A 57,671-nucleotide genomic window follows, 5' to 3' on the forward strand; every position below is an offset into this window, starting at 1 on the left:
ATAAAGTGAAAAAGTCTATAAAGAAAGGCGACTATCCGTCCAAAAAATGAACGGATAGTCGCCTTTTTCGTTTACGATCTTGAAATAAAATTAAAAAACGTAAGTTTTTCAGTGGCCTCTCTACAAACAGCCTTTGTTTCACTGAAAGTATGTAGATGCATCACTTAAAACTAGGTGAATCTTATTTGATTGACCATGATTAGGAACAAGCGTATACTATTAATTGAACAATTGTTCAAAACGTTTGTTCAAAAGTGATGAAAGGAATGAGTCCATTAAAACAAAACAGAAGTAATGATAGAAATAAGGACGTAAGAGATCAAATCCTTCGGGCAGCAAAGGTATTATTTGCGAAAAAGGGCTATGAAGGGACGACTGTTAGACAAATTTGTCATGAGGCAAATGTTTCATTGGCACTTGTTTCTTATCATTTTGGTGGAAAAGAAAATGTTTTCTTTGAAGTGTTTCAACCAATTAGACAATTGTTTGAGAATATGAAATATGATTTATCAGATTCGTTAGGTGCACTTAAGAGCTTTTGTAGACAGTTTGTTATTTTTAGAAATGAAGAAAGTGAATTAGTTAGTATACTACAGCAAGAGTTAGTAATGAATAGTCCGAGATTAGAGATGCTGACGGATGTATTTCTTCCTTCGTGGGAACAGCTTCGGTTAATATTGCAGGAATGTCAGGAGAGAAATTTGATTGATTTTCCATCAGTTGACGTAGCGGTTAATTTTATAATGGGAACATTAATGTTTTCTCACAATAATGCATTTTTGAATCGTACTCAATCGGAAATGAGTCCCGAACAGGTAGCGGATTTTGCCGTAAACTTTATTATTAATGGACTGCAAGCAACTTCAGAACAAGGAAAGAGGTAAAGAAAGATGAAAGCAGCAAAGATATACGGAATGAAAGATATTCGAGTAGAAGATGCAGAAATACCTGCTCTAGAAGAAGGTATGGTGAAGGTAAAAGTCGAATATGCAGGGATTTGTGGTAGCGATATGCATGAGTATGTAGCCGGCCCTTATCCAATCCGTACTCAGCCTGTTTTGGGTCATGAGTTTTCAGGTGTAGTTGTGGAAGTAGGTAAAGGTGTAACAAATGGAAAAGTGGGAGATCGGGTAGCTGTAGAACCACTAATTCCATGTGGAAAATGTGATAATTGTCAAAGAGGCTTTGTTAACTTATGCACAGAGCGTCAAGGCTATGGATATACTGTCTCAGGAGGCTTTGCCCAATTTGCAGTGGTGAATCAAGAAAATATTTTCCACTTACCTGAAAACATGAGCTTAGAGCTTGGAGCACTTGTAGAGCCAACGGCAGTTGCTGTGCACGCAGTTCGCCAAAGCCAATTAAGACTTGGTGACACTGCAGCAATATTTGGTGCTGGTCCAATCGGATTATTGTTGTTACAAGCTGTTAAAGCAGCAGGTGCAAGTGAGATTTTTGTTGTAGAGGTTGCAGATGAACGTCGCCAGAAAGCATTGGAACTTGGAGCAACACATGTGATTAATCCAATCGAAACAGATGCAGTATCATTTATTCGTGAAAAAACGAATGGTGGAGTAAATGTTGCCTATGATGCAGCTGGTGTACAAGCGACATTTACAAGTGGAGTAAGCGCCGTGCGCCCTGGAGGAGAGTTCAAAATTGTCAGTGTATGGGAAAAACCAGTCAATTTTGATCCAAATATGATCGTAAGAACAGAAGCAAAAATCAGTGGGTCTTATGCATACGTTCGCTTATTTCCTGAAGTCATTCGTCTGTTAGCTAATGGTGTAATTGATGGGAAATCAGTCATTACAAGTGAGATTGCGTTAAATGATATTGCTGAAAAAGGCTTCGAATTGTTAACAAAGGATCGTAGGCAATGCAAAATTCTAGTGAATATGAACCTATAATTAATATGTTAATTTAGACATATGGTCAATTAAAAGCTAAAGGAATTCACGGATTTTTACAGTAGGGTTAAGTGAAATTTAATAGGAAGTAACTTAGAGTGTGTTTTGATTAATTTTGTTTCAAAACACGCTTTTTCTTTTTTATGTTGATGACAAAGGAACGCCCTAATTTATGTTTTTTTTTCTAATAAAGAGAAGTCTTAAAAATTTATCTATCTATTAACCGTTAATACACTTGAATTAAATAAGTCACCATGTATATTTAATAGTAATTGTTTTTATTTCCAATTCAAAAACATCTTTTGAAATCTCAATTTTTAAGGAGAATTCGTATGGAAAGTTTTAAGAAAAAGGTACAAGCAATCGTAACTGAAAAACAGTTATGTTCTATTATGAATAACACAAAATGGGAGAGATTACAGATTGGAGTTCTCAATCGATTACCATTTACTCCCCCTTATCAAGTAAAGTATATTCTACAAGAAAAGCCTGAACCCGCTACTTTTGATACGGATGTTTGGTACTTGGGAGATTGGATAGAGGGGTTATTCCCTTTTTATGCGATCGAATGGATTAAAGTTAGACCAAGATATGTAAAGCATAAAGGCAGGCTCGTTGATGATGAAGTGATTGATATAACAGAGCAATTTCGCGAATTACTACACAATCTTCACATTCCTTATAAAGAGGAAAATAACGCATTTTATATTTACGGTTATTCGGCAAGCACTGAATTCATAAGAAATGATTAAAAGGCAAGTTTGAAGGAAGAAGTGTTTATTAAAGAATTGATTTCGGTTGATGCATGATATGAAAAAGGCATTGCTATAGCGCACCTTATCGGTATGTTACATAGTTAAATAAAGTAGGTGAGAGTGATGAAAGAACGGAAAATCCTAATGCAGCAAAAGATAAAACGTAATAAACAAAAGAATCAAAAGTATGATCTAATCAATCGATTACCACATCGTTTATCATGTGAAATGGAAAATTGCGAATTAATCTTCTCTCCGGAAGTAGATGCAATTTTAGATAAAGTACACAAATTATGGAATTATGAGCTTCATAAAGGGGACTTTGTAACTAAATATCATAACTTCAGAAAGGAATTTAGCTGGGAAGATGAAGTTATTCAATATGTCCAACAGATAAAAATAGAAGAGAAGCAAGCATATTTATTTTTGGGGATAAATGACAGTCCTATCTTTCTTGTGAATGGAGAATGGGTCATAGAAAACTTTTCTGATATATGGGAAGCAATCAACTATACTGATTTATGGGTTTTTGATATGGATGTCAACTATGGTGTTCTCGTTTCCCGATATGGAGGCTATTTAGAACATGACCCCAATCCAAAGGAAATTTTATATGCAATTACTAAATGGTGAGGAAGTAAGGAAATTCCTGAATTATGATTGATGATAATCCTTTCACTTAGTTTTTTGCAAAAGCTAGTCATAATCCTATTTTTAAGGAGCAGCTTGAAGATGATGAATGAGGAGAAAATCATATCGATTATTGAACAGGATGAATGGATGATGGAAATATTAAGGATGGCAAAATCATTGGATTTACCTGATTGGTGGATATGTGCTGGGTTTGTCCGTTCAAAAATATGGGATATCTTACATAACTTTAATGAGAGAACGCCGATCCCTGATGTTGATGTCATCTATTTTGATTCTGGACATGTTGACGAATTGCGTGAAAAAAAGCTTGAGGAAAAACTAAAATCGCTTGATGAAACGATTCCTTGGTCGATAAAAAATGAAGCAAGAATGCACTTGAAAAGTAAAATGCCACCATATTCTTCTTCAGTTGATGCGATATCGAAGTTTCCAGAAACAGCAACAGCATTAGGCGTGAAATTAGATGACAAGGATCATGTGTGTTTAATAGCACCTTGGGGAATCAGTGATGTTGTTCATTTAGAAGTAAAGCCAACCCCTTATTTTATCGAGAATAAACATCGTGCTGCAATTTACGAAGAACGCATTGCAAAAAAGAATTGGCAATCAACTTGGAGTCAATTAAGTATTCATCATATCAACAATAATCTATAATTTTGCCTTTTTTATAGTAAAAAAGTCCATTCACGAAAATGGACCACGAAACAAAAAAGCGGGGAATGACAACGTGAAAATATTACTCGATTTCTTGAATATGATTTCCTAATCAATTTATTAAGACGTGTTCTCTTTGCTTTACAAGTTCAAAATATATTGCTGATATTGTTTGAGTAAATAGAAAAACAGGAAATGAATAAGAAAGTTGATAGCCTTTCTGAAAGGTTATAATATCAACAAAAGTTAAAATCCATAAGGCAATTACTCCAATGAATGCCCATATGAGTACGTAAACAATAAAGCTTTCCTTCCTAATTTTAATGGCATCATAAAAGTAAAAAAAGTAATATCCAAAAGGTGCAAACAATAAATAATAAAAAATATCTGCAACCTCATATTTATTTAAATCATTTACTCGATAATAATCGATTAATCCTCCACCGATCGTAAAGTCGAATAAAAGTCCGATTGTAAATCCCCACATTAAGCTTAAAAATTTCATATGTGGTGTGAATTTTTTTGGTAAAAGGAAAAATCCTAAATAGACAGCGGCGTTAAAAATTAAAAGGAAAACTTCATTTTTATCAAAACTATCCCATAATGGCATTTAACCTTCCACCTCCGTTTGTTTATGCTGCTTAAAGTAATTTAGGAAAAAATAAGTGATTAACTGAAGCGAAAAGAAATATAAAATATCGTAAAGTAAATTCCATTTTATGGGTTTTGTAATGTGAAAATATCGACTGAGTATAGACAATAAAACAAGAATAAAAGTTGATACTAGCATAATGAGTAGAGATTTTCCAAAAGAGTTAGCAGGTCTTATGTAATTCATTGCCGTTGCGATAATTAATGGTATCGTTAAGCTTCGGGTAATAATAAACGCCGTATGATTTAATGGTTTTGCCGATATTTCAAGTAATTTCCACTCTTCATAAATCATCCACGACCAATTTATATTAATAATGAGAACAAACAAAATAACAAATGAATTTTCAAGAAAAGAAAACTCCTTTTTCATTACGAAAAATATGACAGTTATTAGCCATGAAACTAAGAAGATAGTTGCAAATCCCAATGTGAACACCCCCATGGTACCTTTTGGCTTATTGTCTACTTTGAGAAAAAAATCTATTCGTAGCATACCTCTAGAAAAATTGAAAACTTTGCTGATTTTTATAGCTTGGATTTATCGCAACAACGAAAAAAGCAGAGAATAGATAAATCTCTGCTTATTCAAACTAAGAATATAAATTTGTTTTTCATGAGATAAATGATCTGGTTATTAACTTTATCTTAAAGTTCAACGTTTATAGTGGAATTAATGAGGCTTCAATACAACCTTAATGCAATCATCTGTCTTTGTATCGAATATTTCATATCCTCGTTTTGCTTCATCTAAAGGGAGAACATGTGTAACAACATCAGCAGGATCTACCTTCCCATCTGCAAACAGCTGATAAAGCTTTGGCATAATTGGAATGACATGCGCTTGGCCCATTTTTAATTGGACATTTCGTTGGAAAATATCACCTAATGGAAATGCGTTATATCTCATTCCATACACACCAGTTAATTGGATCGTCCCACATTTTCTGACAGCCTGACTAGCGGTTACGATTGCGCCCATTGAGCCACCGTGAAGCTTTAAACCTGTAGCTAAAAATTCCATCGGTGTCATTTTTCCATCCATTCCAACGCAATCGATGACAACATCTGCACCACCCTTTGTCATTTCTTTTAAGTGGTTGCCAATGTTTTTTTCACTTTCAAAGTTTACAATTTCAACATGATTTGTTTTTTTTGCATGTTCCAGCCTGTAGTCAACATAATCAACAGCTATCACTCTTTCTGCACCGAAAAGCCAAGCGAATTTTTGCGCTAAAAGACCAACAGGACCACAGCCTAAAATAATAACGGTATCTCCTTTTTTCACACCTGCATTATCAACAGACCAGTAGGCAGTCGATGCTGCATCGGCAAGGAGAACTAGTTTTTCATCCTCCATTTCACAGTTTTCGGGTATTTTAAAAGGGGTAAAATTACCGTAGGGCACTCGTAAATATTCAGCCTGACCACCAGCAACTCCACCTGTTGTTTCCGAATAGCCGAAAAAACCGCCCATTTCCCCATGCTCATTCGAGTTATCACATTGACTAGTGAAATCGTTATTGCAATACCAGCATTGCCCACAGCTTACGTTAAAGGGAATGATTACGCGATCTCCCTTTTTTAAGTTTTTAACCTCTGGGCCAACTTCTTCGACTATCCCCATTGGCTCATGGCCGATAATAAAGTTTTCGGGGGTATTCGGGATCATCCCATGAATTAAATGGAGATCAGAGCCACAAATGGCAGAGGTTGTTACTTTAATGATGAGATCATCTGCCTTTTCGATTTTCGGATCATTTACTTCTTTTACTGCGACATCTTTAATTCCTTGATATGTAACTGCCTTCATGTCTATAACATCCTCCTAAAGCATCTATTTATTCGGTGTTGCAAACGTCCCTAGACGATCAGTGTCAGTTGGGAAAAGCTCCATATCTGCAATGGCAAGTGCCATATCTGCTGCTTTAATATCTAGTTCAATTTGCTTTTCGACATCGTGTGGGTATAACCAGCCTTTTTCCATCATTAGCTCTGATATTTCTTGGTGGAGGTCAATGGCCTGCTCCATTTGACGAGACAACGCTTGCCTTAAGTCAGCGCTAGCTGTTTCCGTCAAGGCAACTGCATAATAGCGAATTCCTGTTTTAACAGTAAGTAAAAAATCTAAGGCAAATGAGGAATCTGCCATTTTCGGCATTCCTTCTGCATATTTCGGATCCAAATAGTCTTGATTCATAAATGGTTCACCTCTTAATGTAGTGTTCGAGCTTTCTCATACAATTGTTTAAGCTCTTTAATTGCTGCAACTGACTGAGCTACATCTTTTTGCATCAATGCTTTTAAGTCATTGTCAAAGCAAATACCTTGCATCAATTTTGAGCGAATTAAGCAATTTGTTTTAAAATTCAATAGTTCATGTGTATCCATCGTTTCATGATAAGCTAAAGCATTTATTTCCATTGAATTCACTCCTTTTTCTTTAGAATGACCTATTTTTGCAAACGATCATCCGAAAAAAATTACCAATAGTAGTTATCTGATGATTAAGTATAGGAAATGGTCCGATTGGTACTCTATAAATAAGAATTTTCCAAAGATAGGAGAGGAACGATGACTCAGTATTTAGGATTACATGAAACACTTGAATTACATGAATTGTTAACATTTAAAAATTTATCATTAACAAAGGCGTTTACAATGAGCGGATTAGTACAGGATCCAACCTTAAAAGAAATTTTATTAGCAGATGTAGAAGCAGGAACAAAATTTGTCACACAGATAAAGCAGCTTATGACAGAAAGGAGCGATAACAGTTATGAATGAGCTCGTGAAAAAACTGATGGGGATGGGCGGGATGACGGATCAGGTAATCGCAACAGATTTTCTAATTTCAGCTAAAGCCAATATTAGAAATCTTGCCTTCGCCATAACTGAAGCTTCAACACCAGCAGTAAAGGAAGTGTTACGTGAACAGCTCAGACACGCAGTTTTGACTCATGAGAAAATTTCATCATATATGATTGATGAAGGAATGTATCATCCTAGTGACTTAAGTAAACAATTAAAGACAGATTTAACGATAACAGAAACGGCATTGAAATTAACGGATTAAGATGATGTGACAGATATGAAAGGGAAATTCCCTTTATACCTGTCACATATTTTTATCTATAAAGTACTAAATTTCGACAAAAAACATAGTCCGAAAGTTATATTTAACCTCCCAAATTGTTTAAATATGTGTATAATAATAAACAGATTAATAGAATATTGTCTTATTTTGGTATCATTTGTAATTTTTACTTAAAAAATAAGCCTATATTTCTATAAAAAAATTTAGGAGGAAAAAAAGTGATATGTAGTAATTGTGGCCACCAAAACGAAGGTGGAAAATTTTGTGTGAAATGTGGAACGAAGCTGGTGGGAGAGACAGCTGAACAACAACAAGCTGCAACAGTCGAACCAACGATTCCTGTTTCGAATCAGCCAGTACAGCCAGAACAAGCAGAAACAACATTTTCGGCACAACCAACTCGACCTGAACAACCAGTACAGCCTGCTGAGCCTAACAAGCATGTTGAAGCCGCGAAAAATGTATCGAAATTATTCTTTTCTTATTTTATTGATGGACTTAAAAATCCGACAAAAGCGGCACAATCAGTAGGACAAGAGCAATTTGTAAATGGATTGATTACAATGATCCTATATGCTCTATTTATTCCACTTACGATTTACTTTGGACTTAAGGTAGTAATTGCAAATTTACTTGAAAAAATTGCGGGGATTTTCCCTGATGAATTTGACTTTTTTGATATAACTCAAATGATAAGCTTTTATGAACAACCTGGATTTTCTTCCGTATTAAAACCAATTTTTTATAGTTTAATTATTATTGCAATTATTGTACTTCTTACATTTGTAGTGATTAAGCTTGGTAGAGTTCAACTTAACATTAAAGAGTTGATCGCTAGATTTGGAGCATTTTCAATTGTACCAACAGCTTTATTATTAGTTGCTCTTATTCTTTCAATTATTAAAGTTGATATCTTCTTATATGTATGGTTTTTCGGACTTTTAGGTTTATTATTTGTCATTCCATTTACTATTTATAGCTTCAAAAAGGATGTTCCTTTCGGACTAGATGGTATTTATGGAACGATCATTATGTTTATTGTCATTTTAATTATTACAAGTTTTGTACTAAACAATTTCACTGATAGTTTAGTTTCGGGAGACATTGATTTAACGAAATTATTTAATGATTTTGATTTTTAATCAAATTTAAGGCAAGCGTCACATGCAGGTGACGCTTGCTTTTGTTCAAAGTAAAGAAGGGTTATTTTTTTGTTTTCACGCTTAAATAAAAACATCGTTTAAGAGATAGGGTGACATCAAGTGGAATATTGTCGTAACTGTGGCACAAAATTGATTGAGGGGCAGCAATTTTGTGCTGAATGTGGTGAGCTGGTGAAACGAAATCATGCAAATGAAAATAAGCAGGCACATAGTGTTTCATCAAAGCCAGCTCAAGAAAAAATGAGTAGTTCAGATCTGTCAAAGCAGCCCATTTTTAAAAGCAAAAAATCAAAAATAATCGCCATTGTTGGTGTTGTTGTTGTCGCATTATTGGCAGGAGGCTATTATGTTGTAGGAGAGATGACATCTCCAACGAAGGTAGCTGAACACTTTATCGACGCGGTTGACCAAAAAGATGTTAAAACGGTTAAGAAGTATATTAATGAAGGTCAATATGAAGTAAAGGCAAATGATAACGAAACAAAGGCTTTTCTTAATTATTTACATGAGCATCCAAGAATGATTACATCAATAGCTGATGGACTTTTATCAGATGCTGCTGCTTTAGAAGATGAGAAATCGTCTGAGCAGCCATCTCCATTTGCAGCATTAAAAGAGGATGGGAAAAAGTGGGTGCTGTTTAATTCGTATAAAATCAAAATCCAAACCTTTTATATTGATGTTGCTTCTGAAAGTGAAAAGACGGAAATCTATGTAAATGATGTAAAAAAAGCAACCATTGAAGAGGAAGAGCAAATTGGACCGTTGCTACCAGGTGAGTATACGGTAAAAGCGGTTATTAATGGTGAATATGGAAAGGTTGAAGCTGACGAAAAGCTGAATACCGAAGACTTTGTAGAGCAAACAGCCTCATTGGAATTTGACTGGTCTAATCATTACGTCTATATTTATTCGAATTATGATGATGCGGTACTTTATGTGAACGATAAAAGCACAAAAATGAAAATAGGAGATCTCGAAGAATTCGGTCCTGTTCCATTAGATGGTTCACTTAAAATTTATGCACAAAGGAAATTTGGCGATGAAGAAAAGAAAAGCAATGTTGTAACCTTAGAAGAAAATACAACAGACGCGGAACTATTTTTCGAAGACCAAGATGGAAGTATGCTTGAGGCTAATGAGGACTATGATAGTATTGATGCTTCAACTGAGACAGAGGCGATTGAAGAAGTGATTCTCGGGCATTATCATTCGATTTCAAATGACAATTTTCAATCGGCCTATGACTTTTTCTCTAGTTCATATAAATCAAAAGTTACTTTTGATGGATGGACAAAAGGTCTCGAACAGAATATAAATGATACGGTAACAATGTTAAATATTACAAGTGTTGATGATACTACAGCTAAGGCATATGTTGAAATGACATCATATGATGAGCAAGAAGATGGTAGTACATTAGTCCAAGAATGGGGTGGAACCTGGAACCTAGTAAAGGAAAGTGATGGTTGGAAGCTTGAGAAAGCCCAATTAGAAAAACTAGCGTCCAGAACGGAATAATGAAAAATAGACGTAAATCTAAAAGAATGATTCGTTTCATGCCTTTCCTGCTTTTATTAATCGTCCTAGTTATAATAGGTGGATATTTTTTCACAGCAAATAGCAATCAAGCTGAAAATGCTCCAGGGAATCAAAAGGCAGAACAACATACAGATTCAACGAAAAATTTAACAAAAAAGGAAACCAATCAGAAAGCTGACCGTAATAAAGAAGTATCAACCTTCTCTCAAGTACAGAAGCAAACAGATACCTCGATCGAGGAAAAGGTTGATGATTTGTTAGCAGAGATGACGTTGGAAGAAAAAATCGGACAATTGATGGTCATTGGCTTTGATGGGAAAGAAATAAATGACCATGCAAAAACGATGATAAATGAATATAAAGTTGGCGGCATTATTTATTACGATCGTAACATGGAATCACCTGGCCAGGTGACAAAGCTAAGCAATGATTTACAGCAGCTTGCATTAAATAACGCTAAGCAGATTCCCTTATTAATTAGCATTGACCAAGAGGGTGGTCAAATTGTGCGGATGCGGGATAAAGTATCGAATATTCCTTCCCAACAGGAATTAGGGAAAAACGGTAGCAGTCAAGCGGTTTATGATTCAGCATTAAAAAATGGTCAAGAGTTAAAAACGATGGGGATTCATGTAAATTTTGCACCAGTATTAGATTTATCTGAAACCGATTCCCGTTCATTTGGCATTGATCCTAAGAAAACGGCTGAGCTTGGAGAGCAGGCTATCGCCGGTTTTACCGATGCAGGTATAACGGCAACATTAAAGCATTTTCCTGGAAATGGCCGAAGCAATATCGATCCTCATCATGAAACATCATCAGTTGAGGCGAATCAATTGGATCTAGAAAATAATGATATTTATCCATTCAAAAAAATGATAGATGAGGTTGATCACCGTTCATTTTTTACAATGGTCACACATATTAAATACCCAGCTTATGATAAAGAAAACCCAGCGAGCATTTCACGAGTTATTATAAGTGAGCTGTTAAGAAAAAAGCTTGGTTACACAGGAATTGTTGTAACAGATGACTTAGAGATGGGTGCTGTAAATAAATACTTTACTTATGAAGATTTAGGCTTTAGTGCAATTGATGCAGGTGCTGACCTTTTATTAGTATGCCATACGCTTGAAAGCCAAAAAGAAGTGTTTAAGGGAATTCAGAAGGCTGTTCAAGAAAAGAAATTATCTGAGGAGCGAATTGATGAGGCAGTAAAGAGAATCTTATCCTTCAAGCTTCAATCGATAAAAGAGACAAACTTAAATATTGAAACAGCAGAAAATACGGTTGGTAAATAGCATAGCATAGTAAAGTGTATGTTTTGATTTACACTGTTAGTTTTTAACCTATACCTTTTCAATACGATGGTAGATTTATACTGGCAGTTAAATAGATAAATGAGATTTTAGGGGGAGTAACATTCATGTATTGTGCAAATTGTGGTACACAGTATGAGGCGAATTATAAGTTTTGTCCATCATGTGGTACCAAAATTGAGGAAGTAATCGAAACAGCAAAGCAAGAGACAGCAGCAAATTTAGAAACAGGAAATAATCAACCACAAGTCGTATCAAAGGTAAAAAAGCCTTTTACACTAAAAAAAGCACTGATTATTGCTGGTATTGTTGTTCTTGCTGGAGCAGGTACAGCAGCCGGTTTTATTTTGCATAAATCACCGAAAGAGCTATATTTGCTTTCAGAAATTAATTCATTAAAACAAGTGGCCGAAGATGTCGATAGTCATTATGGTGATTTAATTGAATTTAACCAAAAGACATTAGAAAAGCCTTCAAGCAATGAAACGACTTTAAGTGGGAATTTTGAAATTGAATCATTGGAATCAGATCCTGATGTACAAATGGTTAAAGATATTTTAAGTGAAGCATCACTGACGACAAAAACAGAAATAAGCCCTTTAACAAATGAAGGCTATTATTCACTAGGAGTTAATCTTGCAGATGAGGAAGCTGTAAATGTAGAGCTTTACCAATCTAAGGAACAGCTAGGTTTAAAAATACCTGCTCTATATGAGAAATTTTTATATGTGAATTTCAATGAATTTGGCGAAGCGATGAGAATGCTTGATCCTAGCTATGATGGTCCAGAAACGTTGGAACTAGCAGATATTGATTTAAACGAATTAAAATTAACAGATAAAGAAAAAGAGCATTTACAGAAAAAATACACAGAATTTTTATTATCACATTTAAAAGATGAGCAGTTTAGTCTTGAAAAAGGAATCGACTATAAACATGATGGTACAGAGCTAAAACTAAGAAAAGTCACATTTGAAATGTCTCCAAAAGAGTCAAATCAATTTATGATTGATTTTATCGATGTCTTAATTAAAGATACTGAATTACACAATATGCTCGTTAAACGAGTGGAGAAGCTTTCAGAGCTTGCGGTATCACTTGATGAAGCTAGTGCAGAAGAATTAAATGCGAAGGAAATGAAAGAAGAGCTAATTGAGGGCTTAAAAGATGCAAAAGAAGATTTAAAGGATTCACCAGTGTTAAGAGGAATTAAGTCGGAGCTATTAATCGATAATAAAGAGCAAGTTGTTGACCGTAAGTTGACAATTGGATTTGGAGATGATTCCTCAGATGCTGAGCTTGTATTAACAAGCAAAAATGTTCCGCTGAAAAATGATAATAGATATGAAGAATTAAAGATTAAAGCTGGTTCAAAAGAGGACGAAACAGAAGTTGCCTTTGAAATGAGCAACGATATAGATGTGAAGAAAGCAGATAATACAATTGAGAAGAGAAAGATATCCATTTCTTCTACGTCATACGGTGTATCGGACGGTAAGGTTGATGTAGCAATTACTTCAAACTACAAAGGAAAATCAGGAAGTAAGCAAACAGTTAACCATGAATTTAAAATAGAAGCGTCCGATGATGCGATTTATGATATGCCTTCTGGTTTGTCTGGAACAGTCGTCGAAACAAGGGATGTCAATTTGAAAAAGGAATACTCGAATGAAAAGTATGAAATTGAGCTAAATATTGAGGATGAATATGATGCAGGATCAATCATGTTTACGATTGATTCAAAAACAAAGCTGAAAAAGAAAGCTGACTTACCTCAATTAAATAATGATTCATCTGAAGGATTAAATATTGCAAAAATTACTGAAGAGGACATTTATGCAATTGAAGAGGAAGTTTACAATAATATGATGGAGCTTGCCGAAAAATTCGGCTTCAGCTATGAAGACATGATGGGTACTTATGAAGAGGATTATTCTGGTGAAGAGTATTACGAAGATGAATTGTTCTATGAGGATGGCTATTATGAAGATGAATTATTCGATGAGGAACTTCTAGAGAGCTACTAAAACATATGTTGAAGAAAGGAATGCTACATCCAATCATTTGGATGTCTTTCCTTTTTTTATTGGCTCTTTTTAATAACATTGTTGTTTTTAAGGTAAACTTTGCAATGGAGCGGAAACGAGAAGAAAAGTTTAATAGAAATCGCTACATACTGAATTTAAAGTAGATATGAACTCACGGGAGTTTTGTCATGAAAAATATATTTGTTTTTACAGCCTTTCAATTGAAAATTCTTTGGGGAAATAGGAAAACAGCGATATTTTTATGGTTGTGTCCTATTTTCTTTTTATGCTTATTCGTTCTTATCGGAATGTCTGTTTTACAGGATGACAATCGAATGGATTCGTTTAAGGTTGCGATTGTAAACAACGACCCGACGCTAGAAACAAGACTCGTCATCCAACAGCTTACGGAAAATGATGATTTCAATAAAATCATGAAGACGATGCAGGTTGATGAGGAAAAAGCAGGCAAGTTGCTTGGGGAGAACGAAATCGCTGCAATGATAATCATTCCAAAAGGGTTTAGTCATGATGCAACAAACGGTATTAATACACCTGTAACAGTGATCGGAAATGAACAGCAGCCATTACAAGCACAAATGGTTAAATATGTGATGGATAGCGCAGCAAACTATACATCTGCAGCCCAAAGTGGGATAAATACAGTTAACGACTTTATGAAGAAAATAGATGTTGCAAAGAGCGAACGATCTGAGACAGTCAAAAGAGCAATCATTTCCTATTCTTTACATGTTTTAGGCAGAAATGAAATTTACTCAGAAATCGAACAATCTGTCCTGTTTCAGGAAAGCATGGTCCATTATTATGTTGGTTCCTTTTTTGTGCTGCTTTTAATGATTTGGTCATTTATTGGAACGATGCTCGTCAATAAGCAAATCATCCAAGCGGTGAAGCAACGATTAAATTCACTAGGGGTTACTTTATTTCAGACAACAGCTGCTACATGCTTATCAAATTTTATTCTAGTCTTTATAAGCGGACTCCTCCTTGCTATATCAATCTTTTATATCGGTAATGTATTTCCTGACGTAAACAAATTGTATTTAGTTTGTGCGATTTTTACTATGTCTCTATTGTTTACGTCAATATTTATGCTAATCCAGTCCATCGTAGTCCGTGAGAGTTATTTTCAAACGATCGGGATGCTAATTATTCTGTTTGGTGCTATTACAGGGGGACATCTTATCCCACAAATCTATTATCCGGAATGGCTTCAACAGCTTAGCATGTTTTCGATTAATACATGGGTGCTTAAATTCATATTTTTAATGATTGAGGATATAACGACATTTTCCTATTGGAATTATGTTTGTACGTTTTTACTAGTTTCGTTTTTCTTCATCTTGTTAACAAAGATCGTGACGATGATTCGTACAGTAAAGGGAGGGGGAAAGTAATGAGGATATTTTTCGCAAAATGTAAGCAAATGATAAAAAAACCGAGTATCCTTCTTTTTTTCCTTGCTCCGGCTGTCATCACGATGCTGTTTGGCACATTACTCGAATCACAGCAGGAGGATTTGGTTATCCCGATTGCAATTGTTGATGAGGATGGCTCTAGCTTATCTTCCTCGATAATAAACCGAGTAAAGGAGCAAAAAAGACTGGCCATCATTGAAACAACGATTGAGGAAGCGGATAAAATGCTGGAAAGAAAAGAGATTGATAGTGTATTTGTTTTTAAAAAGAATTTCCAGCAGCAGCTTTTAATAGAAAAGCGTGAAGAGATCATCGAAATGAAAATTGCACCGTCCTCTATTGCCTATACGATTGTACGAGAAGTGATTGCGAGCGAAGTAACCCGAATCACAAGCTCGATTAAAGCAGCAAATCAAGTAGGACAAATATATAAGCAATTTGGGATGGAAAGACAAGAGATAAAGGAAGCGTGGAATGAAGCGTTTGCTTATTCAAGTATTGAACAATGGGAGCCTCAACCACTTATGACAATTGACTATATGACTGGAGCGAGCTCTAGCCAGCCTGTTGCGGAGGATGAAGCGATTGCTAAGCCTTATATCGGCCTATGGGGATTTTTTACGCTCATCATTTGTTTCCTCCAATCCGATTGGATGATAAAAGAAAAAATGCTGTTCAAGCGGATGAAAACAACGTATCAAGGATTACCGAGTTATTTACTGCAAACATCAGCAGCGGTCTTTCTCCTTCAAGCGGTGCAAGCTTGTGGAAGTTTTTTTCTGTTTACAAGGTTACACATCGTTGAAGGTGAATCGCTATTACTTTTCATGATGGTATTATATCTGTTTTTTAGTATTGGATTGGCGATCTTTTCAGCAAGCGTTATTCATCATATCGGAAGCTATTATGTGTTTGGCGTTTTAATAAGCTTGATAATGGCAGTTTTTAGTGGGAGTCTTTTCCCGATTAACGAAATCGTCAGGGATTTTCAAGCATGGGCAAATATATTCCCTCAAGCACTGCTACTCAAGCCTAATATGATGATTTCTGAAGAGAGCAGCAAGCTTCTTCTTATTATTGCAATGGCGATTCTATTATGGGGTAGCTCAATATGGAGGTTGTTAAAAAGTGATAACAATTGATCAAGTTCACCATAACTACGGGAAAAAGAAGATTTTACAAGGTGTCTCCCTTCAAATAAATGCTGGAGAAATATTTGGACTACTTGGGCCAAATGGTGCTGGTAAATCAACATTATTATCGATTTTAACGACAACGGTAAAGCCTTCTAAGGGAACCGTGACAATGAAAGGGCTCGACATCCATAAACAAACGAAGCAGGTTAGACAAATGATCGGGTATGTGCCACAGGATATTGCCCTTTGGGACGAATTGACGGTAAAGGAAAACCTTAAATTTTGGAGTAAGTTCCTAAAAACAAAAGTAAGTGTCGCAAGAATGCTTGAAGCGTGTGAGGAAGTGAAATTACAGGATAAATGGAATGAAAAGGTTTCAAAGCTTTCTGGCGGGATGAAGCGGAAATTGAATATTGCAGTCGCCTTAATGCATGACCCTGACATTTTGCTAATGGATGAACCAACTGTTGGAATCGACCTTCAATCAAAGCTTGAAATCAATGAATATATGAAAAGCTTAGCAGCTGCAGGGAAGACAATTGTTTATACAACACATGATATGAGCGAGATTAAAACGATATGTAAACGTATCGGGGTGCTTAAAAAAGGGAGCATTGAATTTACTGGGACTCTAGAAGAAGCGAAATCTTACTTAAATAAACAGGGGAATGAGCCGATAGTAAATGAAGAGGAGCTTATTTTTGCGATGCTCCGCGAAGAAAGGTAAACAATTTTAGGGGGCAATGAAAAAGATGTTATTTTGTAATGAATGTGGAACACAGCTAAAGGAGGGTGCAGCCTTTTGTCCTTCTTGTGGAACAGTTGTTAAAGGTCAAGCACCAGCAACAACTCAGATTTCACAACAACCAGTGCCAGCACAAAAAATGGCAAAAAAAACAAAGATGCTGTTAATTGGAATTGGTGCTGCGGTTATTTTACTATTTAGTGCTTATAAAACAGGGGAAACCTTAACAGACAAGAACCGAATGATTGAAAGCTTTGAAAAGGCGCTTATCGATGGAGATCAGAAGAAAGTAGCGAAACTGCTCCATTCGGATGATCCTCAGTTATCGATTAGTGAATCGAGTGTAAAGGGCTTTGTAAGCTATTATAAAAAACACCCTGATGAGGTTAGCGACTTAATCGATAATTTAGAGGAGCAGTCCAAGTATTTGGACAATCATACTTACAGAAGTAGTAATGATTTAATTGATTTCTTTGCTGAAGGAAATTTGGATAACGGTGTTATAAATTTGAAGAAGGATGGGAAAACCGCACTTTTCTTTGATAAATATACATTAGAAGTAGAAGAAGTATTTGTAACGATTACTACGAACTACAAAGATACTCAATTATCGTTTGATGGCAAAGAAATCGGTAAAGCTGATGAAGATGATTTTCAACATACTTATGGTCCATATCTTCCAGGTAACTATAAGGTACAAGCAACATTAAAAACAGATTTTGTTGATTTAAAAAAATCGGAAAATATTTCACTTGTAAACAGCGGTAACGAGGTTGAGCTTGATATGTACTTGGATGGAGTAGATGTGACGGTTAATCTTGATTCCTTTGATCCTAGTGTAAAAGCGACATTATTTATTGATGGTAAAGATGTGAAGATTAATCCGATTGAAACCCCAACCTTTGGCCCTGTGCTAGTCGATGGCACGATGAACATTCAGGTTGAGGCAACATTGCCATGGGGAAAGGTTAAAACAGCTGAAATTCCGATTACAGATCGTGAGGTTCCCGTTAATCTTGGTCAAAGCAGTGAGCTTCAGGATGCGATCTTTAATCAAATTGCTACGTATTCAACTGAAAATTTAGTTGCGTTTACTACAGGAAGTACGAATAAATTAACAACAGTAACAGACAGTTACAAAGATGTCATTGCAGAGAGCATTGCTTATAGCCAGGAGATGGAGCAATATTATAAAGGCCAATACTTAGGCACAATATTTGCCCTCGATTCGCTCAATGTTTATTTTTCTGAAGATAAATGGGTTGCTGATGTAGAGGTGCTGCAAAGCTATAATGAGGGATTATATTATGAGGGAGTAACACCTGAATTAGAGAAAGTGGAAGTAAACAGAAGGTATTCTCTTGAGTATAATGAGAAGCAAAAGAAATGGTTAATTAATGGGATGGAGTCTTCCTTTGGATATGGAACAGAGCATGTGAAGGAAATAAAAGAAAAAGATCCAAAAATGTATCAAACAAATTGGGGAAATAGTACAATTTCAACTGAGGCATCAACAGATAAAATTGCTTCATTTGTTGAGGAATATATGTATGCAAGTGTTGCTGCTATAAATGCAGAAGATTTTTCTTTAGTAGAGGGGTATATTGACCCTTCAGGTAAAAAGTACAATGAACAAAAGGAATACACAACCTATTTAAATGAAAAAGGGATTACAGAGGACCTGTTAAGTATTGAAATTGAAGAAGTAAAAAAGCTTGATGATACAACATACCAAGTGACTTCTTTTGATGAATATACAATTTATCAACAAGACGGTAGTGAGGAAGATGCTAGCTATAAAACGGTACAAATTGTAAAAATTCTTCCTGACGGATCGTTTGGAATCAATGAATTAATAAGCACTGATAAGCAATAATAAATTTTATTCGTATTTTAAAAATCATATTATCTAAACCATCAAAGGAAACGAAGCCTTCGATGGTTTTTATTATATTTGGGACTATTTATAATGGGTGTGTATTTATCAATACTATAATGTAAGCATTTAAAACATTCTTAATAATAAAGGAATCACTACTTTTTTGCGGAATAAGGTAAAGAGGCTGTGTTAAAAGGAGGAAAAAAATGGCGCAAATAAAAATCTACGGATTGAAGGAAAAGCTAAATCCGATTAAACAAGAGTTATCAAATATTATTCATTCATGTGTTGTTGAAGCGTTTGAATATCCGGTTGAAAAAAGATTCCATCGCTTTTTCCCGCTTGAAAGGGAGGATTTTTATTTTCCTGAGGAGAGATCAGATGCTTATACTGTTATTGAAATAAGCATTTTTGAAGGCAGATCAATTAGCGCAAAGAAAAACCTTATTAACCTATTGAATCAACAAATCAATGAAGTATTAGAAATACGGACGATTGATTTAGAAATAACCATCTTTGAAACACCAAAACATAACTGGGGCATAAGAGGCGTACCAGGTGATGAATTGGTGTTAAATTATAAGGTAGAGCTTTAAGCTTTTGTTTATTTCTATATTTGTCGTTTTTAATGACACCAATAACTAGAAGTTTTCCGTTGTAGGCATTTAGCAAGAAAAGCGGGGTCTATGTTTGTCCTATTAATCAGGTGAAATATTAATGAATGTACTTACCAATTAGCTTCTCACGTATTTATTGCTCCCAGGCTGTTTCTTTATCTGATTCCATGCATCTATTGCATCCTGACGCTTTCGGCCTTTGTTTGCAGGGTCAGAAAAATAGTCACGAAAAAATTGATTGTATTGAAATTGGGAGCCAATTTTTGTTTGATAGGAAGGATCCTTTTTTCGTTCTTCCTCTTCATACCAGGCTTCAATGGCTTCTCGATAGGTTTTCCCGATATTTTCCTTGAAAAATTTTTGAATATAAGTAGAAAAGTGAAAGGTTGGACCAATAATGGATTTGAAAAAGGCCCTTACTTCCTGGCTACAGCGATGGTTTTCATTAATAACTGTTTCCAAGCTTAGCTCGATGTTTTTGTCATTTTGACGGCTTAATGTACGATTTGGTTTGATAATAGTTCCTGTTCTTAAAAACTCATCAATTCTTTCCGTAAGTTCTTCCTTTGAGCCTGTTGGACTTAATCCATGTTGTTTACAAAAGGCTTGGAGCTCCTTTTTTAGCCAATAATATTGTTTGAATTCGTCTAAATGGATATTTTTTGTAAGTGGTGGACGCATTTTGTTCTCCTCTCCAAATATTACCACCATTATAGAACGTATGTTTCTAGCCGTCAACAAAAAACTGTTCAATCTATCATTAGATTAAACAGCTTGATTCATTTAATAATATTTCAGCTTTGTCTTTTGTTTGGATTTTTCTTGATTCCAATATTTCCTCATTTTTAAGCAAACGAGAAAGATAATCCCGATAAATAAAATACTTACGAAAAAGCCTGGACGAATGGCTCTTTCAAGTAGTGTTCCCGTAATGGCTGCGACAATTAATGCGATACCGATATATGATAATACTTTGCTCCAGCCTTTACTTTTTAATATTCGTAGTGAAGAGATGATGATAAAAAACCAATTATATAAAATGAGAATCCCAGCAGCTGTTGTTATATACTCGTAAATTTTCCCAGGTAATAGTAATGCGGTAATAATAGATGCGAGTAAACCAACCGTTGCAAGTCCAAGTGATGCCAATGGAAGGTTTTTAAATTTAAGCTTTTTTGCAAATACCTTTGGTGCATCACCATCTTTAGATAATGTAACTAATAAATTTGTGACACCGTAAAGGGAAGCCGTCATCGTTGAAAATCCAGCAATGATAATGGCCCCATTAAAAACATGTGGGAAAAAAGGTAGATTATAATTTGTTAACGCAGTTACAAACGGGCTTTCCTTTTCGTGAAATAAATCGATGGATACTAACGAAACAGCGAGTCCAAGTGATAGCACGTAAACGGTTGTTAAACCGAGTAGCATAATTTTTCCTGATTTCGGTGCATCTGAGCGATCCTTAAGCTGCATCGCCATCAATCCAATTACTTCAATCCCTCCATAGGCATAATACGCATAAATAAGCGAAGCCCAAAATCCTCTAAATCCATCATGAAAAAGCTCATTCATCTTAAGCGGGAACCCATTTGGATTTTTATCACTATGAATCCAGCCAAATAGGGCAGCAATTGCTAAAATAATGAACATAATAATCGCGGAAAATTTAATGATCGCCAAGAGGTTTTCAATTTTATCGAAACCACTTGTTCCAGTTAAGACGACGATAATCGCTAAAAGCGCGTACATTGATGCGAATAACCATAGAGGGACATTCGGAAACCAAAAGCGTGAAAGAATCGATAGCGCCGTTAACTGACTTCCCATAATAAGAATGTTAGAGCACCAGTAATTCCATCCACAGCTAAAACCAGCCCATTTTCCATATGCCTTTCTTGCATAGTAACAAAACGAGCCCTCTTGAGGATCCTCAGCAGTCATTTTTGCAAGTACATTAAAAACGGTATATGTACCTAAGGCAGCAAGAAGAAAGGAAAAAACAATCGATGGTCCTGTAATGCCAACACCGATTCCTGAGCCAAGGAAATATCCTGTACCAATCGTACAGCCAACACCGACGATTGACAATTGCCACCATTTCAATTTTCCTTCATCTGACTCCTTACTAGACTTCTGATTAGAAGCCCCGGGACTGCAGCTTACTTTACTCATATGATCCCTCCTTTGCAAAAAAAATTAAGGTAAGAAGAAAATGTATGAAATTCGAACGAATAAGAACAAGCTTTTTTTTGCTCCCACCACAACCTGAGAGAAAAAAGTGGGTGGGGGAGCAATGGGAAATAATTAAACAAGCGAATCAAAGGAAAAGCCATCTATTGAAGCTATTTTGCCTCGCCACCAAGTCCCGTTATGCGCATCCTCATGAGCTCTATTAATATATTTCGCATCCTTTAAGTGAATATATGTTGGGGAAAATTGTTCAGCTTCTTCCTTAGCTTCCTCATCCTTTTGTTTTGCATATGCTTCCTTCAAATCGTTAAATTTTTTAGAAATGATTTTCGACATTGTCGTATCAGGCAATTTCTTCGATGCTTCCGTTATTCCTTCATAATAGGCAGTTGCGCCAATGAGTGTCCCGGAAATGATCGCACCATTTACACTTAGTGATACTTTTACCTCAACCCCATCTTCTTCGACTAATTGTAAGAACATAAGGATGACTGCATCATCCGTACTCATTTGCTCTGGCTCTTTCGCCATGAACCTCACCTCTTTTTAAGTAGATATTGGTTATAATGCCCGTTATTTTAATGAAAAACCAAAGAAAAAAATCCAGTTAAAGCAAGTGGTTTCGATTTGAATAGTCATAGCATTCGGTGCTTTTCATATAATGTACAAGTTGTCCCATTCTTATTAATAATTGATAAGGGGAAAGTTGATATGAAAAGAGTGGTGAAAGGTTGAATACTAGTATTATTATTAGCTACATTTTATTAGGGATTTCCCTAGCAGCACCGATTGGACCCGTTAATTCTGTCAGACTTGATAAAGGAATAAAAAATGGTTTTTGGCATGCTTGGATTGTCGGTGCTGGTTCGATGATTGCTGATGCCCTGTTTATGCTGCTCGTTTACTTAGGGATGGTTCAGTTTTTAGATATTCCAATCGTGCAAATCTTTCTTTGGTTATTTGGCGGTTTTATTCTTATTTATTCAGGTGTCGAAAGCATAATTGGCGTCAATTCTGTCAATCTAACGTACAGTCGTAAGAAAGAGTCATTAACAAAATGCTTTATGACAGGCTTTATTATGTCGATAACAAGTCCATTATCGATTTTGTTTTGGTTAGGAATATATGGTTCAGTATTAGCAAAAACTGCACAATCAACTGGTACAAGCCAATTATTACTTTACAGTTGTATGATTTTTGTCGGTCTAACGATTTGGGATGTGTTTGTTGCAGCTCTTACTACATTTTTTCGTAGGTTTTTAAATGATACGAGCCTAAAGGTTATATCGATTATTTCAGGGATTTCCCTGCTTGGCTTTGGTATTTATTTTGGATACCAAGGAATGATCGCATTAATTCCTTAAGAATCTTGATACGGTTTTTCGGTTCGCTTCGTTTTATCATCGTGAGTTGGGTGTGAGCCAGGAAATTCCCTTTGGAGATTTTCATGTAAATTACGATTTTCGTATGCAAAATTACTATAATATTGTTGGCCATCTTCCCATGGAGTGCTTTTATTTTCTACCTTTTCATCCTTGCGAATAGGGGAACCATATGGACCATCTGGATATTCCTCCGCCGTTAGAAAATTCCTTTGTTTTTCAACATTTGAAAAATCCGTGTATTCTTCGTCATGATTTGGCATAGATTCACCACCTCCAATATCGTTAATGATAGTGTGACCATTTTAAGGTGGAATATGAAAGCGAAAAGAATGGAGAATTTTCTGATTTTCCTGTAAGATGGGATAAAAAGTAAAAGAAATACGTTTTAGGTTGGGGAGAGTAGGCAATGAAGAAAATAATTGAATTAGAGGATGTTTCTTTAAGGAGAGATGGTCACTGGCTTTTAAAGGATATTAACTGGCATATCCAAAAGGGTGAGCATTGGGTTCTTTATGGATTGAATGGAGCAGGAAAAACTGCCTTATTAAATATGCTTTGTGCTTATTATTTTCCGACGAGTGGACATGTTGAGGTATTAGGGAAGGTATTTGGCAGGGATTATTTAGCAGAAAAGCTAAGACAAAAAATCGGGTTAGTTTCCGCGAAGCTGCAACAAAAGCTTTATCCTTCTGATACGGCCTATCAAATTGTCTTAAGCGGTTCGTTTGCCTCTATCGGTTTATACGAAGAGGTAACAGATGAAATGAGACAAAAGGCGATTCGGCTATTAGATGAACTGCATTGTTTACCTTATGCAGATCGTACATATGAAACACTCTCACAAGGAGAAAAACAAAGAGTATTAATTGCTAGAGCTTTAATGGCTGATCCGGAGCTGCTTATACTAGATGAGCCGACGACTGGCTTAGATTTTCTGGCACGTGAACAGCTTCTAGAATCACTTCAAGTTATCCATGAAAAAGAAAATGCTCCGACTTTATTGTACGTCACACATCATGTTGAAGAAATCCTGCCAATATTTACTCACACATTATTATTAAAAAATGGCGAAGTATTTGATGCAGGGCTGACCGAGAATATGATTTCAGAGGAAAGACTTTCAAAGCTATTTGAATGTGAAGTTTTTGTTACTTGGGAGAATGGACGTGCGAATTTAAGGAGAAAATAAAATAGTGCTTTTAAAAAGATGGTGAAATAAGTTAAGTTCATCATCTTTTTTATGTCGATTTTAGAAGAATTGATATAGGTTCAATTTTTGAATGAAGGAAACATTTTTGACCTTCTATCACTAGTATAGAATAGTGAAACAAGATTGCCGTAGACCCACACGCTTTCGAATTGATATGATGTTCAAGTAATAAAAAGTGGAGGGCAAATGATGGAAACAAAAGTAAATGATTTAAAATTAGGCGAGCGTGGGGTAATTATAAGTATCATTACATATATCGTTTTATCTGCGTTAAAATTATTCGTTGGATATATAGCTCATTCTGAGGCATTGAAAGCGGATGGTCTAAATAACGCGACAGATATTATTGCCTCTGTTGCTGTACTTATTGGGTTAAAGGTATCGCAAAAGCCAGCAGATAAAGACCATCCATATGGACATTGGAAGGCAGAAACCGTCGCATCGATGGTGGCATCATTTATTATGGCTGTCGTTGGTTTTCAAGTATTATATAACGCAATTCTCTCGGTTTTCGATGGTCAACAAGAATCACCTGATTTAATTTCAGCGTGGACAGGACTTTTTAGTGCGGTCGTTATGTTTTTCGTATATCGCTATAATCGAAATCTTGGGCGGAAAATAAATAGTCAGGGACTAATGGCTGCTGCAAAGGATAATTTATCAGATGCTTTAGTAAGTGTCGGGACAGTAATAGGTATTATCGGTTCACAATTTGGTCTTCCATGGTTAGATCCGATTACAGCTGTTCTAGTAGGAATTATCATTTGTAAAACGGCATGGGAAATTTTTCGCGATACATCACACCATTTAACAGATGGATATGATATCGAGAAAATGGATGTATATAAAGAAACGGTCCTCTCGATGCCTGGTGTAAAAGGTGTTAAAGATATTAAGGCAAGGGCGTACGGAAACAATTCAGTCGTCGATATCGTCATTCTCGTTAATTCTAATTTAGGTATCCGAGATGCCCATGATATATCAACTGCTGTTGAAAATGAGCTGAAAAAGGTGCATGGAATTTATGATGTGATTGTCCATGTCGAGCCTAATTAAAGTTAGACAATGAATAGAAAATGTTTCATGGTAGCAAGATAATCATTGATAAAGTGACGACTAACGCTTTAACGATGATAGGAGGCTTAATGCATGGAAAACAATTACGAAGGCTCATTACAAGATGCGCAAAATGAAGTGCGAAAGGCTCATGAGCAATTGCAAATTGAACAAGATCATCTACTGCAAGCAGAGCAGCAGGTACAAACAGAGATCCATCAGTTAAAAGAAGCACAGCAACGCGTGAAAAAGGAGCAGCTTGATCTGCAAAATGCCCAAATGAAGCTTCAAGAGGCCCAAGCAATTGCAATGGAGCTGCAAAATAAGATTAATGAATAACACATATCCAAGTTAAGAGCTACAAGATGTTAGCTCTTTTTATTTTTTTGGAATGAGAGAAGTGATAGAAGACTATCTGCAAAAATCAATTTTACTTTTAAAGTCTACCGTAACATGTTATGGTATGATAATGAAAATTACATAATTATTGAAATGCATGATGGTAGGTGTATGTTTTTATGAAAGACAAGCGTTTTAAAATCGCTCATAGGGAAGCGGTAATAGGCATTGCCCTTGTTCTATTTAATTTTATTTGGTGGTTTGGTTTTGCATATGGGATGGGCGGGGGAGACCCGACCGAGTACCGTTACATATTCGGAATGCCTGAATGGTTTTTTTATAGCTGTGTGTTAGGATTTATCGTCGTTGTTATTCTTGTTTTTATTGTAGTAAATTATATTTTCAAAGAGGTACCGTTTGAAGATGATGAGGATGGTGGAGAACAACGATGAATTGGTTAGTTATTCTTCCCTTGCTCTTATTTTTGTTCGTGATTTTCTTTGTAGGCTTTTGGGCAAATAAATATGTGTTAAAGACGGATTCTTTTATCCATGAATATTTTTTAGGCGGTAGGCAGTTAGGCGGCTTTGTCCTAGCTATGACAATGATCGCCACTTACGGGAGTGCAAGCAGCTTTATTGGTGGACCAGGTGTCGCCTATACAAAGGGCTTAGGCTGGGTGCTTTTGTCGATGGCACAGCTTGCAACAGGTTATTTTGTATTAATGGTTCTAGGAAAGAAATTTGCGATAATGGCAAGAAAGTATAATGCTGTTACGATAACTGACTTTTTAAAGGAACGATATCAAAGTAAAACAGTTGTTATTTTGTCAGCACTAAGCATCATTGTCTTTTTGTTTTCGTCAATGGCTGCACAGTGGGTTGGTGGAGCGAGATTAATTGAATCATTAACAGGCATTTCCTATACTTCGTCTTTATTTATCTTTGCTTTCTCTGTTCTTGTTTATGTTATTGTTGGTGGTTTTCGTGCAGTAGCGTTAACTGAGACAGTACAAGGGGTTGTCATGTTTCTCGGTACCGCTATCCTCTTAATCGGTACGATAATCGCTGGTGGTGGTGTCGATAAGATTATGGCAGATTTAGTTGCGGAAAATCCAAATTTAGTTTCACCTTTTGGAGCTGAGCAGGATTTAACCCCATTATATGTTTCGTCATTTTGGATTTTAGTCGGCATAGGGGTTGTTGGGCTTCCGCAAATTACGGTAAGGGCAATGTCCTATAAAGATTCGAAATCAATGCATCGCGCGATTATTATCGGTACAATTGTTATCGGTTTTATCATGCTAGGGATGCATTTAATTGGTGTGTTTGCTAGAGCGGTTATTCCTGGCATAGAGATTGGTGATAAAGTAATGCCGACATTAACCCTTACCGTGTTACCACCATTATTAGCAGGGTTTGTTTTAGCTGCTCCGATGGCGGCCATAATGTCGACTGTTGATTCACTGCTCATATTAGTTAGCTCAGCAATTACGAAAGATATTTATTTAAATTATATAAAGCCAAATGCGTCTGAAAAACAAGTGAAAAAGGTAAGCTTTTGGGTCACTTCAATTATTGGCATCGCTGTTATTCTATTTTCACTTAGCCCTCCAGATTTAATTATTTGGTTGAATTTATTTTCCTTTGGTGGATTAGAATCCGTGTTTATTTGGCCAATTGTTTTCGGTCTTTATTGGAGCAAAGGAAATAAATACGGTGCAATTACTTCAATGATCATCGGGATGGGATCGTATATTGTTTTTGATAGACTATTTCCAAATCCATTAGGAGTTCATACAGTTGTTTTACCTGTTCTTCTATCACTAATTAGTTTCGTCCTTATAAGCATATTAACTAAAAATAAAGTTCAAAAGGCCTGAGGGAATGACCTCAGGCTTTTTGCTATTTAGGCTGTTTTCGTAAGCTTTGTAGCTAGGGCGTTCCGCTACAGTTCCCTCCCTCAAGTATAAGAGTCTCGTAATACTTCAACTTACAAAAAAACAGTTAAAAAACCTGCTCTTATGAACATGGAATTATTTAGCAAAACCACTTGTATATGATAGAAAAATATAATAATGTAAAAACATACCTAATAATTCTATGTAGATATGTCACTATAGTAAGGGTTATTGAGCTTCTTGATTTATATTTAGCACGAAGAGGGATATTAGACGAAAATGAAATTGTCCGACTATACTATTAATCATAATTAACCTTCCAAAATTAATTAATAATAAACAATATTTTTTGCGCATGAGAGGTGATTTGTGTGGTACTTTGGCTTCTGCTACTGTTATTTATTTTTATACCTATATATAGCTTTATTAGAATATGCCAAAGCTTTAAGTCAACAAAACAGGAAAAGGGAAAGGGGAAAGTAAGGGTAATCGATTGCTTTTCGGCTCTGATTATTCTTTGCTTGCTTATGTTTGGCTTTTCTTTCAATGGTCAAGCTGTTAAAGGTGGCGAGACATTGCGGATCTTTGAAGTTACTGGTCAAAAGGTTAATGGATATGCATCACTAGCAAATGAATATATTGATTCTGTTATCGCGTTATTCATAGTCGGCTTTATTTGCTTTTGCCTAATTGCCTTCTTTCACGATGCATTATCACCGATACTTTATGTGTTATGCAGTACGATATTAATAATAAATATCATGTTTGCCGGAGTCTACCTTACACATACTGGCTTTTTGCATGATGGTGATTATTTCGTCGTTACCCTTTTGCAAATATCCTTTTTAGCATTATGTTTTTTATATATTGCTATATTAAAAGAGTCATTAAATCATGTTCTTACTAGTCAAAGTAAAAAGGAAATAAACGAGAGCAATCGATTTTTACTTGCTCTATATAATCTTTCGGGTCAATATCAACAGATGTCAAAGCTATGGATGATTACCTTTTTTCCCATATTGGTTATTATTCAATTCATTTTAGTGCTGTTTGGGCAACGACCAGATAGCTTGATCCGTGTGTTTCTTGAAACAAGCTCGTTTAACTATTCAATGATTCCAGCTCCAAAGCCAGAAATGGTGTCTGGAGATGGACATTATTTATGTACAGTTTCCGCTAAAGGACATAAGAAATTAGTTAGGCCAATTCGCGCGGGGATTCGAAGAGGAGAAAGGATTCCTGTAAACCGTCAATTACTAATTGCGAATGCATTCGAAAACATCCTTGAGCAGTATGTGCCAACGATCCATAAAATCATCCGCAATTTTTATGATAAATACGGTTATCCTATAAGTAAGCATATTCACTCGAAATGGTCGGCTGATATCATTTATCTTTTAATGAAGCCTTTAGAATGGTTTTTCCTTATCGTATTATATACGGTCGATAAAAATCCTGAAAATCGAATACATGTTCAGTATAGTGAGCTTCGAAAATAAAGAGTGAACGAAGGCTCCATTCACTCACAGTATCATTTATTTTGTTGTTTCAGATGTATCACTAGCATTAGTAGCTGTTGGATATGGTTCACCGTAACCTTCAACATCTCCTGAATGTTGTTTATGATAATTAGAACCTGATTGTTGACTGTTTTTCAGAGCGTTTTTTTTTGTGCCATTTTGATTTGAACGATTGGGCATTTGTTATCACCTCCTACATACATGATTAGAATGCTTAGTATTTGTTAATTTATTCATTTTAGAACAAACTTTAGCTTGCTAAAAAACGATAAAAAATATATGGTAAATTATAGATATTTAGTAGGAGGGCTCTCATTTGGACATCATATTCTCAATTATTGCTTATTTAATAGGAGTATTTATTCTATATGTTGTAATTGAAACAGCTGTAAGAAAGGGAATAAATAGCTCAATCATTGGAAAATTTCTCGAAGATAAATATGGGATAAAAGAAGAAAAGAAGTCATTTCTTGATAATGATTTAGATAATTAATAGTTTGCAAATTTAAGAGGACGATTTTTCAATTTCTATAAAAGCGACAATTAAATTGGTAATCTAGTGTATACATCAATAACGTAAATAAACTTAAATTGGAGGAACACATGCCAATTATTGAAACAGAAAATTTATTGTTACATACGTTTACAAAGGAAATGATGAAGGCGATTCTACATCATCAGCCTGAAAAGCTTCCTTTTAAACAAGCGAAGGACTGGCCGTTGCCAGTATATCTTGAACTATTTCCATACAAAATTGACCGCTTTACGGTAAAGCCTGAAGAGGAAAGCTGGGAATGGATAATTATCCATAAAAAAGACAAAGTGATTATAGGTGATATCGGATTTAAGGGTGGCCCAAATGAAAAGGGAGAAATTGATATCGGCTACAGTATTGTGCAAGAATATCGGGGAAAAGGCTATGCAACCGAAAGTGGAAAAGCCCTTGTTCAATGGGGGCTTTCCCAACAAAATGTAAAAAAGGTAACAGCAACATGTAACCCACATAATCTTGCATCTAAAAGAGTTTTAGAGAAGATTGGGCTTCATATCGTCTTGGAAACTACCGAATCAATTTATTGGTCTAGTTAAAAATGTTTTCGGAGCATAAGCTAGCCATCATGAACTGAGAGGATCAAACTCTACTAAGAAGTATGATCCTTCTCTTTGAATAGATAATAGGGCTTTCTTTAGTATACTCCACTTCGTTTAGCTGTAGCTTTTAACCCATAAGTATCATTTATAATGTAATCTCCCCACCATGTTAAGCTTGTACCGGCCCAATCATTAGACATATCTAAGTAACTTAATTCAGAGTTATTTCCTTTCCAGGACCATGCTAACCAACCAACACCACGTTGCTGTGAATAGCTTAATATTGTTTGTTCATCAACATTTCCATTTGAATGCCAATGGGCGAATTCACCAATAATCAAAGCTAATCCTTGATTTATGACACCATCAATATTTGCTTTAACAGTTGCTGAATCAGCTCCAGCATACTCATACATATGGATGGAGAACATCGTGTTCTTCAAAGGATCAGAATTAAACACATCTTTTCCATAGTTATGAATGGAAGCGGGATATTGTCCCCAGCCTGCAGCATCAACTATTAACGTATGTTTTAATCCCGCATTTCTTAGCTTCGGAATCGCCTGCTTGTAGCCATTTGCCCAATTAGCTCCATCCCACGTACCATACCATTCATTTGCAATATTAATAATAACTTTATCTTCCTTTCCTATAAGTGCATCTTTAATGCTTATCCAATAATCGACTGCGCTGTTTAATGAGGTGAAGTCATCCTTACCAGTTGCATCATGAACCTCTAAAACAGCAATAAGCTTGTTCTGTTCGGCAAGAGTAATAAGATTTTTGACAGTATTAATATCATCCCTTGTATACTGGGTGCCATTTGATAGAACAATTCTTACAGTATTTGCTCCTGAAGCAGCGATAGCACGGATTGCGGTTGCTGAATCATTTTTAAACCAGGAATGTCCATGGTTCACGCCTCTCATAACAAATGGCTTACCAGTTGCATCATATAGGGTATTTCCGCTTACATAAAAACCGGTAGCTGCTTTTGCCTCTGGATGGAAGAAAAACAGGGATGTAGAGAAAACAAAAAAGAGAGCTAATATAAATACAAAACTTTTACGAAACATCATTATTATCACCTCTAATTAATTATTTATTTCAACCCTTTCTTTTCGCCGAATCACACTCCTTTCTTAAGAAAGGGTTAAAAGTATAGATAGCGCTTTCAAAATAAGGTAATAATATAAAGATATGTCTTAATCGTTAACTTAACTAGTTGCAATTATTATTTTATCAGTGCTATTTATAAAAGAAAATATAATTTTGGGAAAATCAGAAAAATGGATATTTTTTCGTAGGATTATCAATCATTATTGTGACTTTAGTCGTTATAATTGAACGAAAGGGAATTTGAAAAGAGTTAGCTAATCGAATGCTTAATGTAAGTGGATAGAAGCTTGGGGAAGAAAATAATAACAATAGGAGGGGATTACTATTCCCCTCTATAATCAATCTATTTTTTACGTGCTATTCTAAATCCATTATCAATTTTCTCAAAGCCAATACGTGGATAGTAATCCATTGCAATCGGAGAAGATAATAAAATAAGGGCAACCGTTTCTCCTAATTCTTCCTGTAGCAGTTCGACTAAGTGATTTCCAATCCCTTTATGTTGATAGGCTTTATCGACTGCTAAATCAGATAAGTAACAGCAATAGCAATAATCTGTAATAGCTCTGGCAATCCCAACTAATTTATTTTGATCCCAAGCGGTAAAGGTGAGATCGGCGTTGTCAATCATCTGCTTGATTCTTGGTAAATCATCAGCAGGGCGTTTAATCCCAGATTCTTTGAAAACATTTGCAACATCCTTTGGATCAAGTGGTACATTTAATTTGTATGTAAGCTGTACATTGCTTTCCAAATAAGTCTCCTCCTTATTGCATAGATTGTTATTATTCTAACATTTTTTAGGCATATAAAAAGCTATTTTAAAGGAAAAATGGGGGACTTACTAAAGGGTATTCCTATATAAATAAAAGGCTATTTTCGTAAACTTATTGCTTTTTACTTAATTGTGGTTTTGGTTGAAGGTCACAATAGTACTCACTTTCCGCGAAGTACCTGCTTATGTCTCACCTCTATCATGCATCCCGCAGAAGTGTTGCAAGTAACTCCAATCAACTCTTATGCAAAAATAACAATCTTTTCAGAAAAAGAGCTAAATAAAAAGACATGGATTAAATAGAAATCCATGTCTCGTTTTTATTAAAATTGTTTAGCAACAGCAGCAGCTTCGTCAAGACCTTTTGCAATAATGCCTTCTGCTTCATTAGGGAATTGGTTATGACCTTCAATGATGACAGAAGTAATGTCTGTTACTCCCCAGAAGCTTAGCATTGCATTCACATAGTTAACAGCCATTTCTGAGGACTTTGCAGGACCCTCTGAATAAATGCCGCCCCTTGCATTTAAAAGAGCAACCTTTTTATCAGGAAGTAAGCCAACTGGACCTTCAGCTGTATAGCGGAATGTTTTTCCTGCTTGTGCTAAATAATCTAAATATGTGTGAAGAACAGCTGGTACTGTAAAGTTCCATAATGGGAATGCAAATACAATTTTATCAGCATTTAAAAATTGATTTAAGTATTTAGTAACTAAATCAGTTGCTTCCTTTTCTGCTGGTGTAAGGTCATACCCATTTGCAAGCTTATACATACCGTTAATTTTGTCATTATCATAGTATGGTAAATTTTCTGCGAATAAATCTAGCTCTGTAATAACATCATCTGGATGAGCTTCTTTGTAGCTATCAAGGAAAGTGTGGTATAGCTTTACACTTACTCCCTGTTCAATAGGTCGATTGTTTGCTTTAATAAATAATACGTTTGCCATTAAAAAAAACCTCCAAAAATAATAAGTATTTCAAACTTTATTAGTTGTTACAGCAACAAATGTAAGGGGGAAAAGTCCAATCTAACTGAAGGAGCGGACATTTTCGGTGATTTTCGAAAGCAGTCTATCTAATTCTAATAGCTCTTCATTCGTCAGTCCATTTCGTACGATCTCATTGAACTGTTCGGCAATAGGAATCACACTAGTACCAAGCTCCTTGCCACATTCAGTTAGATAAAGCTTTACTGAGCGGCGATCATTCGGACATTCGCTTCGCTTAATAAACCCTTTTTTTTCAAGACTAGATGCCATTCTTGCAATGTTCGTCTTATCTTTATCTAACCTTCTGACAAGCTCGTTCTGTGTTAATCCATCATTTTCCCATAGAAGCATCATAATGAGGTTCTGTTCGGGTGCCAAATTAAACGGTTCTAATTTCGCTTTTATAAAGCTACTAAGAAGCAAATCAGTTTTGTGTATTTTAATACTTATATAATCCTGAAACGAAAATTTCAAGTGAATCCCTCTTTTTAGTTGCTATACATACTAAATATAAGTGTAAGTATAAATAGTACGATGATAGATGTCAATCATAAAGAACTTAGCTGATTTGGCACAATGATAGGATGTGTTTTAATGATGAAAAATAAGGCTGGTAAATTTTAAAAAACAATCGTATAGGATAAGTGCTAAGTTTTGTTAAATATGCAACCATACAGTTCAAATGTTTCTTCTCTTTATAAAGGATTTTTACTATTGTAAAAGGATAAAACAATAGTTGACTTTAGCAACTATATTGTTTTATCCTTTTCTTATAGTTGACAAAGTCAATTATTTTAAAGTCAAGGAGTTGATTAGATATGACAAATTTAACTGTTTCAAATGTATCAGAAGTTAGAAAGTTTAATCGTTTTTATACTAACGTTTTAGGGTTTTTAAATGAATATATTTATGACAGCCCATTTTCTTTAACTGAAACTCGTATTTTATTTGAAATTTATAACACTAGTAATTGTACTGCCAAATTTATTCAGGAAAAATTAGAATTGGATGGTGGTTATGTAAGTAGAATTACTAAAAAATTCGAAAAGGAAAAGATGATTTATAAACAAAAGTGTAAAGAAGACGGACGTAATCATTTTTTATATGTGACAGAGCATGGGAAATTAATTTATAAAGAGTTGGAGAAAAAGGCGAACCAACAAGTAGAATATATTCTTGAAAATTTAGATCATGTTCAACAGCAAAAGCTTGTCTCTTCTATGAACACGATACAAGAAATACTCTCTCATTCATTTAATAAAAAGGAAGATGTTATTTCTATTAGGAGTTATTACACTTCTGAAGATGTAGCAAACATGATTGAAAAGCAATGGTCATTTTATAACCAAGTATATAAGTGGGATGAAAGTTTCTTATCCTATCTTCATGAGACATTTGAAGCTGAAATAGAAAAAATTTGGATAGCTGAAATAGGTGGACAATTTGCAGGTTGTATTGGTTTGGTAAATGATGATAAACAAGTAGGGCAGTTAAGGTGGTTCTTGGTAAACCCGGTATTTCAAAAAAGGGGAGTAGGGACTCAACTTATCAAGTCGATTGTTGATTATTGCAAAGAGCATAATTATGAAAGAATTTTTCTTTGGACAGTTAGTGATATGCTGATTGCAAGACCATTATATGAGAAATTTGGTTTTAAAATGACTGAAGTAAAAGAGGAACAATTATTATGGGGGCAAAAGCTTGTTGAGGAACGTTGGGATTTGGAATTAACATGATAGAGTACCTAACAATCAACACAAACTGATAAAAGAAATAGTATAGAATAAATCCATTTACAGTTGAAGATTTTAAAAAAAGAATCAAATGTAAAAATATAGCTTTGAGACTTCGACAAAAGAAAGTTAGTAACAAATGTGTTAAGCAATTAGCAAACCACCCGTCATTACGACGGGTGGTTGATTTGTTGTTTGCAAGCTAGTATATGAAGAGTCGTAACTTAAGAACGGACAGCGCGGTTTGCATTCACTCGTCCATAAATCCAATATGTGCCGGTTCCTGGGACTGGGTCAGCTGTATTTTGAATAATTGAGCGTATTTCCGTGTTGCTTCTTCCTTGGCCAGCTAAAAGTGCAGCAAGGCCTGCAACTTGTGGGGAAGCCATTGAGGTGCCATCTAAATAGGCATAATAGCTTCCTGTATAGGTAGATAAAATATTTGACCCTGGTGCTGCAACTTCAACCCATCTGCCGTAGTTAGAAAAAGATGATTTTCGGTCAGCTGAATCTGTGGAAGCGACGGCAATAACTTTTGAATAATTCGCGGGGTAGGTCGGAGTTGAGACACCGTTATTTCCTGCAGCAGCAACAATAACAGCACCTCTGCTCCAAGCGTAATCGATCGCATTTTGTAGAGTTGTTGCCCCTTGAGCTCCACCAAGACTTAAATTAATGACTTGTGCCCCTTGGTTCACTGCGTAAATAATCCCGTTTGCAATATCGCTTAACAGTCCACTACCATTATTATCCAAAACCCGAACAGGTAAAATTGATGCTAGTGGGGCAACCCCCGCAATTCCTCGAGCGTTATTAGTCATTGCAGCAGCAATCCCCGCGACATGTGTCCCATGACCATTCCCATCCTCTGGGCTTGCATCACGATTAACAAAATCATAACCAGGTAACAGCTTATTCACTAGATCCGGATGATTGAGTTGAACTCCGGTATCAACAATCGCGATTTTAATCGTACTATTGCTTTGCGTAATATCCCATGCTGAAGGGGCTTCGATTTTATTTGGAGCATATTGGTAGGAGAAATACGTATCATTTGGTTGAAAGGAAGCTTTGTAAATATAATTCGGTTCAACGTACTCAATTTCAGCTAATTTATTATATTTTTTGAGCATTCGCTTAACGCTTCTTTTTGATTGGATGACTTGAATACCTAAATCTGTATTTTCGTCTAAATGCGTACACTTCATTTTTTTGTTGATCTCTTCTATTTTCTCTATTGGTGTATCATCCACAAATTTCACAATTAATTGTTTATCTGCAAAGGAGTCAGAAGTAGAGTTTTTTGAAGTGATCCAAACCGATAAGAGAATGGAGAGAACAGCGAGAATCCCAAAAATACCAATCCAAACCATCATGTTTCATAACCTCCTATTCTTCTAAAGTTAATGGCAATATATGTGGAAGGAATGAATAGGGGGTGTACGATCTAACTAGTTTTGGTTGATTTGGGCAAAAGAATAGGAAGTTTAAATAGAATTGTTAATCAAAGTATAATATGGTAGTTTTTGATAAAACGAAATGAATAAGTAGCATAGATTTACAATTAGTGCTAAAAATAAATAGAGATTTTGGCTAGAAAAGAGGAAGTCATTCCATAAATGAAAAGGAGGAGAGAACATGAGGATAAATGGAAATACGGTTTTAATTACTGGTGGTGCTTCAGGAATTGGGTTAGCACTTGCTGAGAGATTTATCGAAAAAAATAATGAAGTAATCATCGTTGGGCGCAGAGAAGAGAAGTTAAGAGAAGCAAAGGAGAAAATTCCTTCTATCCATATAAAAACATGTGATGTAGCAGTTGAAGCAGAACGGGAAGCATTGTATCAATGGGTAGTGAATAAATTTCCCGCGATTAATGTTTTAATTAACAATGCTGGAATTCAGCAAAGGATAAACCTTTTGAAGCCTGAAAAGGAATGGAAGGAGTATCAAAAGGAAATTGCAATAAATATAGAGGGACCAATGCATTTATCAATGCTATTTCTACCATATTTCCTTAAACAGGAGACAGCATCGATTATAAATATTTCTTCAGGCTTGGCTCTTAGACCTGGTGTTTGGGTACCGATTTATAGTGCAACAAAAGCAGCGATTCATTCGTTTTCGGTATCATTAAGGCACCAGCTTGCAGAGACAAATGTTTCCGTCATTGAAGTGTTTCCGCCGGCTGTGAATACTGACTTAGGTGGAGCAGGGATTCATACGATGGGGGCACCATTGGATGATTTTGCAGATTCAGTTTTCGATCGATTCGCTACAGGTACAATCGAAATTGGCTATGGTGATTCTGAGAAAAGACTTAATGCCTCAAAGGCAGAAATTGATGTAGGTACTAAACAAGCATGGGAGAATTTTTTGAAAAATAATCCTGAATTTCTATGAATGAAATAAGAAAGAAGTCAAGCGATTGCTTGACCTCTTTACTGAATACGATATTACCGGTATGGGAAACGGAAGGAAACGTTAATGTAACAATTTATGTCGTAGAATGTTTTGCAAGGGTTTGAATCTCTTTCATCAGAAAAGCAGAATAAGAAAAAATTGAAATTTGTATTAACAATAATAGAAGGACAATCCACCCAAGTGGATAAAGTACTAGCTTTTGAAAAAGTAACGTATTCTCAGTAGAGTAGTTTTCTAATAAACGCAATGTGAAGAGATAGAACATTCCAAAGGTAAAATTACGGCTCCATTGTGAAACATGATAGGTGAAAATCCCTTTTTTTAATCCATAATCTTTTATTCTCTTAACGCCTCGAATAACCTCTATGAATTCAACAAATACAAATAAACTAAAAGCAGCATACCAAATCATCGACAAAGAAAAAGAACTGAAATGTCCAGAAAGCGTCATCGACAAACCTGTTATTGAAACAGCACCGTGGATAATACAATCGGTATTTTTCCATTCATGAATATTACGAACTTTTTTTGAAAACCGCATAATTAGCAGAATGATAGATATGACGTAAAACATAATCCCGATAAGGATAAAGCCATCAATCAATGAAGTATGTGAAAATGGGCTATCTGTATTGATCATAAGAATCGCAATTGATTGCGTACTAACGGTAGAAAGCAATATTGCCCCATGTGTTTCAAAGATGTGACCATTTTTTATAATCGTTTTAAGTTGTTTCATACAAAAAACAATAAAAAAACTCCAAAGCACAAGGTTTAAAATGAGCAATCCTTTAATAGCTAGCAGGCTTGAAGGAAACCGTAGGACAAATAAATTTCCAATGACAGACGTTGAGGCAATCCAAGTGCCGACGCCAAAAAAGGTAATAGGGTGCTTTGTTAAATATTGCCGATATGCTTCACGCCATACCGAGAGAAAAAAAGTAAGAACTAACATAAACCAAAAGCAAAGTAAGGAAAAGGTTAAAACCGTACTTAAATGTTGGTTTAAAAAGGAAAACTGCTGAATCGCTCCAATTAAAAAAATACCAATTGCCATAACGATTGAACCTGAGGATACATCAATTAATGGTAAAGCACGCTTATTCTTCGTTTCTGCATGTAACTTCATTGAAACTCTACACTCCAATTCATCTATTCCGTGTAGCTGACATTTTGTTCAGCATTTGAATCTACAAACGAAAAACCTAATTTTTTGATTTTAACATATTTTTGAACTATTTGTGACTATTTCGAGCCAACTATATTTATATGGAATGTACTTTATAAATTAGCAGTATTACTTGTTTTTTGAGAGGATATGTGAGACTCTCGCAAAGAAACGCATGTAAAAATGAGAGCACCAACAGTCACAAACGCTAAAGGTTGATTCCAAACTACCCGCAGAAAGCGAACACTGCATTAGAAACTAACAATTTTGGTTAAAAGCACCAATTCAAAATGAGATAGAGAATAGTTAGCGGATTTCGTTAATACCTTAATAGTAGATATGTCACTTACTTAGAGGTGTTTTCATGTTTTTGGAAAATTTCGAGACGAAGCAAATGCTTGAAGCGATCTTAAGCAGTATTGACGAGGCGATCCATGTGGTGAATGCTGACGGTGTGACGATTTATTATAATCAAGTGGCAGCACATCATGATGGAGTAGAGATTGAGGAAGTGCTTGGGAAATACCTATTGGACGTATTTCCTTCATTAACGAGACATACAAGCACATTGCTTAAAGTAATTGAAACAGGAAAAGCCATTTATCAACAACCACAAACGTATAAAAATATAAAAGGACAGCTCATTGATACGATAAATACGACGTTACCGATTATCGTTGGAAATAAAATAGCCGGTGCGGTTGAAATAGGCAAGGATTTATCAAAGGTGAGACAATTATCACAAAAGCTATTGGAGCTTCAGGAAAAAGTGAATCAAAGTAAAATTAAACCGAAGCTAAACATCGGGGCAAAGTATCAATGGGAAGATATTGTGACAGATAGTCATCATATGAAACAGGTTATTGCCCTTGGAAAAAAAGCTGCAGCAAGCTCGTCTCCCATTATCATTTACGGAGAAACCGGTACAGGTAAGGAATTACTCGTTCAATCCATTCACAATTCATCCTCACGTAAGAATGGTCCATTTATCGCACAAAATTGTTCTTCATTACCAGACTCACTTCTTGAAAGCATTCTATTTGGGACAAAAAAAGGAAGCTTTACAGGCTCAGTCGATCGCGCTGGCTTATTTGAACTGGCCCATGGAGGTACATTGTTTCTCGATGAAATCCAAGCGATGCCTATAGATTTCCAAACGAAACTATTACGAGTACTCGAGGATGGTGTTATTCGTCGAGTTGGTGGAACCGAAGCATATGTCGTCAATGTACGAATGGTTGTTGCAATGAATGAAGACCCGTACGTTTGTATGGAAAAACAGCTGCTTCGGTCAGATTTGTTTTATCGATTAAATGTTTTTTATCTTGAAGTTCCTCCTTTACGTTCTAGGGAACATGATCTTGAGCTATTAATTCATCATTTCGTTAATAAGTACAATGAAAGCCTGCAAAAGCAGGTGGTCACGGTTGCTCAACAAGTGCTTGACCAACTTAAGATGCACCATTGGCCCGGGAATGTTCGTGAGCTAGAGCATGTGATTGAATATGCGATGAACATGACGGAAGGAAACATGATGACACAGGAACACCTACCTGCTTTTATTAAAAAACGGCCGCTTAACGAAAAGACAACGTTGAAACCGTTACGAATCACTGTAGAGAGAACCGAGCAAGCATTAATACGTCAAGCTTTACAGGTTGCAAATGGAAATGTGCAAAAAGCAGCAGCAATTTTAGAGGTTCCAAGACAAACATTACAATATAAAATGAAAAAATATCGTATTCAGTTGAAATGATTGGAGGAGAAATGATGAGCTCAACTTATGAAACGAAAAAAGTATTCGCATCTGACTATATCGTAGAGCTTTTTATCGATCATTTTAATGAGCGGATCCGCATAGATTATTACCGGGGAAATATGACAAATATCCTCATCGAGCTAGAAAAGTCTGTCGAATTCTATTCTATAAAAAAAGTAATCTTCTATTCTAGACCAGAACATTGGCAACAATTAATTTCAAATGGCTTTGAATTAGAAGCAATCATAAAGGGATATTTTAATGGAACAGATAATTACATTATGACGTTATACAAAGATAATGACCGAAGAATCAGCAAATTTTGGGTAAAGGAGGATGAGATTTTAAGAGCGATTTCTGATAAACAAGATAAGAAACATGTAAGCCAACTCCCAAAGAACTATTACATTAGACGTGCTGAAAAACAAGATGCAACAGGTTTAGCAGATTTATATAAAACGGTCTTTTCGATCTATCCAACGCCAATGAATGATGCTGCTTATATAGAGAAAGTACTTGAGGCAGGTGTCATTTTTTTTGTTGTTGAATGCGAAGGAAAGCTTGTTAGCGCGGCTTCTGCAGAGAGAAATAAGCTGTTTCATAACGCGGAAATTACCGATTGTGCAACATTACAAGAGCATCGAAAATATGGATTGATGAAAAAGCTCATTTTTCTTATCGAGGAGGAGCTTAAAAACAACGGAATCTATTGTGTTTATTCGATCGCTAGGGCGTTATCATTCGGGATGAATGCTGCTTTTCATCAGTTAGGCTATACCTATCAAGGAAGGCTAACGAATAATTGTTATATTTTCGATAAACTCGAGGATATGAATATTTGGGTTAAGGATTTAGCGAATTTCAAACCTCTATAAATAAACTATTCAATGCTGAATTTTAAGCATGATGCTAATTTTTCAGCAAAAAAACTTGAGATGAGTGTCGAGAGTTTTGCCGGTTTTTTGGCAGCTGCTCCTTTTTCTTTGCTTTTTATCTTTCTATACCTTCATTTTATTTGTTGGCACGGTTCTTGCAACATATAAAGTGAAAAGCAAATGAAAGGGGAACTGTTGTATGCTCCATGATTTATATAAACCAAGCAGACATTGGAAAGATATTGAGCTTTGGAAGGATGTATCAGATGAAAAATGGAATGATTGGATTTGGCAGCTAACAAATACGATTAGAACATTAGATGATTTAAAAAAAGTTATTGATTTGACACCTGAGGAAGAAGAAGGTGTGAAAATTTCAACAAAAACAATACCTCTAAATATCACTCCCTACTATGCATCATTAATGAACCCAACTGATGTTCGTTGTCCGATTCGAATGCAATCTATCCCAATTGGTGCAGAGCTGCATAAAACAAAATATGATTTAGAGGATCCGCTTGAAGAGGATGAGGATTCACCAGTTGCAGGGCTCACTCACAGATATCCAGACAGAGTGCTGTTTCTTGTCACAAATCAATGCTCCATGTATTGTCGCTATTGTACGAGAAGACGTTTTTCCGGTCAGATTGGCATGGGTGTTCCAAAGAAACAGTTAGATGCAGCAATAGATTATATTCGCCAAACACCTCAAGTGAGAGATGTCCTTCTTTCTGGCGGTGATGGGCTACTCATTAATGATACGATTCTAGAGTATATATTAAAAAATCTACGAGACATCCCACATGTTGAAATTATCCGTATCGGGACTAGAGCACCTGTCGTCTTTCCACAACGAATCACCGAAAATCTTTGCTCAATCTTGAAAAAGTATCACCCGGTTTGGCTTAATACTCATTTTAATACGTCAATTGAAATTACCGAAGAATCAAAGAGAGCTTGTGAAATGCTTGTCGATGCCGGTGTTCCTGTTGGTAATCAAGCTGTCATATTGGCCGGAATAAACGATAGTGTCCCAATTATGAAAAAATTAATGCACGACTTAGTGAAAATTCGTGTTCGCCCATATTATATTTACCAATGTGATCTTTCCGAAGGTATCGGACATTTCCGCGCTCCAATATCGAAAGGATTGGAAATTATCGAAGGCCTGCGTGGTCATACGAGTGGGTATGCAGTACCAACCTTCGTTGTCGATGCCCCAGGCGGCGGTGGGAAAATCACACTACAACCTAACTACCTCATTTCCCAAAGTCCAACGAAAACGGTTTTACGAAATTTTGAAGGGGTCATTACAACATATCCTGAGCCAGAAAACTACGTATCTGGCAGAGCTGATGACTATTTTCAAAGCATTTATCCATCGGAGAATTTAGACCCTTCAAAAATTGGAATTAGCGGTTTAATGAATGACGAGCAAACAACACTTATTCCTCAATCTCTAGAGCGCTATGACCGTCGAAAAAGCTTTCAGCAAAGTCCAACTTATTCCTCTTTAAAGGAAAAGCGGGAAAAACGTGATGAATTAAAGGAGAAAAAATACCAGGCACAGCTTAAGAAGCTAAAGGATAACAAATCAGAATAGCAAGGAGGAATCGTGATGAAATGTGACTGGTGTGAATCAGAAAATGTATCCCAGGTTTCAAAAACTGTGTATTGGGAGCTCCCTGACGGAACAAGGGCAATTGAAATAGGAGAAACACCTGGCATAAAATGCTCCTCCTGTGGGATGGAATATCAGACAGAAGCAGTGATAGAGGAGATTGAAGAACAGCTTTTACTCATTGATACAACAAAGCTTCATAAACAGATAACTTACAAAGACTTAATGGCACAGCCAAGATTATTAAAGAGAAATTATTTTAAATTCGACTAAACAATTTACCGGGAGAGGAGGTACCCTTTTGCAGCGTTCGTTATTAATCAAACCAATGATGAATGAAGATTATCCGACGATTTCCTATGGGAAAGGGATTTATTTATACGATGATACAGGGAAGGAGTATTTGGACGGTTCAAGTGGAGCTGTTACGGCAAGCATTGGCCATCAAGTACCAGAAATCATTGAGGCAATGGTAAATCAAGCAAGCAAGGTGTCCTTTGCTTATCGTTCACAATTTACATCAAAGCCAGCGGAACAGCTTGCCGAAAAGCTAAATGAATTAGTGAATGGTGATGAGGATTACTTTTCCTTTTTTGTAAACAGTGGATCGGAAGCTACTGAGACAGCGATGAAAATAGCGATTCAATACTGGCAGGAAAAAGGGGATTATCGAAAACAAAAAATTCTCTCTCGATGGATGAGCTATCACGGCATTACAATTGGCGCGTTATCTATGTCAGGTCATGTAAAACGAAGGGAAAGATTTGTTCCATTATTGGCGGAATATCCTTCCATTTCAGCTCCATACTGTTATCGCTGCCCACTTTCGCAAACAACTCCATCGTGTCAATTAGCATGTGCTCTTGAATTGGAAACAGCAATTAATCGAATTGGAGCTGAGCATATAGCAGCGTTTATTGCCGAACCGATTGTTGGAGCTTCAGGTGCTGCACTTGTACCACCAGAAGGGTACTACGAGAAGATAGCTGACATTTGTGAGCGATATAACATTTTATTTATTGCAGATGAAGTGATGACAGGGCTAGGACGGACAGGGAAACGATTTGGGCTTGACCATTGGAACGTAAAGCCGGATATTATTGCACTTGGGAAAGGAATGAGTGCCGGATATACGCCAATTGCCGCAACACTTGTAAGTGAAAAGGTAATGGAACCAATTATCAATGGATCAGCTTCGATTATGAGCGGGCATACGTATAGTGCAAATCCGCAATCTGCCGCGATTTCGTTAGCAGTTCTTGAATATATCGAAAAACAACGCTTAACGGAAAAAGCAGAGGAAATTGGAAGCTATTTATTTCATAAATTACAGGAGGTTGCAAAGGACGTAGCAATCATTGGAGACATTCGCGGGAAAGGGCTTTTGCTAGGCCTGGAATTTGTTCAAGATCGAAAAACAAAGCAGCCCTTTGAAGCAAAGCTAGCTCTAACTGATTTAATAGTTAAAAAGGCACGAGAAAACGGACTATTACTCTATCCAGCAGCAGCTGGAAAAGATGGTGTTCAAGGTGACGCAGTAATCATTGCTCCACCATTTATTATTACGAAGGAAGAAACCGATCAGTTGATTCGCATTTTAAAAGAAACATTGATAGAGATAGAACAAGATCTTCGATAAGGAGGCAAGGAGGATGTCTGAATACTCGGAAAAAAAGTCGTTAAACAAAGTAGGGAATTTGGATTCTGCCCTTGCACATATCCACGATGGGAGCACGATTTTATTTGGTGGGTTCGGTGGAATTGGAAATCCACCAACCCTTATAAATGGCATGATTCATAAAGGGGTAAAGGAGCTAACGCTTATTGGCAATGATGCTGGATTTCCTACGATTGGGATTGGGAAATTGGTTAGTTTAGCACGAGCAAAAAAGCTAATCGTTTCCCATATCGGTTCAAATCCGATTGCTGGAAAGCTAATGATCGATGGGAAAATGGAGGTGGAATTCTCACCACAGGGAACATTAGCAGAACGAATTCGTGCTGGTGGTGTTGGTCTTGGCGGGATTTTAACAGATGTCGGAATTAACAGCATGATCGAAGGTGGAAAACAGAGGGTCACAATTGGTGAAAAGGAATATTTGCTTGAAACTGCGTTAACAGCTGATATTGCGATCGTATACGCAAAGAAGGCAGATACCTTTGGAAATCTTATCTATGAAACTAGTGCTAGAAATACCAATCCATTAGTAGCGATGGCAGGGGCGTATACGATTGCAGAGGTTGAAGAAATTGTCGAAATCGGTCAATTGGATCCTGAACAAATTGTGACGCCAGGTATTTTTGTTGATATGGTTATCCAAAGCAAAGGGGTAGATTGGAAATGGGTATGGGAGTAGATAGTAGGAAGCGGATTGCAAAACGAGCTGCTGAAGAAATAAAAAACGGCATGATCGTTAATTTAGGAATCGGGATCCCATCATTAGTGCCGAATCATCTCCCGAAGGATATCGAAGTTATGTTTCAAGCAGAAAACGGCATTCTCGGTTTAGGGAAGTCTCCGAAAAAGGGGGAGGAAAATCCGACCTTATGTAATGCGGGCGGTTTTCCAGTCACAATTGTCCCAGGTGCCTCCTATTTTGACAGTACAATTGCGTTTGGGATGATCCGTTCCGGTTATTTAGATATGACGATATTAGGTGGATTAGAGGTTAGTAAAAAAGGAGATTTGGCCAATTGGATCGTTCCAGGAAAACGAGTCCCTGGAATTGGCGGGGCAATGGAGCTTTCGATGAAGGCAAAAAAAGTAATTGTTCTAATGAGTCATTGTACGAAAACAGGTGAAGCAAAAATTTTAAATACATGTCATTTACCTTTAACTGCAAAAGAATGTGTCCATCTCATCATTACAGACATGGCAGTTATCGAAGTAACAAAAGAAGGATTAGTGCTAAAGGAAATTATGTCACCATATACAGCTGAAGATATTATTGGATCAACTGAAGCGCCGCTAAAGGTAAGCAGCAATCTTAAAATCATTTAGTGGTAAGGGGGAGAGAAATTGGTGAAAAGCAAGTTGTTTTCAGCGCAAATTCATCAATGGCTACAAGCGAACCGTGCCCAAGGTGAAACATTGTTAAAAAGCTTAGTTCAGGCAAATAGCATTCAAGGAAATGAAAAGCAGGCACAAGCGATTATTATTGAGACGTTAACAAAAATCGGATTAAAGATTGATGTGTGGGAGCCGGGAGGAAGCGAGTTAACAGAGCATCCTTATTTTTCTTCGCCGAGAACTGATTTTTCAGGCAGTCCTAACGTAATTGGGATTTTAAAGGGGACTGGGGGAGGACGTTCTATCATTTTAAATGGCCATATTGATGTTGTACCAATTGGAGACAAACAGCAATGGAAGCACGACCCATTCAGCGGGGAAATTATTGATGGGCGTCTTTATGGCAGAGGTGCAACAGACATGAAGGGAGGTAATGTATCGTTACTTCTTGCCATTTCAGCAATACGTGCATTAGGAATCCCTTTAAAAGGTGATGTCATTTTTCAAAGTGTGATCGAGGAAGAAAGCGGTGGAGCAGGGACGCTTGCCGCAATTCTTCGTGGCTATCGTGCAGATGCGGCGATTATTCCTGAACCAACGAATCTAAAAATATTTCCGAAGCAGCAAGGCTCATTATGGTTCAGGCTATTAGTAAAGGGGCGAGCTGCACATGGGGGAACAAGATATGAAGGTGTCAGTGCAATTGAAAAAGCGCTTGTTGTTATAAATCAAATAAAGGAGCTAGAAAGAAAGAGAAACAGCCTTATTACTGATCCTCTATTTAATGACATACCAATCCCGATTCCGATAAATCTTGGTCGGATACAAGGTGGTGATTGGCCATCGTCTGTTCCAGATCTCGTCAAGCTAGAAGGAAGACTAGGTGTATCACCTGAGGAGGAAATAGCCGAAGCGAAAAACGAGCTAGAAAGTTGGCTACAACGTTTACAGGAAATAGACAGTTGGTTTGCGGAAAATCCAGTTGAGGTTGAATGGTTTGGAGCAAGATGGGTTCCCGGTTCAATTGATGTAAATCATGAGCTTGTTCATGTCATTTCGTCTACGTATGAGAAGATTATCGGTAAAAAGCCGATTATTGAAGCCTCTCCTTGGGGAACAGATGGAGGATTGCTAACAAAGGTCGGGGGAATTCCTACGATCGTATTTGGACCAGGAACAACAGAGGAAGCCCATTTTCCGAATGAATCTATTGAAATCGAAAAGGTGTTTGATGCTGCGGAAATTATTGCTTTAACAATGATCGAATGGTGTGAGACATAAGAAAATCATAAAAAGGGTGATAAGCATGCTAAATAAAATGGATGATATTCACCAGCTAGAGCAGTTAGATAAACAGCATTTTTTACATCCTACTTCATCGATCGAACAGCAGCAGACGTTAGGACCGGCATTTATTTTTAAAGAAGGTAAAGGAATTTACTTAAGTGATGTAAAAGGAAATGTTGTTATTGATGGGATGTCATCACTTTGGAATGTCAATATCGGCCACGGTCGTCTTGAAATAGGGGAGGCTGCTAGAGAACAAATGGCAAAGCTTGCATATAGCTCCTGCTTTGCTACCTTTAGCAACGAACCAGCGATCCGCCTTGCAGCAAAGCTTGCAAAAATAGCACCTGGTCAATTATCAGCTGTATTTTATACATCTGGTGGTTCAGAAGCAAATGATACTGCATACAAATTAGCACGTCATTACTGGAGTATTAAAGGTATGCCAGAAAAGAAAAAAATCATTTCACGAACAAAGTCGTATCATGGTGTCTCGGTGGGGGCAACAAGTGCAACAGGATTACAGCCATTCCGCGAATTTTCTGGATCTCTCGCACCGGATTTTTTACATGTTGACCAGTTTGATACAGATGAGTTAAGACAATTGATTATTCGGGAAGGAGCTGAATCGATCGCAGCATTTTTGGCTGAGCCAGTCCAAGGTGCAGGCGGTGTTCATATACCACCTGAAAATTATTTTGCAGAGGTCAGGAAGATTTGTGATGAATTTCATCTATTGTTAATAACTGATGAAGTCATTACAGGTTTCGGTCGTACGGGAAAATGGTTCGGTATTGAGCATTATGGAGTTACACCAGATATGATGTGTATCGCAAAGGGAATCACAAGTGGATATGCACAATTAGGTGGTGTGATGATAAGTAAGGAGATTCACGAGACATTTAAACAACGATCTGGCGGAACCTTCCTTCACGGTTTTACGTACAGTGGTCATGCGACAGCATGTGCAATCGCATTAAAAAATCTCGAAATAATTGAACGAGAACAGCTTGTCTCAAATGCAAAAGTGCGGGGTGATGAGCTTTTAGCTGGTTTAAAGCAGCTTAAAAATGAAAGTGAAATCATTGAAAATGTTCGAGCACTTGGGTTGATGGCAGCAATTGAATTTAAAGCGAGTAAGACCACTACACCTTTTTCACCACAGGTTGTTGCTGAAGCAGCTAAACGTGGCCTCATTTGCCGCGCTGTTACGTTTGATGGGCAGGATACGGTTGTTATTGCGCCACCGCTCATCATTAAAAAGGCTGAAGTGGAAAAAGTGATTCAAATTATACGAGAAACTATCAATGCATAATTCTCTTAAAATAAAGATTAAAACCTTGATTGAAAGTAGAATCAAGGTTTTAAATATGAGAAAAATAGTTACACCATTATGAATGTTGATTTGATATCTCAAATAAACATGAGATTCGCAGTTTTAAAGATGATTAAATAGTTTAAATCCTATCAAAAAATTGAAACTTATCTTCTATTACTGCGTAAATGAATAGACGTAATTTTTATCATTTTAATAAAGGTGGTTATGAGATGTCCTTCTTAAAACGTGTGATTACAAGTATTGGGATTGGATCCGCTCGAGTTGATACGAGGCTAAAAAACACAACGGTAACACAAGGTGAGATGCTAGAGGGGATCGTTGAAATTAAAGGCGGTGAAATGGATCAGGAAATTGAAGCAATAAAACTAAATTTAATGACGCTTTATGGGCACGAAGATAGTGAGCGGCTAACGAATACAGTTGTTTATTCTCATAAAGTGAACGAACCATTCGTGATTCATAAAGGTGAACGGAAAGAAATCCCTTTCTCCTTCCGTGTACCATTACATACACCAATGACAATAAGAGATAGTAAAACAGGACGGAATGTACCACCAGTTTGGATTAATACAGGACTTGATATTCGCAATGCGGTTGACCCTAAGGATGAAGATCACATCTCTGTTGAACCATCAAATGTCTATGAAAACATTTTTGATGCGATCAAGGTCATCGGATTTCGATTTAGACAAATGGACAATCAAGCCCCTCCACGATATGTAAAAACACGGCTACCATTTGTTCAACAATTTGAATTTATTCCAACGTTCGGAAAATATCATCAGAAGCTTGATGAACTAGAGGCATATATTTTACAAGGTGAGCAAGAAACAACGATTTATTTCGAAATTGATAAAAAATCAAGAGGTGCTGTTGGCTCCCTTCTTGAAAAATTAAACTTAGATGAGCATTACCGAAGCATTACTTTAGATAACAATGATATTGTAACAAATCGGAGTTATGTAAGTGATAAGATTGAGGAAATGATTGATCAAGTAATTTAACTTTTAATAAGTAACTAACACGCTTAACAATATAAATAGCTATAGGTGACGAGTTGAGGATTTATAGCAAAATCAGTTAACTAGGTCAAATGTTGTTAGAGTCATAGAAATAACCTTTCAGCATTAGATAATAGTGGATTTCTAATTGAAAAAGGCATTGCTAATAATGCCTTTTTCTCATTTATAACTTTAAAAGAAGGTTAAAATGAAATGGGATACTATATGTGCCATCAAAGCAAAGGGTGCTTGTAAAACAAAACCTAATGAAAAATAACAAAGAAATCTCTTTAATGTTAATAGCCTTTCAGAAAAAAGAAATTTTAATGCGAAAAGGGCATAGGGAAAGATGATCATTAAGGTTGTAATAATTCCAGGTACATAGCCTTTGAAAACGATCAATTGAACTAGATGACCAATTCCGTTCGCTAATAAAATACCAGGGACTAAAAACGACAAGTATGTCGCTGGCTTCATCTTTAAAAAGGGTTTACCTGCAAACGCTTTGATGCAACCTATTGAAGCTACAATCCATAAAAGTGTAAAAGCTAAGGCAAATTCTCCTGTTGTAACTCGAAACGGGATGAGCGTTGACTTTGCTTCAATAAACGATTCTATTGTCATGATTTCCTCTAGATCATGAAGTAAATAGAGGAACGGAAATAAGATGATTAACACTTTTAGTTTAGAATTCATCGTATTTTACCTCATAGTGAATAGTAGTCCTTTGTAATGCTATTGCCAATTTGCAAAATAAATCTTCTATCCAATAATACTATAAAATTAATGATTGCTCTTTTAGAAGGGCTAATTTTATATACTTTGTTGTAAAAGGATCTTTTTTATTGATTTGGTAAGTATAACCAATTACACTGTTCTTAGGTTAAAATCAATTACCTATAAAAGGAGATGATGTAGGTGGAAAAAAGGCCTGAGCGTAATGAGTATGATCCTTTTTTTGCAAGATATATCGATTTAGTTCCTAATGGGAATATCGCGGACATTTTAGAGAAGCAGATAGCTGATACAACGAATCGGTTGAATGACATCTCAGAGCAGCAAGGGGTGTATAAATATGCTAATGATAAATGGACAGTGAAGGAAGTCATTGGCCATCTCACTGATGGAGAGAGGTTACTCGGTCAAATTCTCTTTCAAATTGCAAGAGGAGAAGAGGTTGATTTCCAAGGGGTTAATTGGAGTATTTATATTCAACTTGGTGATTTTAACAACCAGTCTATGCAAATGTTAATCGATCAGTATAGGGCAGTTCGAAGCTCTACGGTTGCCTTACTAAGAAGTTTTAATGAAGAGGCATGGGGAAGAAAGGGAACTGCCATTCAATCTGATATAACTGTCCGTGCTTTAGCTTGGATACTTGCAGGACATGAGCTCCATCATCGCAATATTTTGGAAAAATTCTATTTTTCTACAACTGATTTTCAAGGTTAATACTATTTTCATTAGTTGATAAAGAGGAGTCGGTGAAGGTGAGTACCATTTTAAGTAAAGTTGGAGCAATATTTATTCCAGTGAGTGATATTGAGAAGGCTAGAGAATGGTATTGTTCGATATTAGGGTTAGAGCCTAGCTTTGACATCATTGTTGGTCATTTATGCTGTATCCCAATGGATAATAATGGATTGAATATTGTTCTTGATAGTAAAATCTATACTGAGGATAGTTATGCAAGAACACCGATGTTTCATTTTAATACCGATGACATTGTAGGGGCATATCAATTTTTGAAGGAGAAGGGTGTAGAGATCGTGACAGAGATTGAGCATGGACATTCGTTTCATTTTAAAGATCCAGATGGAAATATGCTAATGATTTGCCAATTACTATAAATGTTCATTTATTTTAGAATTGAAATACGATAAAAGCTATGGAGAAAGCCGATTTTCCAAAGAAAACCGGCTTTTACTATGAATCTTGCAAACTACCTTATGATGAACAGCCTCCACCACAGCTTGAGCAGCTTGAACCGCCACTATCGCCACCACCGTCATGTCCGCCACCGCTATGATGACCTGAATCATCTGAACCTACGCCGCAGAAAACCGCAGAGGAACAGCCACTTGTGTTTGAAGAGACAGTTGCATACGTAAATTCCTTTGCATGGTCCCAATATTCGTCAAAATAAAAAGTTGAATAAAATACCATAACAAGTGATAAGCCCGTCATATCTCCAAATGTACGCTGTTTTGAAAAATCTCCTTTTTGATCTTTTTGATACCTTGATTCAGCCTCACCTAATTGCAGCTTCATTTGCTCGATTAAATACGTAATAATAGCTGTATTTTCTTCATTATTCTTAAAATATTTATGAATGAGATCTTCTTTACTCATTGTTCTAAATTCAGCTAATGTCTTCTTGTCAAGAGGCTCCTTGAAGAAATCTCCCCATGATTTCCAACTAAACTCTGTAATAGAGAAGAGCTGTGAGAATATCCAATCGAAGAATGCACGGTCTTGTGGGGCTGGTGCTTGGCTTGTATTTGGATAATGGTGCAGCATATTTCCGTAAAAACGATTTGAAAACTGCTCGTAATCTTTAGTAAATAAAATCATACTATGCCAAACTTCATCAACTTCTTCGCTAAACATTGGCACCTTTTTTAAAATTTTTGCTAACATAAAATACCGCTTTAACTCAAATAATCTCCATTCAAAATCAGCTTCAGTGCAATTTGGATTTTCCTTTAAAAACCGATTTTTAACATGGGTTATATATTCGTCCTCTAAGCTAGAGTTTAACTTTTCAATAAGTATATTTTTAGGAACATTTTCAAGCAATCCTAATTGGTCCGGGATGTTTTCTATTAATAATTTAGGTTGTTTTTTTCCAAAGATAGAAAACAAGACGATAGCTAAACAGATGAATAACAAAATGAAGATAAAAATTCCGATGACAATCACCACCTGATATGTATTAGAAGGTTTTCGAAAATATGCTTTGACTTTGTTTAAGTTAAACCGGTCTATTTTTATATACGTTACTAGTGAAAAAAGGTTTCAAGATATTTGAAAATTTTACTGTATTTATGGAATTTCATAGAAACAATTTATTTTATTAAGCTAAGTCGCTGTGGGCTTGCGACTGATTTGATGGTTTTTCATCATAATACGTATATTTTCAAATCATTATATCATTGTTTACTGTCGAATTTTGGTAAAACAGAGGTAGCAATAAAAAATAAAGAACTAACCCCTTGCAATTATTTGGCAGCTGATATATTATGTTAGTAATCAATCAATAACTAATTAGTGAGGGATCATATGGTTAGAGCAAAAAAGGAAGATCGAAGGGAAGAGATTATTAATTCAGGTCTTGAAGTTTTTTCGGAAAATGGCTATTACAATACAACAACGGCACTTATTGCAGAAAGAGCAGGAATATCGCAACCGTATATTTTTCGTTTCTTTAAAACAAAGGAAGAATTATTTATTGCTGCACTTGAGAGAGCATTTGAAAGAATTCTTCAAACGTTTAAAGAGGTTGATGCTAAGCCTGAAGAGCTTGTTGAGAAAATGGTTGACGCATATGAACAATTATCGATATCACATCCTCATGAAATCTCATTACAAGTTGTCAGCTTTTCGATTGTAGAAGAATCGATACGAGAAATAACGAAAAACAGTTTGCTGAAGCTGCGAAACTATACGCTTGAAAGGTTTAAAGAAGCAGGAATTTCCAGTCCAGAGAGGGAGGTAACGACCTTTTTAGCAAGAGGGATATTGTGTAACATTTCTTACTTCATGGATTTACCTGAGTTAATGGATAGCAAAGTAAAATAGACCGAAGCATCATTCGGTTTTTTATTTAAAGATTTAGTTATTGATTAATCACTAACTAAATCTTTAGTGGGAAAATAAAAAGAAGGAACAGTTTCACTTAATTAATTATTGATTAATCACTAAATATAAAGGAGAGAATAATATGAAAAAGGCAATTGTATTAGGAGCAACAGGTGGTACTGGTCAAGTTATCGTCACTGAATTATTAGCAAGAGGAATCGAAGTCATTGCATTCGGGAGATCAGAAACGAAATTAAATCATTTGGTTATCGATAATCATCATCATCATTTGTTAACGTATAAGCTAGGAGATATCTTTGCGTATGAAACAATCGTTGAGGCGGCAAATGATGCTGATGTTATTTTTCAATGTGCAAATGTCCCATACCATGAAATGGAGGAGCACCTTCTTCCGTTAGGTGAAAGCGTAATGAAGGCAGCTGATGCTTTAGGAAAGAAAATTGTGATTGTAGATGGAATATATGTGTATGGTCACCAGGTTGCGAAAGGTGATGAGAATCATCCGAAGCAACCACATACGAAAAAGGGGAAATTACGTGTTCAATTTGAAAATTTGATCTTTGACAAAAAATGGAGTCAAGCGAAACCATTAATTGTGAGGCTGCCTGATTATTATGGGGTTACTTCACAAAACTCCTATCTGCAACCAACATTAACAGGATTAGCATCTGGGAAGCTTTCAATATTTATTGGAAGCTTGCACACCCCTAGAGAATATATTTATTTACCTGATGCAGCGAAAATGATTGTAGAGGTAGCTAGCAGGGATGATGCCTACGGTGAAAATTGGAATATTCCTGGCTCTGGATTAATTACTGGAAAAGAACTGCTTGCAATCGCAAGGGAGATAACTGGAAATAATAAACCAGTTATCCCGTTAAATAGAGCTGCGGTGCGCCTTAGCGGATTATTTGATCCAGTCTTGAAGGAAGTCGTAGAAATCATGTATATTACGGAGGATGGCTTTACGCTAAGCGGCGAAAAATATGAAAAACGAATCGGTGAAATTGTTGCGACACCATATGAAATTGGCTTGAAAACGACATTGGAACAATTGATGAAAAATCTAACATGATACAAAGGATGAGCTACGATGGACGAAATGATAAAAACCTATCTTCTCCCATTAATCAAATTATATGATAGTCATAAAGATGAAGAGTACGCAGAGTGGTCAAAAAATTATTTGCGAAATCAATTTGAATTTTTAGGAATAAGAGCCCCAATTCGTAGGAAGTTAACTTCACAGTTTATCAAAGACAATGGACTCCCTGATAAAGATTGTTTACAAGCGGTTATTTATTTTCTGTGGGATATGCCGGAGAGAGAATTTCAAAAGGGTGCTCTCGATCTTTTAGCGAAAAGTAAAAAAACTTTAGGTCCAGAGGATATCCCATGGTTATCGAATTTAATAGTAAAGAAATCGTGGTGGGATACAGTTGATGAATTGGCACCACATTTGATTGGAAGCATTTTTTTAGCACATCCTGAAATTATTTCGAGCTATGCTGATAAATGGATTGAGGATGAAAATAGATGGTTACAAAGAACAGCAATTATTTATCAGCTTTTTTATAAGGATAAAACCGATGTTGAAAGACTTTATCGTTATATTTTACGTAGGGCAGACAGCAATGAGTTTTTTGTGCAAAAAGCAATTGGTTGGGCTTTACGACAGTATGCAAAAACAAATCCTGATGCTGTAATGTCATTTGTATCTACACATAGCTTGAAGCCGCTGAGTAGAAGAGAAGCATTGAAGCATTTTTAACACGGCATAGAGACAATTAAATCTTGAGATCGTTTAAAGCACATGACAGAGACAGCAAATCGTCATGTGCTTTTTATTATTTTAAAATTTCCGATGATATCGATAAGCTCATGACATCCAGCTTATTTCCCGACAAAACAATATGCTGCTTAAACCACTAATGTTTATGGTCTTACAAAAGGTGCTTAAATTTCAAGGAAGAATGAATTGCTACATTTTTTAAGATAGGGAAAGATAATAATTATAACACTTGCTGGAGGTTATTATGCCTGAATATTTAATTGTTGCTTTGAGAACAGTTTTATCATTCCTAGTATTGTTTTCTCTCGCAAGAATATTGGGGAAAAAGCAAATTTCACATCTTACCTTTTTCGATTACGTCATTGGAATTGTTATCGGGGACATGGCTTCGACCTTAGCGTTAGACATAGAAATGAAAATTAGAAATGGCTTGATAGGAATTGTCATTTACACGCTTTTTTCAATTATTATTGCCTATGGTGCCATTAAATCCTTTAAGTTTCGCGATCTTGTCGAGAGCAGTCCTTCAATATTAGTAAAGAACGGAAAAATAATGGAGAAAAGTCTTTTTAAGCACAAGCTGACATATGACGATTTAATGAATGGCTTAAGGGAAAAAGATGCCTTTAATCTTTCAGAGGTTGAAATGGCCATATTAGAAACAAATGGGCAAATAAGTGTTATGAAAAAGCCTGAGTATCAGTCATTAACACCTAAAGATTTAGGGCTAAGTATGGAAGAGGATCACGCTCCATCTCTTGTTATCATAGATGGAACATTATTAGAGAAGCGGTTGAACTATTTAGGGTATACGAGGAAGTGGCTTTTAGAGGAAATTAAAAAACAAGGTGCATCGAAAATTAAAGATGTATTTTTAGCACAAATAAATTCTAATGGAAAAGTGTATGTTGATTTGTACAAGGATGATATTAAGGTTCAACAAGAAAAACATAAGCAGGAGCTTTCCACAAATTTAAGAAACTCTCAAATTGAGATTGAAGCAATGGCTTTTAGAACAAAGGATAAAAATGCTAAGAAAATGTACTTTAATCAATCGATTGAGCTTGATGAGATGATCAAAAAGTTAAATCCATATCTTAGCCTTAGTCAGAAGTAAAAAAGAGGATAGTTAAGCGCAATATGCCGCCTAATTATCCTCTTTTTATTAGATTATTTAGCTATGATAGTTGATTTTTACTCACTTAATTCAACTAAATTCGTAACAGAAACACTTTGCTTTTGGTTTGGCTCGTTTATCGGATGAATTGTTGCTAATTCTCTTTCTTGATCAACGTGTTCAATGTAGACGCTATTTCCTTGATACATAACATTAATCATTGTCGGTGAATTTGAAATTTCTTGTGCTCGCTTAGCATCCATTATGATTCCTCCTTTTTCACGATTAACAATTAAAGTATTCGTTTTTTTGTTCGGGAATATACAATTAGCTATAAATAAACAGCTTCAACCTCAAGAGGTGTTAGGGCATTTGTTTGATGGATATAAATGAAAGCATCGTAACGGTTCGACATGCTCGAAGGTACATAATTGCCTAAATGCTCATAATTGGGATTATAAACAACCCCAATTGCTCTATGACCAATTGTTTCAGAAAAAAGCTCGCGATTTTTTTGATTGAAAAATAATAGCTTGTCGTGCGGACCTGCCTTACCCATTAAATCCTCCCAGCTCCGAGATTTTGCTTTTGGAACATCCATTCGTTCATAATTTACTCCCCACTGGTCTGCGGCGATGACTGTACCAAAATTCGTTCCAAAGCCAACAATAAATAGTGCAGCTTCACCAAATTGCTCTCTCATGATTTGTCCGACGTTTATGATGCCTTCATCCGCCATATCCGTTGCACGGGCATCACCAACATGTGTATTATGCTCCCAAATAATTCCCTTTGCATGCTCACCGTAAAATTGTGATATTTTTTCAATAACTTGTACCATATGCTTGTCACGAATATTCCATGACCCATTGTCATCTGTAACCATTGTCCTGTAGTAATTCTCTGCATTAGCTGTAATAAGTGCATTGATTTCAATATTTAAACTGTCTTCTTCATTATTAGTTAATTCATGCTTGTTGAGGCGAAGCTCAGTCAAAAGCCTTATTACTTCTTCATGGCATGTTTCACCGTAAAATGCTGCAGCGACCCCGTATTTCTCTGGTCTCCGATTGAATGGTTCAAAACAAGCAAATGCTTTCTTAGTAGCGTTTAGCATTTGTGAGTTGGATTTTTCTAGATGATGGATTATTTCATCCATCGATTCCCATAATGAGTAAATATCAATTCCATAAAAACCAACTTTTTTATTCTCTGGTTGCTTGCTGTTATACTTTTTTAGCCATTCAATCAGCTCAAGCATTTCTTCATTTGCCCACATCCACGTTGGCCAACGATTAACCTTTTTTAGAGCGTCCCTTGCACTTTTTATATGCTTGTCATAGCCTTTAATGTAACGGTTTATTTGCAAACATGCAGGCCAATCGCCCTCAACAGCGATAAACGTAAATCCCTTTTCTACTATGAGCCTTTTGGAAAGCTCTGAACGGATTTGATAGAACTCTGATGTTCCATGGGAGGATTCACCAAGTAAAACAAATGTTTCGTCATCGATTTCGTTGAGGAGGAATGAAACATCATCATGAGTGTGGAGTG

At 36.1% G+C, this 57,671-nt stretch carries 63 protein-coding genes (1 of these 63 running past the window's edge); 43 read left to right on the plus strand and 20 right to left on the minus strand.

Features of this window, described 5'->3' with window-relative positions; translation table 11 throughout:
* Window positions 1-266: 266 nt before the first annotated feature.
* The 5 genes from ACTJJ9_RS09275 (at window position 267) to ACTJJ9_RS09295 (ending at window position 3,973) form a co-directional block, all read left to right on the plus strand.
* On the plus strand, window positions 267-884 hold the full coding sequence (locus ACTJJ9_RS09275) for a TetR/AcrR family transcriptional regulator (protein WP_255451786.1): 618 nt from the start codon (window positions 267-269) through the stop codon (window positions 882-884).
* A 6-nt stretch (window positions 885-890) separates the two neighbouring features.
* Window positions 891-1,910, plus strand: a complete 1,020-nt coding sequence (locus ACTJJ9_RS09280; RefSeq protein WP_145580723.1) for a 2,3-butanediol dehydrogenase — start codon at window positions 891-893, stop codon at window positions 1,908-1,910.
* 332 nt (window positions 1,911-2,242) lie between these two features.
* Entirely contained in the window at window positions 2,243-2,662 is a 420-nt protein-coding gene (locus ACTJJ9_RS09285; RefSeq protein WP_095299949.1) for a DUF6678 family protein, read from the plus strand.
* A 126-nt stretch (window positions 2,663-2,788) separates the two neighbouring features.
* Window positions 2,789-3,298, plus strand: a complete 510-nt coding sequence (locus ACTJJ9_RS09290; RefSeq protein WP_145580724.1) for a hypothetical protein — start codon at window positions 2,789-2,791, stop codon at window positions 3,296-3,298.
* Between the two features lie 93 nt (window positions 3,299-3,391).
* Entirely contained in the window at window positions 3,392-3,973 is a 582-nt protein-coding gene (locus tag ACTJJ9_RS09295) for a nucleotidyltransferase family protein (protein ID WP_170944321.1), read from the plus strand.
* Between the two features lie 112 nt (window positions 3,974-4,085).
* On the opposite strand, the gene ACTJJ9_RS09300 is transcribed toward ACTJJ9_RS09295, so the two are convergent.
* The 5 genes from ACTJJ9_RS09300 to ACTJJ9_RS09320 form a co-directional block, all read right to left on the minus strand.
* Window positions 4,086-4,583, minus strand: coding sequence for a hypothetical protein (locus ACTJJ9_RS09300; protein ID WP_095299951.1), 498 nt, complete (start codon window positions 4,581-4,583; stop codon window positions 4,086-4,088).
* Window positions 4,584-5,054: a hypothetical protein gene (locus ACTJJ9_RS09305; RefSeq protein WP_095299952.1), complete on the minus strand. Its 471-nt coding sequence runs from the start codon at window positions 5,052-5,054 to the stop codon at window positions 4,584-4,586.
* Between the two features lie 243 nt (window positions 5,055-5,297).
* On the minus strand, window positions 5,298-6,437 hold the full coding sequence (locus tag ACTJJ9_RS09310; protein WP_145580725.1) for a zinc-dependent alcohol dehydrogenase: 1,140 nt from the start codon (window positions 6,435-6,437) through the stop codon (window positions 5,298-5,300).
* Window positions 6,438-6,461: 24 nt separating this feature from the next.
* On the minus strand, window positions 6,462-6,824 hold the full coding sequence (locus ACTJJ9_RS09315) for a spore coat protein (RefSeq protein WP_095299954.1): 363 nt from the start codon (window positions 6,822-6,824) through the stop codon (window positions 6,462-6,464).
* Between the two features lie 14 nt (window positions 6,825-6,838).
* Complete coding sequence (locus ACTJJ9_RS09320; RefSeq protein ID WP_095299955.1) at window positions 6,839-7,048, minus strand: spore coat protein; 210 nt, start codon at window positions 7,046-7,048, stop codon at window positions 6,839-6,841.
* Between the two features lie 150 nt (window positions 7,049-7,198).
* Here ACTJJ9_RS09320 and ACTJJ9_RS09325 point away from each other — a divergent pair, with 150 nt between their 5' ends.
* From ACTJJ9_RS09325 to ACTJJ9_RS09375, 11 genes are all read left to right on the plus strand, one after another.
* On the plus strand, window positions 7,199-7,411 hold the full coding sequence (locus tag ACTJJ9_RS09325) for a hypothetical protein (protein WP_145580726.1): 213 nt from the start codon (window positions 7,199-7,201) through the stop codon (window positions 7,409-7,411).
* On the plus strand, window positions 7,404-7,700 hold the full coding sequence (locus tag ACTJJ9_RS09330) for a spore coat protein (RefSeq protein ID WP_095299957.1): 297 nt from the start codon (window positions 7,404-7,406) through the stop codon (window positions 7,698-7,700). Before ACTJJ9_RS09325 ends, ACTJJ9_RS09330 begins: the two co-directional genes overlap by 8 nt.
* A 239-nt stretch (window positions 7,701-7,939) precedes the next feature.
* Window positions 7,940-8,863 (plus strand): zinc ribbon domain-containing protein, encoded by a 924-nt coding sequence (locus tag ACTJJ9_RS09335; RefSeq protein WP_095299958.1) that lies wholly within the window; start codon window positions 7,940-7,942, stop codon window positions 8,861-8,863.
* A 120-nt stretch (window positions 8,864-8,983) separates the two neighbouring features.
* Window positions 8,984-10,405 (plus strand): TcaA 3rd/4th domain-containing protein, encoded by a 1,422-nt coding sequence (locus tag ACTJJ9_RS09340; protein WP_145580727.1) that lies wholly within the window; start codon window positions 8,984-8,986, stop codon window positions 10,403-10,405.
* A complete protein-coding gene (gene nagZ, locus ACTJJ9_RS09345) occupies window positions 10,405-11,727 on the plus strand; it encodes a beta-N-acetylhexosaminidase (RefSeq protein ID WP_145580728.1) in 1,323 nt (440 codons plus the stop codon). Before ACTJJ9_RS09340 ends, nagZ begins: the two co-directional genes overlap by 1 nt.
* Window positions 11,728-11,852: 125 nt before the next feature.
* Window positions 11,853-13,772 carry a zinc-ribbon domain-containing protein gene (locus ACTJJ9_RS09350; protein ID WP_440768639.1) on the plus strand — a complete coding sequence of 640 codons (1,920 nt, stop codon included), beginning with the start codon at window positions 11,853-11,855 and terminating at the stop codon, window positions 13,770-13,772.
* A 188-nt stretch (window positions 13,773-13,960) separates the two neighbouring features.
* Window positions 13,961-15,190, plus strand: a complete 1,230-nt coding sequence (locus ACTJJ9_RS09355) for an ABC transporter permease (RefSeq protein WP_145580730.1) — start codon at window positions 13,961-13,963, stop codon at window positions 15,188-15,190.
* Entirely contained in the window at window positions 15,190-16,353 is a 1,164-nt protein-coding gene (locus ACTJJ9_RS09360) for an ABC transporter permease (protein ID WP_145580731.1), read from the plus strand. Before ACTJJ9_RS09355 ends, ACTJJ9_RS09360 begins: the two co-directional genes overlap by 1 nt.
* Window positions 16,340-17,074 carry a heme ABC exporter ATP-binding protein CcmA gene (gene ccmA, locus ACTJJ9_RS09365; protein ID WP_145580732.1) on the plus strand — a complete coding sequence of 245 codons (735 nt, stop codon included), beginning with the start codon at window positions 16,340-16,342 and terminating at the stop codon, window positions 17,072-17,074. The genes ACTJJ9_RS09360 and ccmA overlap by 14 nt, the downstream gene beginning before the upstream one ends.
* A gap of 16 nt (window positions 17,075-17,090) precedes the next feature.
* Complete coding sequence (locus tag ACTJJ9_RS09370) at window positions 17,091-18,968, plus strand: TcaA 3rd/4th domain-containing protein (RefSeq protein ID WP_145580733.1); 1,878 nt, start codon at window positions 17,091-17,093, stop codon at window positions 18,966-18,968.
* Window positions 18,969-19,177: 209 nt separating this feature from the next.
* A complete protein-coding gene (locus ACTJJ9_RS09375; protein ID WP_095299966.1) occupies window positions 19,178-19,567 on the plus strand; it encodes a tautomerase family protein in 390 nt (129 codons plus the stop codon).
* 138 nt (window positions 19,568-19,705) lie between these two features.
* Here the strand turns inward: ACTJJ9_RS09375 and ACTJJ9_RS09380 are convergent, their stop codons facing one another.
* The 3 genes from ACTJJ9_RS09380 to gvpU form a co-directional block, all read right to left on the minus strand.
* The gene (locus ACTJJ9_RS09380; RefSeq protein ID WP_145580734.1) at window positions 19,706-20,269 is read right to left on the minus strand and encodes a DUF6434 domain-containing protein; all 564 of its coding nucleotides are present in this window, start codon (window positions 20,267-20,269) and stop codon (window positions 19,706-19,708) included.
* Window positions 20,270-20,371: 102 nt separating this feature from the next.
* Window positions 20,372-21,763 carry an amino acid permease gene (locus ACTJJ9_RS09385; RefSeq protein ID WP_095299968.1) on the minus strand — a complete coding sequence of 464 codons (1,392 nt, stop codon included), beginning with the start codon at window positions 21,761-21,763 and terminating at the stop codon, window positions 20,372-20,374.
* 132 nt (window positions 21,764-21,895) lie between these two features.
* Window positions 21,896-22,312, minus strand: coding sequence for a gas vesicle accessory protein GvpU (gene gvpU, locus ACTJJ9_RS09390; protein ID WP_145580735.1), 417 nt, complete (start codon window positions 22,310-22,312; stop codon window positions 21,896-21,898).
* 200 nt (window positions 22,313-22,512) lie between these two features.
* On the opposite strand from gvpU, the gene ACTJJ9_RS09395 reads away from it, so the two are divergent.
* Window positions 22,513-23,145: a LysE family transporter gene (locus tag ACTJJ9_RS09395; RefSeq protein ID WP_145580736.1), complete on the plus strand. Its 633-nt coding sequence runs from the start codon at window positions 22,513-22,515 to the stop codon at window positions 23,143-23,145.
* Here ACTJJ9_RS09395 and ACTJJ9_RS09400 read toward each other — a convergent pair.
* On the minus strand, window positions 23,142-23,426 hold the full coding sequence (locus tag ACTJJ9_RS09400) for a hypothetical protein (protein ID WP_095299971.1): 285 nt from the start codon (window positions 23,424-23,426) through the stop codon (window positions 23,142-23,144). The genes ACTJJ9_RS09395 and ACTJJ9_RS09400 overlap by 4 nt on opposite strands.
* A gap of 146 nt (window positions 23,427-23,572) precedes the next feature.
* Here ACTJJ9_RS09400 and ACTJJ9_RS09405 point away from each other — a divergent pair, with 146 nt between their 5' ends.
* The 6 genes from ACTJJ9_RS09405 to ACTJJ9_RS09430 all read left to right on the plus strand — a co-directional run bounded on the left by ACTJJ9_RS09405 (window position 23,573) and on the right by ACTJJ9_RS09430 (window position 29,170).
* Window positions 23,573-24,355, plus strand: a complete 783-nt coding sequence (locus ACTJJ9_RS09405; protein WP_145580737.1) for an ABC transporter ATP-binding protein — start codon at window positions 23,573-23,575, stop codon at window positions 24,353-24,355.
* Between the two features lie 207 nt (window positions 24,356-24,562).
* Entirely contained in the window at window positions 24,563-25,432 is an 870-nt protein-coding gene (locus tag ACTJJ9_RS09410; RefSeq protein WP_145580738.1) for a cation diffusion facilitator family transporter, read from the plus strand.
* A gap of 93 nt (window positions 25,433-25,525) precedes the next feature.
* Window positions 25,526-25,771 (plus strand): hypothetical protein, encoded by a 246-nt coding sequence (locus ACTJJ9_RS09415; RefSeq protein WP_095299974.1) that lies wholly within the window; start codon window positions 25,526-25,528, stop codon window positions 25,769-25,771.
* Between the two features lie 179 nt (window positions 25,772-25,950).
* Window positions 25,951-26,223, plus strand: a complete 273-nt coding sequence (locus tag ACTJJ9_RS09420) for a YhdT family protein (RefSeq protein WP_145580739.1) — start codon at window positions 25,951-25,953, stop codon at window positions 26,221-26,223.
* Window positions 26,220-27,653, plus strand: a complete 1,434-nt coding sequence (gene panF, locus ACTJJ9_RS09425; protein WP_095299976.1) for a sodium/pantothenate symporter — start codon at window positions 26,220-26,222, stop codon at window positions 27,651-27,653. The genes ACTJJ9_RS09420 and panF overlap by 4 nt, the downstream gene beginning before the upstream one ends.
* 389 nt (window positions 27,654-28,042) lie before the next feature.
* Entirely contained in the window at window positions 28,043-29,170 is a 1,128-nt protein-coding gene (locus tag ACTJJ9_RS09430) for a DUF6688 domain-containing protein (RefSeq protein ID WP_255451787.1), read from the plus strand.
* Window positions 29,171-29,206: 36 nt separating this feature from the next.
* Here the strand turns inward: ACTJJ9_RS09430 and ACTJJ9_RS09435 are convergent, their stop codons facing one another.
* Complete coding sequence (locus ACTJJ9_RS09435; RefSeq protein WP_186324113.1) at window positions 29,207-29,371, minus strand: hypothetical protein; 165 nt, start codon at window positions 29,369-29,371, stop codon at window positions 29,207-29,209.
* A 136-nt stretch (window positions 29,372-29,507) separates the two neighbouring features.
* Between ACTJJ9_RS09435 and ACTJJ9_RS09440 the strand changes: the two genes are divergently transcribed.
* The gene (locus ACTJJ9_RS09440) at window positions 29,508-29,684 is read left to right on the plus strand and encodes a hypothetical protein (RefSeq protein ID WP_186324114.1); all 177 of its coding nucleotides are present in this window, start codon (window positions 29,508-29,510) and stop codon (window positions 29,682-29,684) included.
* Window positions 29,685-29,794: 110 nt separating this feature from the next.
* Complete coding sequence (locus ACTJJ9_RS09445) at window positions 29,795-30,280, plus strand: GNAT family N-acetyltransferase (protein WP_145580741.1); 486 nt, start codon at window positions 29,795-29,797, stop codon at window positions 30,278-30,280.
* Between the two features lie 98 nt (window positions 30,281-30,378).
* Here the strand turns inward: ACTJJ9_RS09445 and ACTJJ9_RS09450 are convergent, their stop codons facing one another.
* The 4 genes from ACTJJ9_RS09450 to ACTJJ9_RS09465 all read right to left on the minus strand — a co-directional run bounded on the left by ACTJJ9_RS09450 (window position 30,379) and on the right by ACTJJ9_RS09465 (window position 33,643).
* Window positions 30,379-31,362: a glycoside hydrolase family 5 protein gene (locus ACTJJ9_RS09450; protein ID WP_145580742.1), complete on the minus strand. Its 984-nt coding sequence runs from the start codon at window positions 31,360-31,362 to the stop codon at window positions 30,379-30,381.
* Between the two features lie 383 nt (window positions 31,363-31,745).
* Window positions 31,746-32,156, minus strand: a complete 411-nt coding sequence (locus tag ACTJJ9_RS09455) for a GNAT family N-acetyltransferase (RefSeq protein WP_145580743.1) — start codon at window positions 32,154-32,156, stop codon at window positions 31,746-31,748.
* 344 nt (window positions 32,157-32,500) lie between these two features.
* Window positions 32,501-33,127, minus strand: a complete 627-nt coding sequence (locus tag ACTJJ9_RS09460) for an FMN-dependent NADH-azoreductase (protein ID WP_145580744.1) — start codon at window positions 33,125-33,127, stop codon at window positions 32,501-32,503.
* Window positions 33,128-33,208: 81 nt separating this feature from the next.
* The gene (locus ACTJJ9_RS09465) at window positions 33,209-33,643 is read right to left on the minus strand and encodes a MarR family transcriptional regulator (protein WP_145580745.1); all 435 of its coding nucleotides are present in this window, start codon (window positions 33,641-33,643) and stop codon (window positions 33,209-33,211) included.
* A gap of 344 nt (window positions 33,644-33,987) precedes the next feature.
* Here ACTJJ9_RS09465 and ACTJJ9_RS09470 point away from each other — a divergent pair, with 344 nt between their 5' ends.
* Complete coding sequence (locus ACTJJ9_RS09470; protein WP_145580746.1) at window positions 33,988-34,905, plus strand: helix-turn-helix domain-containing GNAT family N-acetyltransferase; 918 nt, start codon at window positions 33,988-33,990, stop codon at window positions 34,903-34,905.
* A gap of 221 nt (window positions 34,906-35,126) precedes the next feature.
* Here ACTJJ9_RS09470 and ACTJJ9_RS09475 read toward each other — a convergent pair whose 3' ends face one another.
* Complete coding sequence (locus tag ACTJJ9_RS09475) at window positions 35,127-36,278, minus strand: S8 family peptidase (RefSeq protein WP_145580747.1); 1,152 nt, start codon at window positions 36,276-36,278, stop codon at window positions 35,127-35,129.
* Between the two features lie 262 nt (window positions 36,279-36,540).
* Between ACTJJ9_RS09475 and ACTJJ9_RS09480 the strand changes: the two genes are divergently transcribed.
* Window positions 36,541-37,305 (plus strand): SDR family NAD(P)-dependent oxidoreductase, encoded by a 765-nt coding sequence (locus tag ACTJJ9_RS09480; RefSeq protein WP_145580748.1) that lies wholly within the window; start codon window positions 36,541-36,543, stop codon window positions 37,303-37,305.
* Between the two features lie 94 nt (window positions 37,306-37,399).
* Here ACTJJ9_RS09480 and ACTJJ9_RS09485 read toward each other — a convergent pair whose 3' ends face one another.
* Window positions 37,400-38,455 (minus strand): hypothetical protein, encoded by a 1,056-nt coding sequence (locus ACTJJ9_RS09485; RefSeq protein WP_145580749.1) that lies wholly within the window; start codon window positions 38,453-38,455, stop codon window positions 37,400-37,402.
* Window positions 38,456-38,858: 403 nt separating this feature from the next.
* On the opposite strand from ACTJJ9_RS09485, the gene ACTJJ9_RS09490 reads away from it, so the two are divergent.
* The 10 genes from ACTJJ9_RS09490 to ACTJJ9_RS09535 all read left to right on the plus strand — a co-directional run bounded on the left by ACTJJ9_RS09490 (window position 38,859) and on the right by ACTJJ9_RS09535 (window position 49,389).
* The gene (locus ACTJJ9_RS09490; protein ID WP_145580750.1) at window positions 38,859-40,250 is read left to right on the plus strand and encodes a sigma 54-interacting transcriptional regulator; all 1,392 of its coding nucleotides are present in this window, start codon (window positions 38,859-38,861) and stop codon (window positions 40,248-40,250) included.
* Between the two features lie 14 nt (window positions 40,251-40,264).
* On the plus strand, window positions 40,265-41,128 hold the full coding sequence (gene ablB, locus ACTJJ9_RS09495) for a putative beta-lysine N-acetyltransferase (protein WP_145580751.1): 864 nt from the start codon (window positions 40,265-40,267) through the stop codon (window positions 41,126-41,128).
* 199 nt (window positions 41,129-41,327) lie between these two features.
* Entirely contained in the window at window positions 41,328-42,731 is a 1,404-nt protein-coding gene (gene ablA, locus ACTJJ9_RS09500; RefSeq protein ID WP_145580752.1) for a lysine 2,3-aminomutase, read from the plus strand.
* A gap of 15 nt (window positions 42,732-42,746) precedes the next feature.
* On the plus strand, window positions 42,747-43,022 hold the full coding sequence (locus ACTJJ9_RS09505) for a YokU family protein (RefSeq protein WP_145580753.1): 276 nt from the start codon (window positions 42,747-42,749) through the stop codon (window positions 43,020-43,022).
* 28 nt (window positions 43,023-43,050) lie between these two features.
* Window positions 43,051-44,388 (plus strand): aspartate aminotransferase family protein, encoded by a 1,338-nt coding sequence (locus tag ACTJJ9_RS09510; RefSeq protein WP_145580754.1) that lies wholly within the window; start codon window positions 43,051-43,053, stop codon window positions 44,386-44,388.
* Between the two features lie 13 nt (window positions 44,389-44,401).
* On the plus strand, window positions 44,402-45,106 hold the full coding sequence (locus ACTJJ9_RS09515) for a CoA transferase subunit A (RefSeq protein ID WP_145580755.1): 705 nt from the start codon (window positions 44,402-44,404) through the stop codon (window positions 45,104-45,106).
* Window positions 45,091-45,750, plus strand: coding sequence for a 3-oxoacid CoA-transferase subunit B (locus ACTJJ9_RS09520; RefSeq protein ID WP_145580756.1), 660 nt, complete (start codon window positions 45,091-45,093; stop codon window positions 45,748-45,750). The genes ACTJJ9_RS09515 and ACTJJ9_RS09520 overlap by 16 nt, the downstream gene beginning before the upstream one ends.
* Window positions 45,751-45,771: 21 nt before the next feature.
* Window positions 45,772-47,040, plus strand: a complete 1,269-nt coding sequence (locus tag ACTJJ9_RS09525; RefSeq protein ID WP_186324118.1) for a peptidase — start codon at window positions 45,772-45,774, stop codon at window positions 47,038-47,040.
* Window positions 47,041-47,065: 25 nt separating this feature from the next.
* Window positions 47,066-48,361, plus strand: a complete 1,296-nt coding sequence (locus ACTJJ9_RS09530) for an aminotransferase family protein (protein ID WP_145580757.1) — start codon at window positions 47,066-47,068, stop codon at window positions 48,359-48,361.
* A gap of 233 nt (window positions 48,362-48,594) precedes the next feature.
* Complete coding sequence (locus ACTJJ9_RS09535; RefSeq protein WP_186324115.1) at window positions 48,595-49,389, plus strand: sporulation protein; 795 nt, start codon at window positions 48,595-48,597, stop codon at window positions 49,387-49,389.
* A 189-nt stretch (window positions 49,390-49,578) separates the two neighbouring features.
* On the opposite strand, the gene ACTJJ9_RS09540 is transcribed toward ACTJJ9_RS09535, so the two are convergent.
* The gene (locus ACTJJ9_RS09540) at window positions 49,579-50,082 is read right to left on the minus strand and encodes an HXXEE domain-containing protein (RefSeq protein WP_145580759.1); all 504 of its coding nucleotides are present in this window, start codon (window positions 50,080-50,082) and stop codon (window positions 49,579-49,581) included.
* Window positions 50,083-50,304: 222 nt separating this feature from the next.
* On the opposite strand from ACTJJ9_RS09540, the gene ACTJJ9_RS09545 reads away from it, so the two are divergent.
* Window positions 50,305-50,838 (plus strand): DinB family protein, encoded by a 534-nt coding sequence (locus ACTJJ9_RS09545; RefSeq protein WP_145580760.1) that lies wholly within the window; start codon window positions 50,305-50,307, stop codon window positions 50,836-50,838.
* Window positions 50,839-50,876: 38 nt separating this feature from the next.
* The gene (locus ACTJJ9_RS09550; RefSeq protein WP_145580761.1) at window positions 50,877-51,236 is read left to right on the plus strand and encodes a VOC family protein; all 360 of its coding nucleotides are present in this window, start codon (window positions 50,877-50,879) and stop codon (window positions 51,234-51,236) included.
* A 97-nt stretch (window positions 51,237-51,333) separates the two neighbouring features.
* On the opposite strand, the gene ACTJJ9_RS09555 is transcribed toward ACTJJ9_RS09550, so the two are convergent.
* Window positions 51,334-52,278: a hypothetical protein gene (locus ACTJJ9_RS09555; protein WP_186324116.1), complete on the minus strand. Its 945-nt coding sequence runs from the start codon at window positions 52,276-52,278 to the stop codon at window positions 51,334-51,336.
* A gap of 390 nt (window positions 52,279-52,668) precedes the next feature.
* Here ACTJJ9_RS09555 and ACTJJ9_RS09560 point away from each other — a divergent pair, with 390 nt between their 5' ends.
* The 4 genes from ACTJJ9_RS09560 (at window position 52,669) to ACTJJ9_RS09575 (ending at window position 56,117) form a co-directional block, all read left to right on the plus strand.
* Window positions 52,669-53,187, plus strand: coding sequence for a TetR/AcrR family transcriptional regulator (locus ACTJJ9_RS09560; protein WP_145580763.1), 519 nt, complete (start codon window positions 52,669-52,671; stop codon window positions 53,185-53,187).
* 142 nt (window positions 53,188-53,329) lie between these two features.
* A complete protein-coding gene (locus tag ACTJJ9_RS09565; RefSeq protein WP_145580764.1) occupies window positions 53,330-54,283 on the plus strand; it encodes an NAD-dependent epimerase/dehydratase family protein in 954 nt (317 codons plus the stop codon).
* Between the two features lie 30 nt (window positions 54,284-54,313).
* The gene (locus tag ACTJJ9_RS09570) at window positions 54,314-54,979 is read left to right on the plus strand and encodes a DNA alkylation repair protein (protein WP_440768643.1); all 666 of its coding nucleotides are present in this window, start codon (window positions 54,314-54,316) and stop codon (window positions 54,977-54,979) included.
* 265 nt (window positions 54,980-55,244) lie between these two features.
* Window positions 55,245-56,117, plus strand: coding sequence for a DUF421 domain-containing protein (locus ACTJJ9_RS09575; protein ID WP_145580765.1), 873 nt, complete (start codon window positions 55,245-55,247; stop codon window positions 56,115-56,117).
* Window positions 56,118-56,194: 77 nt separating this feature from the next.
* Here ACTJJ9_RS09575 and ACTJJ9_RS09580 read toward each other — a convergent pair whose 3' ends face one another.
* Entirely contained in the window at window positions 56,195-56,380 is a 186-nt protein-coding gene (locus ACTJJ9_RS09580) for an H-type small acid-soluble spore protein (protein ID WP_095300005.1), read from the minus strand.
* Window positions 56,381-56,448: 68 nt separating this feature from the next.
* Window positions 56,449-57,671 carry the 3' portion of an erythromycin esterase family protein gene (locus ACTJJ9_RS09585; protein ID WP_440768640.1) on the minus strand. 43 nt of this gene lie beyond the right edge of the window, so the window shows 1,223 of its 1,266 coding nt (coding positions 44-1,266); the start codon falls outside the window, past its right edge; the stop codon is at window positions 56,449-56,451.

This window comes from Metabacillus sp. 22489, from assembly GCF_052044855.1.
Taxonomy (GTDB): Bacteria; Bacillota; Bacilli; order Bacillales; family Bacillaceae; genus Metabacillus; species Metabacillus niabensis.

Bases quoted from the DNA above. Each gene is read 5' to 3' on its own strand.
- ACTJJ9_RS09280 (WP_145580723.1), top strand. From the start codon at position 891: ATGAAAGCAGCAAAGATATACGGAATGAAAGATATTCGAGTAGAAGAT.
- ACTJJ9_RS09475 (WP_145580747.1), bottom strand. From the start codon at position 36,278: ATGATGGTTTGGATTGGTATTTTTGGGATTCTCGCTGTTCTCTCCATT.
- ACTJJ9_RS09300 (WP_095299951.1), bottom strand. From the start codon at position 4,583: ATGCCATTATGGGATAGTTTTGATAAAAATGAAGTTTTCCTTTTAATT.
- ACTJJ9_RS09530 (WP_145580757.1), top strand. From the start codon at position 47,066: ATGCTAAATAAAATGGATGATATTCACCAGCTAGAGCAGTTAGATAAA.
- ACTJJ9_RS09325 (WP_145580726.1), top strand. From the start codon at position 7,199: ATGACTCAGTATTTAGGATTACATGAAACACTTGAATTACATGAATTG.
- ACTJJ9_RS09310 (WP_145580725.1), bottom strand. From the start codon at position 6,437: ATGAAGGCAGTTACATATCAAGGAATTAAAGATGTCGCAGTAAAAGAA.
- ACTJJ9_RS09565 (WP_145580764.1), top strand. From the start codon at position 53,330: ATGAAAAAGGCAATTGTATTAGGAGCAACAGGTGGTACTGGTCAAGTT.
- ACTJJ9_RS09450 (WP_145580742.1), bottom strand. From the start codon at position 31,362: ATGATGTTTCGTAAAAGTTTTGTATTTATATTAGCTCTCTTTTTTGTT.
- ACTJJ9_RS09415 (WP_095299974.1), top strand. From the start codon at position 25,526: ATGGAAAACAATTACGAAGGCTCATTACAAGATGCGCAAAATGAAGTG.
- ACTJJ9_RS09420 (WP_145580739.1), top strand. From the start codon at position 25,951: ATGAAAGACAAGCGTTTTAAAATCGCTCATAGGGAAGCGGTAATAGGC.
- ACTJJ9_RS09400 (WP_095299971.1), bottom strand. From the start codon at position 23,426: ATGCCAAATCATGACGAAGAATACACGGATTTTTCAAATGTTGAAAAA.
- ACTJJ9_RS09370 (WP_145580733.1), top strand. From the start codon at position 17,091: ATGAAAAAGATGTTATTTTGTAATGAATGTGGAACACAGCTAAAGGAG.
- ACTJJ9_RS09385 (WP_095299968.1), bottom strand. From the start codon at position 21,763: ATGAGTAAAGTAAGCTGCAGTCCCGGGGCTTCTAATCAGAAGTCTAGT.
- ACTJJ9_RS09380 (WP_145580734.1), bottom strand. From the start codon at position 20,269: ATGCGTCCACCACTTACAAAAAATATCCATTTAGACGAATTCAAACAA.
- ACTJJ9_RS09505 (WP_145580753.1), top strand. From the start codon at position 42,747: ATGAAATGTGACTGGTGTGAATCAGAAAATGTATCCCAGGTTTCAAAA.
- ACTJJ9_RS09580 (WP_095300005.1), bottom strand. From the start codon at position 56,380: ATGGATGCTAAGCGAGCACAAGAAATTTCAAATTCACCGACAATGATT.
- ACTJJ9_RS09540 (WP_145580759.1), bottom strand. From the start codon at position 50,082: ATGAATTCTAAACTAAAAGTGTTAATCATCTTATTTCCGTTCCTCTAT.
- ACTJJ9_RS09460 (WP_145580744.1), bottom strand. From the start codon at position 33,127: ATGGCAAACGTATTATTTATTAAAGCAAACAATCGACCTATTGAACAG.
- ACTJJ9_RS09320 (WP_095299955.1), bottom strand. From the start codon at position 7,048: ATGGAAATAAATGCTTTAGCTTATCATGAAACGATGGATACACATGAA.
- ACTJJ9_RS09515 (WP_145580755.1), top strand. From the start codon at position 44,402: ATGTCTGAATACTCGGAAAAAAAGTCGTTAAACAAAGTAGGGAATTTG.
- ACTJJ9_RS09355 (WP_145580730.1), top strand. From the start codon at position 13,961: ATGAAAAATATATTTGTTTTTACAGCCTTTCAATTGAAAATTCTTTGG.
- ACTJJ9_RS09560 (WP_145580763.1), top strand. From the start codon at position 52,669: ATGGTTAGAGCAAAAAAGGAAGATCGAAGGGAAGAGATTATTAATTCA.
- ACTJJ9_RS09470 (WP_145580746.1), top strand. From the start codon at position 33,988: ATGACAAATTTAACTGTTTCAAATGTATCAGAAGTTAGAAAGTTTAAT.
- ACTJJ9_RS09575 (WP_145580765.1), top strand. From the start codon at position 55,245: ATGCCTGAATATTTAATTGTTGCTTTGAGAACAGTTTTATCATTCCTA.
- ACTJJ9_RS09535 (WP_186324115.1), top strand. From the start codon at position 48,595: ATGTCCTTCTTAAAACGTGTGATTACAAGTATTGGGATTGGATCCGCT.
- ACTJJ9_RS09405 (WP_145580737.1), top strand. From the start codon at position 23,573: ATGAAGAAAATAATTGAATTAGAGGATGTTTCTTTAAGGAGAGATGGT.
- ACTJJ9_RS09360 (WP_145580731.1), top strand. From the start codon at position 15,190: ATGAGGATATTTTTCGCAAAATGTAAGCAAATGATAAAAAAACCGAGT.
- ACTJJ9_RS09330 (WP_095299957.1), top strand. From the start codon at position 7,404: ATGAATGAGCTCGTGAAAAAACTGATGGGGATGGGCGGGATGACGGAT.
- ACTJJ9_RS09485 (WP_145580749.1), bottom strand. From the start codon at position 38,455: ATGAAGTTACATGCAGAAACGAAGAATAAGCGTGCTTTACCATTAATT.
- gvpU (WP_145580735.1), bottom strand. From the start codon at position 22,312: ATGGCGAAAGAGCCAGAGCAAATGAGTACGGATGATGCAGTCATCCTT.
- ACTJJ9_RS09315 (WP_095299954.1), bottom strand. From the start codon at position 6,824: ATGAATCAAGACTATTTGGATCCGAAATATGCAGAAGGAATGCCGAAA.
- ACTJJ9_RS09375 (WP_095299966.1), top strand. From the start codon at position 19,178: ATGGCGCAAATAAAAATCTACGGATTGAAGGAAAAGCTAAATCCGATT.
- ablA (WP_145580752.1), top strand. From the start codon at position 41,328: ATGCTCCATGATTTATATAAACCAAGCAGACATTGGAAAGATATTGAG.
- ACTJJ9_RS09285 (WP_095299949.1), top strand. From the start codon at position 2,243: ATGGAAAGTTTTAAGAAAAAGGTACAAGCAATCGTAACTGAAAAACAG.
- ACTJJ9_RS09435 (WP_186324113.1), bottom strand. From the start codon at position 29,371: ATGCCCAATCGTTCAAATCAAAATGGCACAAAAAAAAACGCTCTGAAA.
- ACTJJ9_RS09410 (WP_145580738.1), top strand. From the start codon at position 24,563: ATGATGGAAACAAAAGTAAATGATTTAAAATTAGGCGAGCGTGGGGTA.
- panF (WP_095299976.1), top strand. From the start codon at position 26,220: ATGAATTGGTTAGTTATTCTTCCCTTGCTCTTATTTTTGTTCGTGATT.
- ACTJJ9_RS09490 (WP_145580750.1), top strand. From the start codon at position 38,859: ATGTTTTTGGAAAATTTCGAGACGAAGCAAATGCTTGAAGCGATCTTA.
- ACTJJ9_RS09520 (WP_145580756.1), top strand. From the start codon at position 45,091: ATGGGTATGGGAGTAGATAGTAGGAAGCGGATTGCAAAACGAGCTGCT.
- nagZ (WP_145580728.1), top strand. From the start codon at position 10,405: ATGAAAAATAGACGTAAATCTAAAAGAATGATTCGTTTCATGCCTTTC.
- ACTJJ9_RS09350 (WP_440768639.1), top strand. From the start codon at position 11,853: ATGTATTGTGCAAATTGTGGTACACAGTATGAGGCGAATTATAAGTTT.
- ACTJJ9_RS09290 (WP_145580724.1), top strand. From the start codon at position 2,789: ATGAAAGAACGGAAAATCCTAATGCAGCAAAAGATAAAACGTAATAAA.
- ACTJJ9_RS09445 (WP_145580741.1), top strand. From the start codon at position 29,795: ATGCCAATTATTGAAACAGAAAATTTATTGTTACATACGTTTACAAAG.
- ACTJJ9_RS09480 (WP_145580748.1), top strand. From the start codon at position 36,541: ATGAGGATAAATGGAAATACGGTTTTAATTACTGGTGGTGCTTCAGGA.
- ACTJJ9_RS09275 (WP_255451786.1), top strand. From the start codon at position 267: ATGAGTCCATTAAAACAAAACAGAAGTAATGATAGAAATAAGGACGTA.
- ablB (WP_145580751.1), top strand. From the start codon at position 40,265: ATGAGCTCAACTTATGAAACGAAAAAAGTATTCGCATCTGACTATATC.